Origin of the sequence: Bartonella sp. AC329YNZD, assembly GCF_042196685.1 — a bacterium.
GTDB lineage: Bacteria > Pseudomonadota > Alphaproteobacteria > Rhizobiales > Rhizobiaceae > Bartonella.
Window position 1 is genome coordinate 1 of record NZ_JBHIQS010000013.1, and the last position, 57,671, is coordinate 57,671.

The 57,671-nt window shown below is 37.3% G+C and carries 40 protein-coding genes, 1 tRNA gene and 1 pseudogene (1 of these 42 running past the window's edge); 32 read left to right on the forward strand and 10 right to left on the reverse strand.

The features are described 5' to 3' along the window. The first annotated feature begins 166 nt into the window (after positions 1-166). From ACFIMW_RS06690 to ACFIMW_RS06720, 7 genes are all read left to right on the forward strand, one after another. Entirely contained in the window at positions 167-460 is a 294-nt protein-coding gene (locus ACFIMW_RS06690; protein WP_375608559.1) for a hypothetical protein, read from the forward strand. 51 nt (positions 461-511) lie between these two features. Next, positions 512-1,594, forward strand: a complete 1,083-nt coding sequence (locus ACFIMW_RS06695; RefSeq protein ID WP_375606463.1) for a quinone-dependent dihydroorotate dehydrogenase — start codon at positions 512-514, stop codon at positions 1,592-1,594. A 138-nt stretch (positions 1,595-1,732) separates the two neighbouring features. Then, positions 1,733-1,809 (forward strand) — tRNA-His (locus ACFIMW_RS06700). Positions 1,810-1,834: 25 nt separating this feature from the next. Then, entirely contained in the window at positions 1,835-1,975 is a 141-nt protein-coding gene (locus tag ACFIMW_RS06705; RefSeq protein ID WP_375606462.1) for a hypothetical protein, read from the forward strand. A 122-nt stretch (positions 1,976-2,097) separates the two neighbouring features. Further along, a complete protein-coding gene (locus ACFIMW_RS06710; protein ID WP_375606461.1) occupies positions 2,098-3,441 on the forward strand; it encodes an MATE family efflux transporter in 1,344 nt (447 codons plus the stop codon). 260 nt (positions 3,442-3,701) lie between these two features. Beyond that, entirely contained in the window at positions 3,702-4,040 is a 339-nt protein-coding gene (locus ACFIMW_RS06715; RefSeq protein ID WP_375606460.1) for an NADPH-dependent FMN reductase, read from the forward strand. Positions 4,041-4,598: 558 nt separating this feature from the next. Beyond that, positions 4,599-4,988: a hypothetical protein gene (locus ACFIMW_RS06720; RefSeq protein ID WP_375608560.1), complete on the forward strand. Its 390-nt coding sequence runs from the start codon at positions 4,599-4,601 to the stop codon at positions 4,986-4,988. Positions 4,989-5,034: 46 nt separating this feature from the next. Here ACFIMW_RS06720 and ACFIMW_RS06725 read toward each other — a convergent pair whose 3' ends face one another. The 4 genes from ACFIMW_RS06725 to ACFIMW_RS06740 all read right to left on the reverse strand — a co-directional run bounded on the left by ACFIMW_RS06725 (position 5,035) and on the right by ACFIMW_RS06740 (position 8,614). Then, a complete protein-coding gene (locus ACFIMW_RS06725; protein ID WP_375608561.1) occupies positions 5,035-5,181 on the reverse strand; it encodes a hypothetical protein in 147 nt (48 codons plus the stop codon). 781 nt (positions 5,182-5,962) lie between these two features. Continuing rightward, positions 5,963-7,183: an MFS transporter gene (locus tag ACFIMW_RS06730; protein ID WP_375608562.1), complete on the reverse strand. Its 1,221-nt coding sequence runs from the start codon at positions 7,181-7,183 to the stop codon at positions 5,963-5,965. Between the two features lie 10 nt (positions 7,184-7,193). Next, complete coding sequence (locus tag ACFIMW_RS06735; RefSeq protein ID WP_375608563.1) at positions 7,194-7,937, reverse strand: hypothetical protein; 744 nt, start codon at positions 7,935-7,937, stop codon at positions 7,194-7,196. After that, complete coding sequence (locus ACFIMW_RS06740; RefSeq protein WP_375608564.1) at positions 7,934-8,614, reverse strand: radical SAM protein; 681 nt, start codon at positions 8,612-8,614, stop codon at positions 7,934-7,936. The genes ACFIMW_RS06735 and ACFIMW_RS06740 overlap by 4 nt, the downstream gene beginning before the upstream one ends. 1,610 nt (positions 8,615-10,224) lie before the next feature. Between ACFIMW_RS06740 and ACFIMW_RS06745 the strand changes: the two genes are divergently transcribed. The 5 genes from ACFIMW_RS06745 (at position 10,225) to edd (ending at position 17,181) form a co-directional block, all read left to right on the forward strand. Beyond that, entirely contained in the window at positions 10,225-11,652 is a 1,428-nt protein-coding gene (locus tag ACFIMW_RS06745; RefSeq protein WP_375606455.1) for a glutamine synthetase family protein, read from the forward strand. A 5-nt stretch (positions 11,653-11,657) separates the two neighbouring features. Next, complete coding sequence (locus tag ACFIMW_RS06750; RefSeq protein ID WP_375606454.1) at positions 11,658-12,947, forward strand: NAD(P)/FAD-dependent oxidoreductase; 1,290 nt, start codon at positions 11,658-11,660, stop codon at positions 12,945-12,947. 119 nt (positions 12,948-13,066) lie between these two features. After that, on the forward strand, positions 13,067-14,539 hold the full coding sequence (gene zwf / locus ACFIMW_RS06755) for a glucose-6-phosphate dehydrogenase (protein WP_375608565.1): 1,473 nt from the start codon (positions 13,067-13,069) through the stop codon (positions 14,537-14,539). Positions 14,540-14,549: 10 nt separating this feature from the next. Then, the gene (gene pgl, locus ACFIMW_RS06760) at positions 14,550-15,302 is read left to right on the forward strand and encodes a 6-phosphogluconolactonase (RefSeq protein WP_375606452.1); all 753 of its coding nucleotides are present in this window, start codon (positions 14,550-14,552) and stop codon (positions 15,300-15,302) included. A 55-nt stretch (positions 15,303-15,357) separates the two neighbouring features. Next, the gene (edd, locus tag ACFIMW_RS06765) at positions 15,358-17,181 is read left to right on the forward strand and encodes a phosphogluconate dehydratase (RefSeq protein ID WP_375608566.1); all 1,824 of its coding nucleotides are present in this window, start codon (positions 15,358-15,360) and stop codon (positions 17,179-17,181) included. 60 nt (positions 17,182-17,241) lie between these two features. On the opposite strand, the gene folD is transcribed toward edd, so the two are convergent. Further along, on the reverse strand, positions 17,242-18,141 hold the full coding sequence (gene folD, locus ACFIMW_RS06770; RefSeq protein ID WP_375606450.1) for a bifunctional methylenetetrahydrofolate dehydrogenase/methenyltetrahydrofolate cyclohydrolase FolD: 900 nt from the start codon (positions 18,139-18,141) through the stop codon (positions 17,242-17,244). Between the two features lie 297 nt (positions 18,142-18,438). Between folD and ACFIMW_RS06775 the strand changes: the two genes are divergently transcribed. Beyond that, positions 18,439-20,319: an AsmA family protein gene (locus ACFIMW_RS06775; RefSeq protein WP_375608567.1), complete on the forward strand. Its 1,881-nt coding sequence runs from the start codon at positions 18,439-18,441 to the stop codon at positions 20,317-20,319. 319 nt (positions 20,320-20,638) lie between these two features. Here ACFIMW_RS06775 and ACFIMW_RS06780 read toward each other — a convergent pair whose 3' ends face one another. Further along, positions 20,639-20,782 (reverse strand): hypothetical protein, encoded by a 144-nt coding sequence (locus ACFIMW_RS06780; protein ID WP_375606448.1) that lies wholly within the window; start codon positions 20,780-20,782, stop codon positions 20,639-20,641. 237 nt (positions 20,783-21,019) lie between these two features. Here ACFIMW_RS06780 and ACFIMW_RS06785 point away from each other — a divergent pair, with 237 nt between their 5' ends. From ACFIMW_RS06785 to ACFIMW_RS06795, 3 genes are all read left to right on the forward strand, one after another. Then, entirely contained in the window at positions 21,020-21,763 is a 744-nt protein-coding gene (locus tag ACFIMW_RS06785) for a 16S rRNA (uracil(1498)-N(3))-methyltransferase (protein WP_375606447.1), read from the forward strand. 59 nt (positions 21,764-21,822) lie between these two features. Then, complete coding sequence (locus ACFIMW_RS06790) at positions 21,823-23,196, forward strand: glutamate--cysteine ligase (protein WP_375606446.1); 1,374 nt, start codon at positions 21,823-21,825, stop codon at positions 23,194-23,196. A 1,968-nt stretch (positions 23,197-25,164) separates the two neighbouring features. Beyond that, on the forward strand, positions 25,165-26,520 hold the full coding sequence (locus tag ACFIMW_RS06795; RefSeq protein ID WP_375606445.1) for an L-cystine transporter: 1,356 nt from the start codon (positions 25,165-25,167) through the stop codon (positions 26,518-26,520). 7 nt (positions 26,521-26,527) lie between these two features. Here ACFIMW_RS06795 and ACFIMW_RS06800 read toward each other — a convergent pair whose 3' ends face one another. Further along, positions 26,528-27,406 (reverse strand): methyltransferase, encoded by an 879-nt coding sequence (locus tag ACFIMW_RS06800; RefSeq protein WP_375608569.1) that lies wholly within the window; start codon positions 27,404-27,406, stop codon positions 26,528-26,530. A gap of 196 nt (positions 27,407-27,602) precedes the next feature. Here ACFIMW_RS06800 and ACFIMW_RS06805 point away from each other — a divergent pair, with 196 nt between their 5' ends. Both ACFIMW_RS06805 and grxC read left to right on the forward strand, forming a co-directional pair. Continuing rightward, positions 27,603-28,388, forward strand: coding sequence for a ComF family protein (locus ACFIMW_RS06805; RefSeq protein ID WP_375606443.1), 786 nt, complete (start codon positions 27,603-27,605; stop codon positions 28,386-28,388). A 46-nt stretch (positions 28,389-28,434) separates the two neighbouring features. Then, positions 28,435-28,692, forward strand: a complete 258-nt coding sequence (grxC, locus tag ACFIMW_RS06810; protein ID WP_375606442.1) for a glutaredoxin 3 — start codon at positions 28,435-28,437, stop codon at positions 28,690-28,692. Positions 28,693-28,709: 17 nt separating this feature from the next. On the opposite strand, the gene ubiG is transcribed toward grxC, so the two are convergent. Then, on the reverse strand, positions 28,710-29,453 hold the full coding sequence (gene ubiG / locus ACFIMW_RS06815; RefSeq protein WP_375606441.1) for a bifunctional 2-polyprenyl-6-hydroxyphenol methylase/3-demethylubiquinol 3-O-methyltransferase UbiG: 744 nt from the start codon (positions 29,451-29,453) through the stop codon (positions 28,710-28,712). Positions 29,454-29,641: 188 nt separating this feature from the next. Here ubiG and ACFIMW_RS06820 point away from each other — a divergent pair, with 188 nt between their 5' ends. After that, complete coding sequence (locus tag ACFIMW_RS06820) at positions 29,642-30,898, forward strand: aspartate kinase (protein ID WP_375606440.1); 1,257 nt, start codon at positions 29,642-29,644, stop codon at positions 30,896-30,898. A gap of 1,217 nt (positions 30,899-32,115) precedes the next feature. Here the strand turns inward: ACFIMW_RS06820 and nhaA are convergent. Continuing rightward, the gene (nhaA, locus tag ACFIMW_RS06825) at positions 32,116-33,477 is read right to left on the reverse strand and encodes a Na+/H+ antiporter NhaA (RefSeq protein WP_375606439.1); all 1,362 of its coding nucleotides are present in this window, start codon (positions 33,475-33,477) and stop codon (positions 32,116-32,118) included. Between the two features lie 148 nt (positions 33,478-33,625). After that, positions 33,626-35,332, reverse strand: a complete 1,707-nt coding sequence (locus ACFIMW_RS06830) for a hypothetical protein (RefSeq protein WP_375608570.1) — start codon at positions 35,330-35,332, stop codon at positions 33,626-33,628. Positions 35,333-35,685: 353 nt separating this feature from the next. Between ACFIMW_RS06830 and ACFIMW_RS06835 the strand changes: the two genes are divergently transcribed. The 13 genes and pseudogenes from ACFIMW_RS06835 to ACFIMW_RS06895 all read left to right on the forward strand — a co-directional run. Further along, a complete protein-coding gene (locus ACFIMW_RS06835) occupies positions 35,686-37,458 on the forward strand; it encodes an SLC13 family permease (protein WP_375608571.1) in 1,773 nt (590 codons plus the stop codon). A 98-nt stretch (positions 37,459-37,556) separates the two neighbouring features. Further along, positions 37,557-37,827, forward strand: a pseudogene (locus ACFIMW_RS06840) (XRE family transcriptional regulator). 494 nt (positions 37,828-38,321) lie between these two features. Next, entirely contained in the window at positions 38,322-38,993 is a 672-nt protein-coding gene (locus tag ACFIMW_RS06845) for a tetratricopeptide repeat protein (protein ID WP_375608572.1), read from the forward strand. Between the two features lie 4 nt (positions 38,994-38,997). Continuing rightward, the gene (der, locus tag ACFIMW_RS06850) at positions 38,998-40,422 is read left to right on the forward strand and encodes a ribosome biogenesis GTPase Der (RefSeq protein ID WP_375608573.1); all 1,425 of its coding nucleotides are present in this window, start codon (positions 38,998-39,000) and stop codon (positions 40,420-40,422) included. Between the two features lie 2,122 nt (positions 40,423-42,544). Continuing rightward, a complete protein-coding gene (locus ACFIMW_RS06855) occupies positions 42,545-42,979 on the forward strand; it encodes an AtpZ/AtpI family protein (RefSeq protein ID WP_375608580.1) in 435 nt (144 codons plus the stop codon). 7 nt (positions 42,980-42,986) lie between these two features. Further along, entirely contained in the window at positions 42,987-43,745 is a 759-nt protein-coding gene (locus tag ACFIMW_RS06860; RefSeq protein WP_375608581.1) for a F0F1 ATP synthase subunit A, read from the forward strand. Positions 43,746-43,799: 54 nt separating this feature from the next. Next, entirely contained in the window at positions 43,800-44,030 is a 231-nt protein-coding gene (locus ACFIMW_RS06865) for a F0F1 ATP synthase subunit C (RefSeq protein WP_004860748.1), read from the forward strand. Between the two features lie 131 nt (positions 44,031-44,161). Next, entirely contained in the window at positions 44,162-44,728 is a 567-nt protein-coding gene (locus ACFIMW_RS06870; RefSeq protein WP_375608574.1) for a F0F1 ATP synthase subunit B, read from the forward strand. An 11-nt stretch (positions 44,729-44,739) separates the two neighbouring features. Further along, positions 44,740-45,234 (forward strand): F0F1 ATP synthase subunit B, encoded by a 495-nt coding sequence (locus ACFIMW_RS06875; RefSeq protein WP_375608575.1) that lies wholly within the window; start codon positions 44,740-44,742, stop codon positions 45,232-45,234. 1,407 nt (positions 45,235-46,641) lie between these two features. After that, the gene (locus tag ACFIMW_RS06880) at positions 46,642-49,326 is read left to right on the forward strand and encodes an autotransporter outer membrane beta-barrel domain-containing protein (RefSeq protein ID WP_375608576.1); all 2,685 of its coding nucleotides are present in this window, start codon (positions 46,642-46,644) and stop codon (positions 49,324-49,326) included. A gap of 444 nt (positions 49,327-49,770) precedes the next feature. Then, positions 49,771-53,196 (forward strand): autotransporter outer membrane beta-barrel domain-containing protein, encoded by a 3,426-nt coding sequence (locus ACFIMW_RS06885; protein WP_375608577.1) that lies wholly within the window; start codon positions 49,771-49,773, stop codon positions 53,194-53,196. A gap of 204 nt (positions 53,197-53,400) precedes the next feature. Continuing rightward, the gene (locus tag ACFIMW_RS06890) at positions 53,401-56,064 is read left to right on the forward strand and encodes an autotransporter outer membrane beta-barrel domain-containing protein (protein ID WP_375608578.1); all 2,664 of its coding nucleotides are present in this window, start codon (positions 53,401-53,403) and stop codon (positions 56,062-56,064) included. Between the two features lie 167 nt (positions 56,065-56,231). Further along, on the forward strand, positions 56,232-57,671 hold part of the coding region annotated (locus ACFIMW_RS06895) for an autotransporter outer membrane beta-barrel domain-containing protein (protein WP_375608579.1) (this coding region is incomplete at its 3' end). Its footprint extends 1,900 nt past the window's final position; 1,440 of 3,340 annotated nt are visible.

Below are 57,671 nucleotides of genomic sequence, written 5' to 3' on the forward strand. Positions count from 1 at the left end.
ACGTGCAAGCGAATGGTTTTGATTGATTCAAGATAAACAGATTTGAAATGAGACAATCTTACGATATTCGGGATTCTTATTCAATATGAATAACGATTAACTATCATTAAAATCAATATATTATATGATATTACACAAAGTAACTTTGAGAATAGAGATAATTTTTTTGCCTTTTAAAGGGGGGTATAAGCTTACCTATAAGAAAGAAGAGAAAGGCTTTGGTGAAGAGCCATTGATGTCTCAATTTGTGCTGCATTTTATAAGGTTTAGGTTTGAAAGTTTATCTCTGAACAGTAGCAAAAAAGAGAAACATTTTTTAAAGAATAAAAAGTTTTTACACGGTATGCATCAATATAAATGTGTATGGTTATTAATGGATTTTTATGCTGAAGTTTCTTATAGAAGAGAGCAGTATTATTTGGATAATATGCTCTCTTTGATTGGTAATCTTTTGTGTTAAAAGATATAGGTGAGGTGCGATGGATCATTTTTATGTTGTGGAGAAGGATTGATGAGTTTTTTTCGTTGTATTGGCCGTTCTGCCTTATTTATGTTGGATCCAGAGCAAGCACACGGTTTAGCGATTCTCGGGCTGAAAAGTGGATTAAATGGCTGTCAAAAGGTTATCGATAAACGTTTGTGTATAACTGTTGCTGGGCTTGAGTTTGAAAATTTTATTGGTCTTGCTGCGGGGTTTGATAAAAATGCAGAGGTTGTGGATGGTGTTTTTCGTTTAGGATTTGGTTTTACAGAAATTGGGACAGTGACACCAAAGCCTCAGATTGGAAATTCTAAACCACGACTCTTTCGTTTAAAAGAAGATGAAGCAATTATTAATAGAATGGGTTTTAATAATGATGGACATCAAGTTGTTTACAACAGATTGCGCGCGTGTAAAAAAACTGGTGTTGTAGGCGTTAACATTGGAGCCAATAAGGATACGGTTAATAAGATTGGTGATTATACTGTTGGTATTGCTCATTTTTATGATGTTGCTGATTATTTTACGGTTAATATTTCTTCTCCTAATACACCAGGCTTACGTGATTTACAGGCCCGTGACAGTTTGCATCTTTTGTTGAGTGCAATTTCGCAAGTGCGAAATGAGCAAGAGAAAAAGCATGGATTCTCCATTCCCATTTTTTTAAAAATTGCTCCTGATTTATCAGAGAAAGAATTAGATGATGTTGCTGAAGAAATAAAGCTTTCTAATTTTAATGGGCTGATTGTTTCTAACACAACTCTTTCACGCCAGGGGCTTAGCAATAGTCACCTCAGCAATGAAGAGGGAGGGCTTTCTGGACGTCCACTTTTTGAACGTTCTACTATTGTGCTTGCAAAAATGCGTCAAAAGTTAGGGAAGGAGATTGCAATTATCGGTGTTGGCGGTGTAAAGGACGCACAAACTGCTTTGGAAAAAGTAAAAGCTGGTGCAGATTTGATTCAATTATACAGTGGGATGGTTTATGAAGGTCCAGATCTTGTCATAACTATTCTGCAAGAGATTTTGCAGATGATGCAACAAGATGGAGTTGATAACATAAAAAGCTATCGTGATCATAGTCTTGAGCATTGGGCAAAATTTCCTTTGTAAAAAACGCTTTTTTCTTCACAAAAAATTGCGAGATTTTTTTAAAGGGGCTTGCAAACTTTGTTGATTTTCCTTATGTCACATAAGCAAAGGATAAATGCTTACAAAATCGTGAACAGTTATGGTACATTTTCTTTTTATGCGGTTGTAGCTCAGTTGGTTAGAGCGCTGGTTTGTGGCACCAGAGGTCGTAGGTTCAAATCCCACCAACCGTACCAAAAAATTTTATTGGAAATACTGAAAATGGATGTGCAAGACGAACAAACGCTTGCTAAGAGTATTGTATCACCGACTGTAACTGCTTGGGGGTATAATGTTGTACAAAAAACGCATGGCATTCCAAAAAAAACAATAAGGCGCATTGCGCTTCTCCTCTTACCTTAATGCGTTTTCATTATGCATCTTTTACACAAGATTTGCGATGGAAAGATTTTACGGAACAAATCAATTGTTTTGTTTAAAAGATCCGAGCTTCATACACTTTTCAATATGGAAGGGTATTCACAATGTTTGTTGTGATGAAGCAATTGCTATCTCTTGGCATGCCACTGGCTGTTGGGTTTATCTCTCAGATGATGATTTCCTTCACAGAAGCAGCGCTTGTAGCGCATTTAGGCGTGCAAGCCTTGAGTGGTACAATGTTAGCTCTGAGTATATTTAGTTTTGTTATGTTGTTTGGGCTAGGTATTATTACCGCGGTTGCACCAAAACTTGCGGAAAGTTTTCGTAGACAAGATAGATATGCATTAAAGGCATGGTTTGATCAAGGAATAGGGCTTTCCCTTTTGATTGGAACGGTGAGTGCGATCATTTTACTCAACACGAGGAATATTTTGTGTTTTCTCGGCCAAGATGGGACAATTGCCAATATAGCGCAGGAATATAATAGTGGTGCTGCTATAGGAGTGGTGTTTTTTTATCTTTATGTGAATAGCCGGGGATTGCTGTCAGCAATTGGTAATCCACAGCCTTTAACCTGGGTTATGCTTGCAGCTATCATCGTGAATTTTTTTATCTCTTGGCCGCTTATTTTTGGTATAGGTTCTGCGAGCGGATTAGGTGTCTTTGGTGCTGGAGTTGCGAGCAGTTTGATCCGTATTTTAATTGTTATCGCTGCGGCAATAATTTTGTCCCGCAATTCTGCTTTTCATTCTTTTCGCTTTAATTATTTGAGACCAAAGTTAGAGATTTCACGAATAATAAAATTGCTGCGAGTAGGGCTACCCATTGGTATACGTATTCTTATTGCGGAAGGCTTTCCTTCGGTCATTGCATTTATGATTACGGCTTATGGGGTCGAATCTTTGGCTGCACATACGATAGGGATGCGTATCGATATGCTTATTTCTGTGGTGGCTTTGGGAATTTCCAGCGCAGCTGCGACAATAGCAGCGTGGTATAGAGCAGATAGGAATAATATGGCTCTAAAACAGTTGCGTATAAGTGTCACAGTTTTTGCTGTAGCTTATGTCTTATTTTTATCAGTGGTTGTTTATCTCTCTTATGAATTTATCCTTACAACTATCTTTAATATTTCTTCAGAACGCGTTATTGTTTTCTCTTGGGAGTTGCTTCCATTCATCTTATTGTCTTTTGCTTTTGGCACTTTAGGAGCTATGCTCAATGGCATACTTGTGGGTTTGCTTGATACGTTTTGGTCAATAATTGTTGTAGCAATAAGTTATTGGGGGTTAGGCCTATTGGGGGGAGCGCTAATGGCGCATTTTTTTGAATATGACTTTATTGGCTATTGGCTTGGCATGATTGGTGCAAGCTTAATCGTTTCTATCTTTAATTATATGCGCGTGGGTTATTTAATAAAATGCAATCCTATGTTTGGGGTAGAGTGAGTGTTATAAAAGCGCTTGTAAAGCACTAGCTGTGAAGGCATAGCTATTCACCGTCCATAGAGGCTGTTTTACTTCTATGGAGATAACAATATAGGTTACAAAACTTGCTTAATATTGAAAAGAAGTGCCTTTGATTGTAGCCTCAATATTCTTTATTGAATTTTAAAATAATATGGATTTATTAAAATCATTCGGCTTCAATTTAAGAGTAAGTTCGGTAGATTGGAAGAGTTTAATACCTTAAAAAATGACGAGAAAAAATGTGCTTATATTCATACGCCGTTGAGGAGGCATTTAAAAAAGTTGTTGTTTTTATAAGTTATTACAATACAATCAGCGGTGCTGAAGTGCATGCATTTGTTAAAACAATTGCAGTCGCTAACGGTGTTATTTTTGCAAATCCTGTTTATTACAGGTCTTATTCAGAGACTTTGAAGAATGCTCTTGATAATTTAGATTATGGTGCTTTTTGGATAAAGCTTTTGGTCTTCTCTCTCATGACAATACAACCAAAAATGCGCACTGCCCTGTGTATATTTGGTACTAGTTGTGCATATGCTTTATGGACAGGCACTGCAATATCAAGTTGCTTCAGCTAAAGATGGTTTTGCGTTTGAGAATGAAAACCGTACATGGAGACTTAGCAGCGTAAATGTACGGGCTCGCTGCGCACATCTTGTTGATGAAATATATATTTTTAAACAATAAGGGTGGAGGATATGATCAAAAATGATAGGAAATACCGTTATTTAGTCGTTGGTGGTGCAGGACTGTTGGCTTCCGTGTGCCGGTCATTAGGGCTAAATAACGTGATTATTGCAGCGCGTTTTCGTTCTCATCAATCCAAAATCGAGTTATTTCAGATAAGGGCTAAATGTGTATCTTGGAGATTATTATAAGCCATAGGCACAATTTTTAAAAGGGGTACCACTATGGACGTGCTTGAAATATTGCATATTATGGGGGCATTCGCCTGCACATGCATTTTCGTGTAGGTTGAGATTGAGCTTTTGGCCTTCTTACCGAAGCCGCTTGCGTATTGTTTATGTTTTTGGTTCTAATGCAGAGGATAAAATAATCTCTGGATGTGCGCATCACAATAAGATTGATTCCACATCTGTAAAATTAGGTCAGAAAAGGCGATCATATGGCCGGCGGTGATCAATGAGAAAAGTCTTTATGATCATGTGATTTGTGAGAGCCGTATTGAGAAAGAGTTTGCGCAAAATCTCGATAACGACTCTGATGTAAGATTGTTTTTTAAACTGCAAAGAAGTTTTAAAATAGCTACTCCCATTGGCTCTTACACGCCTGATTGGACGTTTTTTTTAGAGCGGGATGGCGAACAAAAGCTTTACTTTGTGCTGGAAACAAAAGGAACGAATAGCGAGTTTGATTTGCGTCTTAAAGAAATGCTGAAGATTAAATGCGGCAAGGCGCATTTTACCGCCCTTGAGACTGGTGTGGCGTTTAACGAGGCACCGGTGATGAGTTGGCGCGATTCTAAGCGGGGGATGGTAGTAGAGAGAGTAGGGGGGCTGTGGTAGGAGTGGGCGGTACGAATGAGGCTGTCTTTAGTTGCGTACCGACAAGCTAATTTTGTGCTTTGCGAAATTCGCCAAGGCTTTTGGACGTACCGCGTTTATCGCGTAATAAAATCTTATGAATATCATGCAGAAGGCGCGCAGAAACGGGTGATTGCGTGTCTAGCTTCCCAATGCCGTAATTAAGTACAGCCACATAATGAGATAGCTCTTCAATATCATCAGTCGTACTGATACTTTTTTTTTATTTTCAAACAATAATAGGTCAGATGGTAACGATTATGTCCTTTTTATCTGAGAAAAGAGTAGCACCGCTTGCGTATATGTACGAGTAAAAGTCAATCAACATTGGTCTGAGGTAAAAACCGCCAATTATTTCTAATACACCTAAGGATTTCATAGCTTGCTCTAACGGTTTATATAAAACCGCCCTTTTAAAAGATGGATTGGGCGGCAAATTTATTGGGATATAGGCTTTATGAATCTCTCGAACTAAGCTTTCTACTATGCAGGTCCTAAGGCGTGATTGCATATATGGTCGTATCTGTTGCTGCGTTGTGTAGGCAGAGATCATAAATTAGGAAAGGAGGGCTGCTCTTTTAATTACAAAGGAAGAATACGGCGCGTAAGTGAAGCAAAATGTATTTTGAGGAGCAGTAAAGGGGTGAGGCATTTGATGTCCAGCGGGTGACGGATTAACTGGAGTATAAGTAGGCATTGCTAGGGCGGAGTTTTTAGTTAAGAATTGCACTTCGTACGCTATAAGCTCTCTGCATCCTTCATATAGGCGTTGGATCATCGCCCAATGCAACGTAAAGGGGCTGTTTTGTCTTTAGCGTTTGTTTGGCTGCTTCTATAGTGCCGCTGGCTCTATCAGCCATTATGGTGATAATTTTCTCGTCCAAAGAATAAATCAATCGATTGCGTAATAGGGTATGTGTGCCTTTTTTGACCGTGTCTTTTTTTAAAAGCAGCTGTTACCTCGTGGCAGGGTTGGGGGTGTTTATATGATCAGCTTGCCAAAGAAATGGAAGCGTTATCGCGATAGCCACCAATAGTAGTCCAGCGATAAAGGTGGCAGCAAACTGCAATGATATAAAAGAACCAAGGACGCCGACCAAAAAGCTTCCGACCGGCGTTCCAGCATAGCCTATCACCCGAAAAGCAGAATTAGCTCGCCCGAGAAGTTGCTTTGGTGTGAGGCGCTGCCTGAAGGCGGTAACACCAATAAACCATAAGCTTGCTCCAATGCCAGCGATAAAGGTGACGCCCCATACGACGACAGCACTTTTTGAAAAGGCTGGAATCAGCAGCAAGACAACCGTTCCTAAACCGTCAGTGAGAACAGCTAGGCGCACCGGTGCATAGCGTATACGCGGCGCAAATAGGGCACCTGCCATTGTTCCAAGTGCGTAGGCTGCAAACATCACGCCATATTGGCTGCTATGTAGGCCCAGATACCGACTGTCGGTAACGAAGAAGATGAATGAGGTTAGGAATGCTCCAAATACCACCGATAGAAAGAATGTGAGTAATGTAAGGGAGGTAAGATGCCGATTTGAAAAAATGAAACGAAAGCCGGCAATGATATAACGGAAAGTGATGTTTTCTTTATCAGGTGTTGGCGATGTCGGAACAGCATGGCGAGCGGTAAAAATCAATGCGATAAAAAGCACGATTAACAGGCCGAGAAATAGCAGTGTGCTATGCGCTAAAATGCTGCTTGTTATGACAGGGGCAAGAAAATAGGAGACCCCGAAATCTAAAAACAAGACAATAGAGTAGAAGGTCATCAATCGCTCTCCCTCCATGATAAGTGGTGGAATCGTCATTATATAAGCTTCGGCAGAAACGACGATGAATCCAGCAATGGTTGCATAGAAGAAAATTTGTTCGGCTGGAGTAATCTGTATCATGAGCAGTATGAACAGGACAATATGCAGTAGCATGAAGATGAAGAGAGCTGAGGTGGCAAGTTTTATTTTGTCGCAGCGATCAAGTAAAACGCCTGCAAGGATGCCGAAAATTGGCCACGCTAATGAGAAGAGACCTTGCGCCCAACTTACTCCGACTACGCCATATCCAGATTGTCTTGCTAATAGCGGGATGGCAGTGCGCAAAGCACCGCTGAGTAAGGCGAGCAGACTAACGGTTAGGCAAAAATAGCGTATGTTCTTGTTGGAAAAAAGCGTGAACATTCTGTTCTCCTTAAGATGCCACACAGGTTTCCACTGTTCCATCAAGTACGGCGGTTGTATTCAGCATGTTTGAGACATAGCCGTCCAAGATATTCCTGTCTTCCTGAGATAGAAGAAAATACATAAGGTTGGAATACCATTGCCAACCACGCTGAGTCAGCTGGAGATTGTTATCACTTTCTGCGATGAGACCTGCATCTATGAGCTGTTGTAGGTTATTGTATACGAAAGAGGGAAGTGCGGTCCAGTCAATTCTTTCTTTTTCGGCATGGCCGTTATAAGGTAGCCGCATACACAAAGCCTTGGAGGCTTGTTGCTCCGCTGATACCCAATTGTAGTATACTTTGGATTTGCCTTTAAGTTGTATGTCGGTAATGTATCCGCTTCGACTGGGATTGGCTCGTGTGACGAGTGAGCTGGGAATCGACAGTGCTGACGCCCCAAAGCCAACGACATAATCGTCATGATAACCATGCAAATATTTGTGATAGCGGAAATAATTAGCTGAACTCGTTTTAGCGAGCGTTAGACGAGTTTTGTTGGCAATTTTGATATAGGAATGCCCATTACACGGCGTATAGCCGCAGCTGCGCATAACGATGTCGCTAAATAAGCGAAGCATCTGTCGATGCTGTAGGCTGGATGGCTTTAGCCCTTTTTGTGCGTAAGACTTATGCAGTTGCGACGTGATAGCCAGATTGTTGATTGCATAGAGGTTGATGGTTTCAGGGTGAAGCTCGCTGGCTTGCTTCAATCGTATAATAGTTCTTCGGCTTGCTGGCTGTGCATGCCATATAGTAGGTCTAAACCGACATGTCCAATTATCTCTTGTGACCAAGCTACGGTATTGTTGATTTGTTCACGTGTTGAGGTGAGGTTAAACAATGATCGGAAACGCTCAATGAAACTCTGTATACCGAAGCTGATCCGGTTAACGCCGATCTCACGGGCAGCATAAAGTTTATCACGTGTGACGCTTTTCGGTTCGCTTTCCAGTGTAAGCTCAGTTAAGGAAGAGAGCTCAAATTCGGCATGCAATACTTTTCCGATGTGGCGGATATTATCTGCAGACAAAAGCGACGGTGTGCCGCCCCCTATATAGATGCTGCGGATGGACCCTTTAAGCGAGCGAATGAAATTTCCTTTGTTTCTGATCTCTGTGGTAAGCGCTGACATATAAGATTCGATTTGCTTAACGTGCTTGTAGGCCCCTTTCTGAAAGGGACAGAAGGAACAGATGGTTTCACAAAAGGGAATATGCAAATAAAGAGAAATGGTACGCGCTTGTGGAATCTGCTGACTCTGCGCTAGCTTATTAAAGTCTAGGTAATTGTAAAATTCATTTGAAATAGTGCGAAATAGCGGATATGTGAAGTTGTAAATCGGCTTGGGTTGATTGAATTTCACAAAAGGATGATCCACGAGTTGCATAGCTTATCTCCCCCAATTTCTTAACTCGCACTATATTATTGACGGGCGACTGGTTATCCAATCGCTCGAGTGTATTACCAAAGATTTTCACGGAACATAATGAATCCTCCTTTTGTAGAAGTTATATGTATTATACATATAACTTGTTATATGAACAGGATAGCTTGTTTAAGAGGCAATGGAAAGATAAAAAATGTCTATTTATAAAAGAACTTTCTCTTGCAGTCTTATGGTCTGATATTGTAATTGGTACCCTGTTTTACGTGGTCGGGCTATGAATGCCTAGAGCGAGAAAAAGCAGGGTATTTTAATGGACGTGCGGGACATCATTGTTATGTTGCTGGGTCTTGGAATTTGCGTCTGGTTATGAAATATCATTAGCGCAAAAAGATGGTTTTAAAGGTAGAGATTTTAATATCTCTGTAAAACTTCGAGAAGAGATAGAATTATCTATTAGAAAACATATAAATGTCCAGTGTGATAATATTATCGAATGACATGACATCATCGCTCTTGCTCGCCATTTTGACATATTACCTAAAATCTCATTGAGATTGTGTCATGTACTGGCAAACGGGGATAGATCGCGTTTTGGTATGACTGCGACGAAGTTACGTGCTGCATTGTCTTTGCTAGAATCCAATAGGATTAGGCTTAATAGGGTGCATTTGCATGGGGGCGTGTGCTCGGTCTGCACAGTATCACGAGATCATAAGTCAAAGTATGTGAAAGCAACTGATACAAAAAAGATTTTACGATGGTGGAAGATCGACGATGAAGGACGTTAGTTCAAAGAAAATTGATATTATTGTGTTTTCATATCCTGATTTTTGGGCTTTTGAGATATAAATAACACACCTCTTAGTGGGCTGGAGATTATCAAATGTTGAATCACGCATGGCGCAATTAGCAAAAAATCCTATCTATTGGATTTGGTATGCTCTACTGGATTCTTAGCTCTAAATATTGTGTGCGAAGTGCAATGTCAAGCGGTAGGAATTGATATAAGTGCAGAGTCGTACCATCCGCTCAGAACAAGGTTGATAGCTCTGTTATGCAGGCGATGGTTAAGTTTTATGTCGGAAATGTTGAGCGTATGACTTATCCTGAAAATACATTTACGCATATTATGGCGGGGTGAGTGTTTGTAAGCACTAGCTGTAAAGGCTACTCACCATCCTAGGGTGTTTACTTCTATGTGGATAACAATAGAGTTACAAAACTTGCTTCATATTAAAAAAGTTTCTTTTCTTTTAATTAAGCATTGCTACAACCAAAAGGAAATTAAATATCTCGTCTTTATTATTCTCGCCAATGTTTGCTTGTATATGATTATTTGAATCGGAATTAGGTTATGTTCCCTATGGTATTTCGCACTGTTTTATATAAGGAGAAGGTTCGACCGATGTATCGCGTGCAGTACCAATTTTCACTATGGTGATAGGATAGCTTGATGGTGATAGGATAGCTTGTTGAGCGTAAAATTCTTTTACCTTGATGAATCTTATAGTATTCTTCAAAAATATCAGTTGATAAATTTTTTTTGTGTCGTTTATGCATGGGCTGATACAATAAAAATAGGACTTAATTGTTTTTAAAGTTGGTATGTTATGGCTGTAAAAAATGTTAAACAAACGAAAAGTAAGAATTTTAAACCTGTCTCTCGTTTTCTCAAAAGTTTACGTGGTGTGAATAATTGGGAACAGGTTTCACAATGGCTTTCTTTTCGTAAGGTAGAGGATATTGAATGTATTACGCCTGATCAAGCAGGAGTTCCACGGGGTAAGATGATGCTTTCTAAAAAATTTACATCGGAAACATCATTGGCATTGCCTTCAGCAGTTTTTATGGCAACAATTTCAGGGGATTATCCTGAAGATGGTCATGGTTTTGAATATCCTAAAGCAGATGGTGATTTACGCCTTGAGCCTGATCTTTCTACGTTAAGCATTGTGCCATGGGAAGATGCTCCTACGGCACAGGTGATTTGTGATCTTGTGTATCAAAATGGTCAGGTTGTGGATTATACACCACGCAATGTTTTACGAACGGTGGTTCATTTTTACACAAAAATGGGTTTAAAACCAGTTGTTTCACCAGAAATTGAGTTTTATTTGGTACAAAAAAATCCCGATCCTGATTACCCTTTAGTTTCACCGGTTGGTCGTTCTGGGCGTTCAATTGGTGGAGGGCAAGGCTATTCAATTGCTGGTGTGAATGAATTTGATGATTTGATTGATGATATTTATCATTTTTCAGAGGCACAAGGATTGGAAATTGATACACTCATTCATGAAGAAGGAGCAGGTCAGTTTGAAATCAATTTACGTCATGGTGATCCTATTGAATTAGCGGATCAAGTTTTTATGTTTAAACGAACAATTCGTGAAGCAGCACTGAAACATAATATGTATGCGACATTTATGGCAAAACCCATTCAGGGGCAGCCAGGTTCTGCGATGCATATTCACCAATCGGTCGTTGATAAGAAAACGGGTATGAACATTTTTACACAGGAGAATGGTGAAGAAAGTGTCTGTTTTCGGCATTTTATTGGTGGATTGCAAAAACATATGCCAGGGGTTCTTGTGATGCTTGCGCCTTACGTGAATTCTTATCGACGTCTTGTACCTGATAATTCGGCTCCTGTTAATTTGCGGTGGGGATATGATAATCGGACGACAGCTTTTCGTGTTCCTCGTTCTGCTCCTCAAGCGCGGCGTGTCGAGAATAGGCTTCCTTCATCAGATGCGAATCCTTATTTAGCTCTTGCAGCTTCTTTAGCGTGTGGTCTCATTGGTTTACAGCAAAAAATTGAGCCAGATGAGCCAACGACAAATAATGTGAATGCTGATAATATTGAGTTACCGCGTGGACTCATTGAGGCAGTTAATTTGTTTGAACAAGATACAGCAATACATGCTATTTTAGGGGATGTGTTTGTCAGTACTTATGCTGCAATCAAACGACAAGAGTTTGAAACTTTTATGGAAGTAATTAGTCCGTGGGAGCGTGAATATCTCCTGCTGAATGTTTAAATTTTATGACAACGATTGATGATAATCCAATTTCTCCAGGAATTTCTTGGTATGAAGATACTTTAAAAGAGCGCCCCTCTTATCCATGTTTTGATGAATACAGACAGTGTGATGTGGTCATTATCGGAGGTGGATTTACGGGACTTTCAGCTGCTTATCATTTAGCCAAAGCTGGAGTGGATGTTGTTTTGTTTGAAGCATCACGTTTTGGTGATGGCGCTTCAGGGCGCAATGGTGGTCAATTAGGAACGGGGCAACGGCAGTGGGTAGAAACATTAGAGAAAAAATATGGTTTTGAGCGCAGTAAGGTTCTGTTTGATTTAGCAGAAGAAGCTAAAAAAGATATTTTATCGTTATGCGCGATGCCTGATTGTCAGTGTGATTTGATAGTAGGACAACTTTCTGTGACCCATAAAAGGCGTGATCTTCTCTCTTATCAACGGCATATTGAGGTGATGCAACGTTACGGTTATCAGGCTCTTACTTTTATGGATAGGGCTGAAACATCTAGGCGACTTGGATCACTTTTTTATTGTGGTGGTATTTATGATGCGGATACCGGCCATATAAATCCCTTAAAATTGGTTGTTGGATTGGCAAAAAAAGCCCAAGATGCTGGTGCTAAGCTTTATGAGAAATCACAAGTAACGACCATAAGGCGCAAGCAAGCCCATTGGAAAGTGATAACAGAAAAAGGCAGTGTAACAGCAGAACATGTTTTACTTGCAACAAATGGGTATAAACTTGGTCTGGAGCGTTTTATTGAAAAAAATATTGTTTCTATTCGCTCTTATATTGGAGCAACGGATCCATTACCAAAGCATAGTTCAATTCTTATAGGGGGGGAATCGGTTGATGATTCCCGTTTTATGGTTCGCTATTTTCGCAAAAGCATTGATAATCGTCTCTTATTTGGTGGTGTAGAAAGTTATGATAATAAGCATCCTCTAAATTTAGATGAACGTATAAAACGGCAAATTGTTGAAATTTATCCTCAATTACATTCTATCAATTTAAGCCATCGGTGGGGAGCAACGGTAGCGATTACAGTTGAGCGCATGCCCTATGTTCGCCAACTTTTCTCAAGGATAACTTATTGTGGTGGTTATTCAGGGCATGGCGTTATGTTGGCTCCTTTCGTGGGAAAATTATACGCAGAATGGTTAACTGGAAAATATGAACGTTTTTCCTATTTCCAAGACTTAAAGATTTCATCTTTTCCGGGGGGACGCGTTTTGCGTTATCCGCTTATATTTTTAGCAATGCGTTGGTTTTCTTTAATGGATCGCCTTTAATGGAAACATTGCTTGAAATGAAGAAAATTAATGGCTTATTTAGTATCTGTCTGCTTTAATGATGAAAGCTTTTATAAGTGATATGGGATTTCATAATCGAATGGAAAATAAACAAGTTCATGGTGCGTAAAATTATTCCAGTTTCTTCCTTTGATTGTATTGTTTTTGGTGGCAATGGTGATCTGGCGTCGCGCAAACTTTTGCCGGCTTTGTATCATTGTCAGTGTGCTGGGCAATTCAATGAGCCAACACGTATTATTGGGGTTTCGCGCACTTCCCTAAGTCGTGAAGAATATCAAAATTTTGTCCGCATTTCTTTAGAAAAACATATCCATCCAAAAGATCTAAATTCAACAGAACTCAATCGTTTTCTTGCACGTTTAAGCTATGTTTCTGTTGATGTTTCCTCGAACCGAGGATGGGAGGATTTAGCCCTCCTTCTGTCACAAGATTCAGCGGATATTCGAGCTTTTTATTTGGCTGTTGGTTCGTCACTTTTTACTGATATTGCGATGAAGTTGGGAAAAAATAATTTGGTGACAGCACAAACACGGATTATCATTGAAAAACCAATTGGTTGCGATGTAAAAACAGCTATTTCACTTAATGATGTATTTGCAAGCGCCTTTAATGAAGAGCAGATCTTTCGCATTGATCATTATCTTGGGAAGGAAACTGTTCAAAATTTAATGGCATTGCGGTTTGTTAATACACTTTATGAACCGCTATGGAACTCCAATTATATTGATCATGTTCAAATAACCGTTGCTGAATCTTTAGGGTTAGAGGGGCGTACAGAATACTATGAAAGCACTGGTGCTCTACGCGATATGGTTCAAAACCATATGCTACAGTTACTTTGTTTGGTTGCGATGGAAATACCATTTACCAACAGTGCTAATGCTGTGCGCGATGAAAAACTTAAAGTTTTACATTCTTTGACACCGCTTGATGTCCATAATGTAGGGCAGCATACTGTACGTGGGCAGTATCTTTCTGGTCTATCAAATGGTATATCTGTAGAGTCTTATTTTGATGATCTGGGAAGAGCGAGTGAGAGCGAAACATTTGTTGCGCTTAAGGTTAAGATTGATAACTGGCGCTGGGCCAATACGCCTTTTTATTTACGAACAGGTAAGCGTATGTTCACGCGAATGTCTGAAATTGTTGTCGTTTTTAAACCTATTCCTCATAATATTTTTAATGTGGATTTAGATGAAATTTTTTCTAATCGGCTTGTAATTCGTCTCCAACCTGATGAAGGTGTAAAACAATGGTTGATGATTAAGGATCCAAGTTATGGCGGTATGCGGTTTCGTCACATTCCATTAGACATGAGTTTTGCTTCCACATTTTCTGAACGTAATCCTGATGCTTATGAACGTTTATTAATGGATGTTATTCGTGGAGATCAAACACTGTTTATGCGTCGTGATGAAGTTGAGGCTGCTTGGCGTTGGATTGATCCAATCATTGAGGGATGGGAAACAATAAAACAGCCTGTTCACAGTTATAACGCTGGTTCGTGGGGGCCGTCTGCTTCGATGAGCCTCATAGAACGTGATGGACGTATATGGAACAATTTAGTTTAGAGCAATAAGTATGTATAGAATGAATATTGATCGTTTAGACTTTGAAACCCCTCAGACTTTAGCTTTGGCATTAGCAGATCGAGTAGCCGCAGAGCTTAGTATATCTGTTCTTGAGCGTAATAGAGCAGTTTTAGCGGTGTCTGGTGGTAAAACACCAGAATTGTTTTTTCATTATTTGTCAAAAGCGGATATTGATTGGCAAAAGATCATTATCACTTTGGTCGATGAACGTTTTGTCCCTACACACGATGAACGTTCAAATGAACATATGGTACGGTGTCATTTGTTACAAAATTTTGCAGAAAAAGCACGTTTTGTAGGGCTTTATCATAAAGCAATTACTGCTGAACTTGCTGCTTTTTCAGCGGCGAGTCGTGTTAATACTTTGCCTAAACCCTTTGATGTTGTTGTTTTAGGAATGGGGGAGGATGGACATACGGCTTCTTTTTTTCCTGATGCTGATCGTTTAAAGCAAGCGCTTGATTTACGAACACAAGCACTTGTTTTACCCCTTCATGCTAAGAGTGCTGTTGAACCAAGACTCTCACTAACTTTGCCAGTTATTATGCAATCTCGTTGCATTATTCTCCATTTCGAGGGTCTTCAGAAACGCGATTGTTTTGAGGAAGCTTGTCAAGATGGGGCTGAAACAGAAATGCCTATTCGGGCAATTTTGCGTAATTCCCCTCATCTCGTTCAGGTTTATTGGTCGCCTGCAGAAAATGAAATAAGTGAATCAAAATATGCGACACAAGGTGAATAAAACGTAATCTCTCTCAATGAATGAGGGGAAGAAACAATGAAAGGGGGAGAGAAATATGGCACTTTCCAAGACAATTGCCACAGTTACACGAAGGATTTATGAACGTTCTCGATCAACACGAGAAATTTACTTAGATCGTATTGCAAAAGCACAAGTTCATCGCCCCAAACGGAGTTTTTTAGGATGTGCCAATCAGGCTCATGGCTTTGCTGCTTGTGGTGCAATAGATAAAGAGCGTTTGAAGGGAAATATCGTTGGGAATATTGGCATTATCACGGCATATAATGATATACTTTCAGCACATCAACCTTTTGAAAAATTTCCTCACTTAATTAAAGAGTCGGCCCGTACGGTTGGTGGTGTTGCACAAGTTGCAGGGGGTGTTCCCGCGATGTGCGATGGTGTTACGCAGGGAAATGCGGGGATGGAGCTTTCCCTTTTTTCGCGTGAAGTAATTGCAATGGCAACAGCTATAAGCTTATCACACGATGTCTTTGATGCAGCATTGTATCTTGGGGTGTGTGATAAAATTGTGCCAGGTTTATTGATTGGTGCCCTAACATTTGGTCATTTACCAGGAATTTTTATAGCTGCTGGTCCTATGACAAGTGGTCAAGGTAATGATGAAAAAGCGAAGATACGTCAACTTTACGCCGAAAATAAAATAGATCGTCAAACACTTCTAGCATCAGAAGCACGTTCTTATCATGGACCAGGAACATGTACATTTTATGGAACAGCTAACTCTAATCAGGTGATACTGGAGATGATGGGGCTTCATATGCCGGGAGCTTCTTTTATTAATGCGAATACACCGTTGCGTGATGCTTTAACAAAAGAAGCCACGGAACGTGTACTTGAAATGACAGATCTTGGTGATCATTATAGTCCACTTGGTATGATCATTGATGAGCGTTCTTTTGTGAATGCCATTGTAGGGTTAAATGCAACAGGGGGATCTACCAATCATACGATTCATTTGATTGCTATAGCTGCGGCTTGCGGTATTCAGTTGACATGGCATGATATTGCAGAAATTTCATCCGTTGTGCCTCTTTTAGCGCGAATTTATCCGAATGGTTTGGCTGATATCAATCATTTTTATGCAGCAGGGGGGATAGGATTTATTATCCGCGAGCTTATCGAGGCAGGTTTAGTGCATGAAGATGTTTCTACGGTTTGTGGTCAAGATCTCAATGCTTATGCAATTGAAGTGAAGCTTTCTGCTGATGGACGTGTGGTGCGTGAAGCTGCTCTCAAGGAAAGTGGTGATCATAAGGTGTTAGCAGGATGGAGAAAACCATTCCAGCCTGAAGGGGGTATTCGTGTTTTATCGGGAGATTTGGGAACAGCTATTATAAAAGTTTCCTCTGTTAAACCAGAGTATTGGCAGATTAAAGCACCAGTCTTTGTTTTTAATGATCAAGAAGAACTACAAAAATCTTTTAAATCTGGAGCGTTGCATGATAAAGATTTTATCGCTGTTATTCGCTATCAAGGACCAAAAGCCAATGGTATGCCAGAGCTTCATAAGTTAACGACCATTTTAGGCGTTTTACAAGATCGCGGTCAAAAGGTAGCATTGATAACCGATGGTCGTATGTCAGGGGCATCAGGAAAAATTCCTGCTGCTCTCCATGTGACACCAGAAGCAGTGGATAATGGCCCCATTGCACGTTTGCAGGATGGTGACATTGTTTTCCTTGATGTTCATGGGGGTAAATTAACTCTTTTGGAAGATTTAGCAAAATTTAACGCGCGAACAACCACGCCTCCTGATCTTTCAAAAAATGAACATGGTGTTGGACGCGAACTTTTTCATGTGTTTCGTCAATCCGTTAATCGTGCAGATCAAGGGGCATCTGTTTTTATGACATGACGAATGTAAAAATGGTAAATCATGTGCAATGAAACCATGCAAAATGAATTGTTACAATTCTTAGAATTTTGGTATAGGAAGATTGTGTGATCGCGCAGCGGCTTTGAGTGTATTAACCATAAGCATGGCAATTGTCATTGGTCCAACGCCTCCTGGAACAGGGGTGATCGCAGCAGCTTTTTCTTTTACATTTTCAAAATCGACATCACCAACAAGACGTGTTTTCCCTATACCTTTTTCTGGTGCAGCAACGCGATTAATACCGACATCAATAACAATTGCACCATTTTTCACCCAGTCTTTTTTAATCATTTGTGGGCGGCCTACAGCAGCTACGAGAATATCAGCGCTTCGACACACATCATCAAGGTCACGGGTACGACTATGGGCAATTGTCACAGTGGCATTGGCTGCTGTTAAAAGGGCAGCCATAGGTTTTCCAACAATATTAGAGCGTCCAACAACGACAGCATCAAGTCCAGATAAATCTTGCCCACATTGTTGTTCAATCATCATCATGGCACCAGCTGGTGTGCAGGGAATAATAGCATCTTCAAGTGCATTTGCCGCGAGTTTTCCTACATTAATATAATGAAAACCATCAACATCTTTTTGAAAAGCAATGGCTTGTGTTACGCGGTTTGTATTCATATGAGCAGGGAGAGGCAGCTGTACCAGAATACCATGAATTTTTGGATCAGAGTTTAATGTTGCAATAAGTTGAAGTAGTTCTTTTTCTTGGGTTTCTTTGGAAACGACATGTTTGATTGAAAGAAACCCACATTCTTCGGCTTTTTTATTTTTTGAGGCGACATATACTTGACTTGCGGGATCATCTCCAACAATAATAACGGCGATACTAGGTTGTATATTATAGTGACGGCGGAGCTTTGTTGTTTCGGCCTTAACTTTTACGATAATCTCTTCAGCAAGTTTTTTCCCGTCGATAATATTATTCATTCAGAGATCCTTTCGGTAAGGCTGTTTGTTTTTTTGTAAAGCATTTTCTAATGATACGATAGAGTTTTATAGCAATAACGGTAAGAATGGTTTGATAAGGTTGTGGATTTATAGTTTTAGAAGACTTTTAAATAATTGCTTTATAAAGAAGCAGCAACATTGCTGTTTGAATAAACTTTGGATAAAGAATAAAAATAATGAAGATATAAGGCGAATTATAAGGATATAAAAAATCTTTTAACGATCATTTAATTTTGTATTTAATCTGTTATAGGGGGATAACTGCAGAGGGATGTTGTGCACATCAGAATAATAAAATTTTTGAGCGGAATTTTTATTACAATTATCTTTTTATTTGGAGTGGGGATTCTCGTTTTACCTTATCTTGTCTCTACAGATGCGATTCGTATTCATTTAGCACAGGATTTGAGTGCATGGACGGGTTATAATGTACAACTGCGTGATCCACCGCGGTTACATCTTTTCCCTTATCCTAAAGCATTTCTTTCCGGCGTTACTTTAACATCAAAAATGGATGATGTTACGCCATTATTGGAAGCTGAATCAATAGAAGTTGATCTTTCTTTAATAGATCTTCTTTGGGGGCATGTTTCTTTTTCCGAGACGCGGATTGTGCGTCCTCAATTTGTTATGGAAAAGCCCGTTGAAACAATGGCAGATTTTTTTGATAGATTTTCTCGCTCACAAGGTGCATTAGGATTGGCAATACGCAATGCGCGTGAAATATTAAAAAATAATCCTGAACATCCAGAGCTAGAGCATCTTTTGAAACAACCTTTTGGGAGGATTGTTATTGAAAATGGTGTTCTTGTGTATCACGATAGTTTTTCGGGAGTAGCAGAAAAAATAACAGGATTAAATGCGACTTTAGATTGGGCTGAATCGACTGAGGAAGTACGCTTGCGTGCAGATGCTCGTTGGCGCGGAGAATTTACAAAGTTATCAATTGATGCTTCTCAAGCATTGCTGCTTCTTGCAGGAGGAAAAAGCCAGATTAAGGCAAGTCTCAATTCTGTGCGTGGGGGAATAACGTTTACAGGACAGGCTCGGTTATCTGAATATTATATTTTTGATGGAAAGGTATCGATGCGTTCTCCGGGATGGAATCAGACATTGTCTTGGATTGGTGGGAATCAGTTTTGGGGACATAAATTAAAAATACCCATTGTATGGGAATCTCATTTTTTAGCGCAACCAATGCATATCCAAATGAATAATGTTACCTTTACGATGGGGCAAACTAGTGCGCGTGGGGCTTTAGAACTTGATTTCCAAGATTCTGTACCAAATATTATGGGCTCTTTAGCATTTGATAACTTAGATTCTAGCACTTTGGGCTCAATGTTTTTTTCAAGCAAAAAGAAAAATTCATTTTTTGATATGACAAATTTTGATTGTATTGGGGTGGATGTACGACTTTCTGCACCACAAACTAAAATAGGGAATATTTCACTCACAAATTTAGCTGCTGCAATACAAATAAAAAATGGGCATGGTATTTTTGATCTTGGGCATGCGAATATTTGGGGTGGATCCATTCAAAGTAATATTGAAGTTACGCCAGTTGGACAGAAAGTGCGTATTGGAGGAAATATTTCAGGTGCTTCTATTGATATGCAGGAAGCTCTAGAAGCTTTAGGATTTATTCCATTTATACAAAGCAAAACGAATTTTACTGCAACGATACAGACACTGGCTGATTCTTGGATGGAAGTTTTTACAAAAATGCAGAGTGAATTAACATTAAAGATGTCTTCTGGTCGGCTATTAGGGTATGATTTGAATGAATTACAAACAAGACTTTCAAACAAACAACAATTTCTTTTAACAAATGATGATTCTCTTTCCACAACTTTTGATCACTGGGATATCCAGACAAGCTTTTCAGAAGGTGTGATGAAAGTGACAGAGTCATTGATGCATACAGCAGACTTGAGTTTATCCATTCAGGGAGCTATTGCAACTGCTATTTCTCAAGGGAAGCAGAATGAATTGATACTACAGGCACAATTACGAAAAAATTATAGATCAGACACTTTATGTAAAGATGTTCAATGCCTTGCTAACAGCCTTGCATGGCCTTTTACATTTTCTCTGAGCTCTAAAGGACAAGATCATGGTAATTTTTTAATTACAAAAGCCACTGATACAGATTGAGTATTGTTTTTCGTCTATACAACATTTTATTTTATAATTATAACTCATCCGTTTACAATTTAAAGTTGTTTTTAAACTTAAATAAGAAATTCCACTATCGTAAGATTCTCTCATTTTAAATCTATTCGTGATAAAGTCATAAAAATCGTCCTCTACGTTATAAGCGTGGTTGGTATGTCGATAAATGAGTGAAGAGAGGAAGAACAACGCTTCTTATAAAATCTTTTAAATACAAGAGATTCATAATATTGATGCAAGTCTTAGAAGGTTGCTAGCAATATTTTGTTACACTAAATTTTTAAGGGATGTCGGTCAGTGCTTATTGAATCTCAGAAGAAATACCATAGCCATCTTTGGTAACTGTATGCTTCCCGTCGGCTCCAACAGAACCAATTCCCACTGTAATCAAAATAAAGGCTAAGAGGGTTGTAATCGTAATAATTGTAGCTTTTTTAGCAGACATATCTTTTTCCTCCACGGATGCATCAATGACCCAATTCAAAGATGAACGGTGTATTATCTAAACTTTTATGAAAGCAGAATCACTTAAAGACCGATAGGTTCCTATTATCATCTCATAAAGCTAAAAAAACTCTATAAATTTTTCATATATTATAGTTCTATAGATATATTTTTTTCTTTTTGTTATATATTTTTCTTCATTTTCTCGATGATGATAGTGAGCTTTGGCAAAATTTTTATGCGCATAAATTATAAACTTAAAAGATTATTTATTAGACAGACATTGGCTTTGAATGAAGAAATAAAGATAGAAGGGGCGCAAGCTTTTTATCTTGTGCATGTTTTGCGGATGAAAGAAGGAGCAGAAATTTTACTTTTTAATGGACAGGATGGTGAATGGCTTGCTAAACTTATCATTGTAAAAAAAAAATTTGTTGTGGTTCAGCTTATCCATCAAGAAAGATTACAAACGAGGCATTCTAATCTTATTTATTGCTTTGCTCCACTTAAAAACGCGCGGTTGGATTATATGGTGCAGAAAGCTGTTGAAATGGGGGTATCGATTTTGCAGCCTGTTATAACGCATCATACGCAGGTTACGCGTATCAATATGGCGCGTATGGAAGCCAATGTTATCGAAGCTTCTGAACAGTGTGGCATTTTATCTCTGCCTGAATGCGTATCTGCTCTATCATTAGCAGAACTTTTAGCACAGTGGGATGAGACACAGCCTTTATTCTTTTGTGATGAAGAGCATAAATCGCATAATCCATTACCTTCTTTTAAAAAGCGTGACGTTACAACACCTGGTGTTCTCATTGGACCAGAAGGTGGGTTTAGTGAAGAAGAGCGGAGCTTTTTAAAAAAACATCCTTTTGTGGTTCCAATATCATTAGGTCCGCGTATTTTACGCGCTGACACTGCCGCTGTCGCTGCTTTGGCTCTTCTTAATGCTACCGTGGGGGATTGGGCAATGGATTGAGAAGTCTGTAAAATCATTCTAAACAATTCATTTAAGACGATGATAGGATATGATAAGTTATGGCGCTTGATATAACCGATGAAAGTGAAATTTATAACTTAGATTCCTTGGTTAGCTATTTCCAAGGGGGGTATAAACCAGAAGATGATTGGCGTATTGGTACAGAACATGAAAAATTTCCGTTTTATAGAGATGGTTTTCTTCCTGTTCCTTATGAAGGTGAGAGAGGAATCCGAGCGCTTTTAAAGGGGATGCAAAGCGTTTTAGGATGGGAACCTATTTTAGATGAAGGGAATATTATTGGGCTCGTAGGATCAGGTGATCAGGGGGCTATTTCTTTGGAACCTGGGGGACAATTTGAATTATCGGGTGCACCATTAAAAACAATAGGTCATACTTATAACGAGTTGATGCAGCATTTAGCTCTTCTCAAGAAAATTTCAGAACCATTAGGGATTGGTTTTTTAGGTCTTGGTGCTAGTCCAAAGTGGACTTTGGCTGAAACGCCGAAAATGCCTAAGTCACGTTATCAGATTATGACTGATTATATGCCGAAAGTGGGGCATAATGGTCTTAATATGATGTATCGCACATCAACGGTTCAGGTTAATCTTGATTTTTCATCTGAAAGTGATATGCGGCAAAAAATGCAAGTATCTATGAAGTTACAGTCTATTGCGACCGCATTATTTGCAAGTTCACCTTTTACAGAAGGACGTCCGAATGGCTTTTTATCTTGGCGTTCTGAAATTTGGCGTAATACGGATAATCAGAGGACAGGGGTTCTCCCTTTTATATTTTCTGAGCGCTTTGGTTTTGCTGATTATGTTGAATGGGCCCTTGATGTTCCAATGTATTTTGTTGTTCGTGATGGTCGTTATTATGATTGTACACACATAACGTTTCGTCAGTTTATGAATGGAGCATTAAAAGGACAAGTTGCAAATTCAATTCCAAATATGGGAGATTGGATTAATCACCTATCAACGTTATTTCCTGAAGTCCGCTTAAAAAGATTTTTAGAAATGAGAGGAGCGGATTGTGGTTCTTGGAAGCGTATTTGTGCGTTGTCAGCTTTTTGGGTTGGGCTTCTTTATGATAGAGAAGCACTTAATGAGGCGGAGGCTTTGACAAAAGATTGGTGTTTTGAAGAAGTTTTAGAGTTGCGCCAACGCGTTCCAAAAGAGGGGTTAAAAACTCCTTTTCGTCAAACCATTCTGTTAGAATTAGCTCGTCAAGCCCTTGCTATTGCACGCAAGGGCCTAAAAAATCGCAAACAGTATGATGCGAATGGTTTTGATGAAACAAATTTTCTTAATCCTTTAGAAGAGGTTGTTGCAATGGGGCAAACAGATGCTGAAAAATTGTTGTCCTATTACTATTCTATTTGGAATGAGTCTGTAGAACCTGTATTTTTAGAATGTGCTTATTAAATTTGAGGCAAAGACATTTTGTACTTTTTTAAAAATGCATATCACTGTGGTGGCTCATTCACTCACTTATCTTAGAAAGAATATTTCCCCTTGCTTTCAACATTGTCTCGTAAATGATACAATACAAAGATCTCTTAGTCCCTATTATTTTTATATCCAGATTAATACTGTCACGATATTTCCGTAACCTCAATCTTGTATCTTTATCTTAGAGATGGATCATAAGAGATATATTTAGCTTGTTATCAAATATTTTTATCCACTTGGCTCATCACGCTTATGAATAAGTCTGAAAACAATATTTTTCACTTTTTAATAAAGGAATAAAAATATTATTTGTGTTTAATAATCTTATCCAATATTAAATTATTATCATTCAATATACGATGTTTATATGAATATGAAGTATTTTTTATGTGGAACAAAATACAAAAATTTAGTTGTTGTACAGGCAAGCTGCAAATACTTATTTTGTTTGCTAAACATAGAGTGGGCTGCTTAACTTTTTGTTGCTTCCATTTTTTATTAGCCAGATCTTATAAGGATTCTTATCCCTTTTTTTATCATTATACGATATAATTACGCTGTCATTATGCAGACAATAGCTGTATTTTTAAAACGGGTAAGGAAATTACATGTTATTATTTTCTCTGGACGCATAATTTGTTCTTTTCGGTTAATGGGAGTTGGAGAATCTAGAAATTTTTTTCCATATTCAGCCATCAGATCATGAAAGTCTTCTGCAAGTTTTGCGAGAAAAACATCTTTTTTCAATGAATCAAATGAGTATTGTATTTGATTAGTGAGCAGATCTTCATCTTTGGATTATTTGCCAAACAACAGCAAAACGTCCACAAAAGGCAAGTATTGTGTGATAATGCTTTAAAATATCCAATTGTGGAGGTTCAATTTGTAATTCTATTAAATATTTTTAAAATCATACCTTATCATATTCTACAGATGTAACAGGTTTTGTCTTACTTTGAAAGACTTTTATAACTTCTTTTGCTATTTCCTTTTTTTCACGATATTCTAAGTCTTTATGGTTTTGACTGATAAAGTTCATTGTACGGATTCAAATCGTTCACTTTAGTATATCCAAATGATATTAATACAGCAAACAAAAGTATCAATAGAGAAGATACAACAATAAATGTTATGGTACGCTTCATGAGTAATTTAACTCCTTATCTTCAATAAATAGACCGATATTAAATACGTCTATGATGACGATTGATATCATTTAGTTTTGTTATATCAACAGGATATATGGTATTTTTGTTGGTATTGTGTTTTAGGGTGTGTTGAGTAATGTTTTATATTATTAGTTGTATTGCATTTTATAGGTATTGTGGTTTTCGAAGTCTTCACATTTGAGATTTTTTTGTTATTGAGAGGGCATATTTTCATGTCTATAAAGAGAATTTCGAAAAACAAAAAAGCTTCCATTGAGAGCAGAGAAAGAATGTGTAAAAGGTGTTATCCATAAAATAATTATATTTGAAGTGCTGATCAAAATTGTTGAGAGTGCCGTCCATAAAATTGGCAAGAGTGGCTTGATCTTGTATTTTTCAGAAAAGTTATGAATGTTCGATTATTAATTAACCATTGTTTGGAAAGCTCTTTTCAATTCAAAGAGCAAAAGAGAGTGATAAGGGCATTTAGAGTGATAAGATATGTTGGAGTTATTCAGTATTAAGATGCTATGAGTGCTGTTTATATTTCTCTTTTTAAATTATTTAATGAGAGTATAAATTTAAATAATAGGAAAATAATTTTATTTATTTTCTTTAAACATTTATTAGTAGATAAAAAATTCTCTTTTAATCTATAAATTGAAAAATAATGGTTTTGTAAAAACCTTGTAAGTTTTATACTTTAACTTTCAAATATCATGCATTGATTTTGAGGTATGTATGTTATTTACATCAATCATAAACAATAGTGGATATAGACTGGGCATAGACAATGACATTTAATTTTTTTATCAATTTATTTCTATTTGTTATTTTTTTATTGTGGATTGCTCAGAGTAAGAGAATGCAATGGAGTCTTTCACTCCGTGTTATGCTAGGGCTTATCCTTGGCTTGATTTTTGGTAGTATTTTACAGTTTGTTTATGGAGAGGGTGAAGGCACTTTATTGAAATCCGTTGAATGGTTTAACATTGTTGGTGAAGGCTATATTTTATTGTTACAAATGATTGTTATGCCACTGGTTTTTGTCTCTATCGTTTCAGCGGTTGCTCATTTACATTCTGTTTATGCTGTTGGAAAGATGAGTATAATAACAATTTCAATATTGCTTTTTACAACGGCTCTTTCAGCATTGGTTGGCGTGCTTGTGGTTAATTTCTTTGGATTAACAGCAAATGGTTTGGTGCATGAAGGGCAAAATGTTTCTGCTATTCTTGAAGGTCATATTTCTCAACTTGGAGATATGAATATACCAAAGATGATTTTGTCTATGATTCCTAAAAATCCATTTGCTGAATTGAGTGGAGCTAAACGTACGTCAATTATCAGTGTTGTGATTTTTGCGTCATTTTTAGGTGCAGCGGTTCTTCTTTTAAAGAAAGATGAGCCAGAAAAAGGAGAAAACGCGCTTTTATTTATTCAAGTGGCACAAGCTTGGATTATGCGGTTGGTCCGTATAGTGATTGCTTTGACGCCTTATGGTATTTTTGCTCTTATGACGAAAGTAGGAGCGATATCACGTATTTCAGATATTTTAAATTTACTGGTTTTTATTATTGCCTCTTATGTCGGTATTATCTTAATTTTTGGTATTCATGGTGTACTGCTTGGCATTTCTGGGATTAATCCCTTTCGTTTTTTCAAAAAGGTTTTACCGGTTTTAACATTTGCTTTTAGCAGTCGTTCAAGTGCTGCAAGTATTCCTTTGAATATTGAAGCGCAAACGCAGTGGATAGGAGTTCCGCAATCCATTGCGAGTTTTGCAGCTTCTTTTGGGGCAACAATTGGACAAAATGGTTGTGCCGGTCTTTATCCAGCGATGCTTGCGACCATGATTGCACCCTCTATGGGTATTAATCCTCTTGATCCTACTTGGATTGCTACGCTTGTTGGGATTGTAACGTTGAGTTCTATTGGTGTTGCTGGTGTGGGGGGAGGGGCTATCTTTGCTGCATTGATTGTTTTACCAATTATGGGATTTCCTGTTACTTTGGTTGCTGTACTCATCTCTATTGAACCGCTAATTGATATGGGACGTACTGCTCTAAACGTGAGCGATTCAATGGTAGCTGGAACAATTACCAGTCAAATGTTACGAACAACGGATAAAAGTATTTTAAAAAAATGATTTTAGGTTATGTTTTTTTAGATTGTAAAACATCTGTAAGAGATATTTGCGCTGAACCAGGTTGTAGGGGTTTTTGTTGATTGGGATGAGGGGCCCAACCAGAGAGCCAGATGAAAGAAAAATGTGCACGAATACGTCCATCAGGATCACTAAATCGTTGTGCATAGATTTCAGCTGCGCGGAGAAAAAAACGTTTGGATACAGGGCGTCGTGAACGATTTATGTGTGCATTTTGCATTCCCATAGCTTTAAGATCGTGCATAAGATCAAACATTGTATTATAACGTATTGTGATATCTTCAACGTCTGCTACAGGAAGGGCAAAGCCAACACGCTGTAAAAGAGCGCCTGCATCACGAATGTCGGCAAAAGGGTAGACCCTAGGGCTTGCTCCATCATAAATTTCACTTTCAGCTTGCAGCAGGCTTTCGCGCAATTCTCTTAATGTACCAGCTCCTGCCATAACAGCAAGAAATAAGCCATCTGGTTTAAGAGTATTTTTTATCTGGCTTAGAACACCAGGGGTATCATTGGTCAATTGTAATGAAAGAAGTGAAACAATAAGGTCACAGTAACTTTGAGGTAAATCAAGAAATTCTCGATGACGTAAATGAAATTTTTTATCATGGCTTTGATAAAGCGTATCGGTTTCAATACGTTCTATGGAACAAACTTTTCCAGACTTCATTAAAGCTTGCGCAGCAAGGTCTGTATGGCTGTGTAAATCGAGAGCTAATGTAAAGAGGCGATCAACAGTACTAAGACGTTTATAGAGATCTTCTGCTGTGTGAGAGAGTAAAAAGTCATATCCTTTTTTTGCTTTTTGGAAAGCGCGTTTGCGGAATTGTTCAATGCGGTTATGATCAAAAATTAAAGGATGCGACATATTGTAGAACACTTTCTCTCTATGAAAGAATATATTTTGAAAAGGTTCATTATTTGTGCAAGCTCTGTCAAGTTTATAATATGAAAGAAAATAAATTTATAGAAGGTAAGAGTTTTTAAAGGAATTAAAATTATAAATTGAGGAAATACAAAGGAACTTTTGTTCTACGGGGAACTTGTAAAAGCCTAGATTTATAATGTTGTACTTTCGAGAAGCGGCGTTAAATAGCAACGATATACTAAGTAAATGCATTGAACGCTTGAAAACAATGCTTTATCCTCCAATTTGTCCTGGATGTAAGCAAAATGTTTCTACTTATGGTACGATTTGCTCCGAATGTTGGAAAGAACTTCAATTTATCACAAAACCTTATTGTCCTGTTATGGGGACTCCTTTTGTTTGTGATATGGGGGAGGGGTTTCTCAGTGGTGAAGCACTTCGTAATTCTTATCCTTTTTCACGTGTTCGCTCGGTCATTGTTCATAAGGGGCTTGCACGAACTTTAGTAACGCGTTTAAAATATGGTGATCATATAGAATTGGCATCATTTATGGCCAAGTGGATGATGTTTGCTGGACGCGAGGTTATTGATGATTGTGATGTTATTATCCCCATTCCATTGCATTTTCGTCGTTTTTGGGAGAGGCGTTATAATCAATCTGCTGAGCTTGCACGTTATATTGCAGAATCACAAAAAAAGCTTTTAAAACCGGGGTGGCTTGTTCGTTGTCGGCATACCCGTCCGCAGGTTAGTCTTTCTTCAAGAGAGAGAAAACTTAACGTAAAAAATGCTTTTAAGGTTTCGCATAAGGTTAAAAAATACCTTAAAGGATGTTCTGTTTTACTGATTGATGATGTTTTTACAACGGGTGCAACAGTTACGGCAGCAGCCTCTGCATTAAAAGATGCAGGTGCACGACAGGTTGATGTGCTAACATTTTCGCGTGTCCTCAAAGAAGATTCTATTTATCCCTCTTCTTAAGAGAAACTTGAAGTGAATATTATAAAAAATATTGGAGGAAACTATTATGAAAGAGATAATAATTTATACACGTCCCGGTTGTCCTTATTGCATAAAAGCTCGTGATTTACTTGATAAAAAAGGCGTAAAATATACAGATATTGATGCTTCTACATCCCGTCGCCAAGAAATGGTACAGCGCGCAAATGGACGTAATACATTTCCGCAAATTTTTATAGGTGATTATCACGTGGGCGGTTGTGATGATCTTTATGCTTTAGAGGCTGAGGGAAAGCTCAATTCTTTATTACAAGGCATACAATAGTTGTAAATGAGATATTCTTAAGACCGTTTTGCGAGAAGGAGGTAGTTAACGTCCATGTCTTTTGAGCGATTCCAGCTGTCGTTTAATGGGTTATAAGTAATACCTATCTCATCAATGACAGCTAGAGCATTTTGTGATAAGAAATTTTTAAGTTCTAGAGGTTTTAGGAATTTTTTATAATCATGTGTTCCTTTAGGAAGCCAACGTAGGATATATTCAGCGCCTACAATAGCAAGCCCCCATGCTTTCCATGTACGGTTGAGTGTCGAGACAAACATCAACCCTTGTGGTTTCAGCATTTTTGCTGTAGCTTCTATGAAGAGATTAACGTCAGCGACATGTTCAACAACTTCCATATTAAGGATGATATCAAATTTCTCTCCTTCGTTGGCGAGTGCTTCTGCCGTAGTGGTACGGTAATCAATTAAAAGATCATTTTGGGTTGCATGAATTTTTGCGACTTCAATATTCGTTTGTGAAGCATCAACGCCTACGACCATAGCGCCAAGACGTGCCATTGGTTCACATAACAAGCCTCCTCCACAGCCAATATCAAGAATTTTCAAATTCTCAAAGGGTGTAAGTGAAACAGGGTCACGATTAAACTCTAAACAGATTTTTTCTCTGATGTAAGCAAGGCGTGTTGGGTTAAATTGGTGAAGAGGTCGAAATTTTCCTTGTGGATTCCACCATTCTGTAGCAATACGTGAAAAGTGATCAATTTCACTTTGATCAATAGTTGTCCGCATTTTATCTATCATTTTGCTTTCCTTTTATTTTTTAATGATCACGTCAAGTTTTTTTATAAAAAGTCAAGAGAAATTAATATAATCATAATGAAACTTGCACAAATGATAGATATTCGCTATGTCGAGTAAATGATTAGTTGATAGAACATCTTATTCTCGTTACCGTTTGAGATAAGAGATGTAAAGATAGAGTATTATTAATGGCGCGCATTGTCATGAAATTTGGTGGAACATCTGTAGCAAACATTGAATGTATTCATAATGTTGCAAGGCATGTCAAAAGAGAGGTTGATGCAGGTAATGAGGTTGCCGTTGTCGTATCTGCGATGGCTGGTAAAACCAATGAACTTGTTCAGTGGACGTGTGATGCTTCGCCTATACATAGAGATGTTCGTGAATATGATGTTGTGGTTGCTGCTGGTGAACAGGTTACTTCTGGTTTGTTGGCTTTAACACTTCAAACAATGGGCGTGAATGCACGTTCATGGCTTGGTTGGCAAATTCCTATTCATACAGACAATGCGCATGGCCGTGCACGTATTACTGATATTGACGGATCTTTTTTAATAGAGCGTTTTCAGGAAGGTCAGGTTGCTGTTATTGCTGGTTTTCAGGGGGTAACTCCGGATAATCGAATTTCTACCTTAGGACGTGGGGGATCAGATACAAGTGCTGTTGCTATAGCAGCGGCTGTACAAGCTGATCGCTGTGATATTTATACGGATGTGGATGGTGTTTATACAACGGATCCACGTATAGAACCGAAAGCGCGTCGTTTACCAAAGGTAGCTTTTGAAGAGATGCTGGAAATGGCTTCTCTTGGTGCAAAAGTTTTACAGGTTCGTTCTGTTGAATTGGCAATGGTTCATAAGGTTCGTACCTTTGTGCGTTCAAGTTTTGAGGATCCTGATGCTTTAGGCATGGAGGATCCAATGAGTTCTTCTGGAACACTTATTTGCGATGAGGATGAAATTGTGGAACAACAAAATGTTACTGGTATTGCTTTTGCTAAGGATGAAGCACAAATTTCCCTTCGTCGGCTTGCCGATCGTCCAGGGATTTCGGCAGCAATTTTTGGCCCCTTGGCTGAAGAGCGCATTAATGTTGATATGATTGTGCAAAATATTTCTGAAGATGGCTCAAAAACTGATATGACTTTTACGGTACCATCAGCAGATGTAGAAAAAGCTGTTGCACTTCTTGAGAAAAATCGTAAAGAAATTGGATTTGATGTTCTCCAATTTGAAAGCGATCTTGCCAAGGTATCTGTGATTGGTATTGGAATGCGCAGCCATGCAGGTGTTGCTGCTACAGCTTTTAAGGCTTTGGCTGAAAAGGGTATTAATATTCAAGCAATCACCACCTCAGAAATTAAAATTTCTATTTTGATTGATAGTGCTTACACTGAACTTGCGGTTAGAACATTACATGCTGTTTATGCTCTTGATAAGGGGTGAGCATTTTTTAGCTCCAATAAAGTTTCAATAACGTAAAGCTTTAATATATATTAATAATTTTTATTAAGGATAACTTATATTTTGAACTTAAATGAGAACTATTCAATACAGCAAAATGCTCTCATTTTAAACTTATTCGTGATCTTGAAAACGGGAAGACAGTTTAACACTGGGAGACTATGAAGTTGTAAAGGTAAAAATCAATACTCATCTTTACGCTTATAAAGGAGAAAGTGAGCCGCACTAAGGCTATTTTCAGTTTCCAATATTGTGCAACTTTTGCTTTGAAATAAGGAAACCTTCCGGTATTTTGCTTTCTTACCCGAGTGATAAGACGACAAATGATCCTTAAAAATATATTTGCTCAAAAAATAATATGTTTTTTAAAGAAGGCTAGGATTAAAGCTGTTGATAATACTGACAATAAAGTCAGTAACGAAAAGATGGATTTGTTGGAAAAATGAGCTACGGGATTACTTAACTAATTATTGGGTCTGCTTGCTATGTTGACGTTATAAGTGATAGGTGAGGTTGGAAGAACTGTTGTGGCTATAAAGGGCAGTAAAAAACTTATATTATTTCAATAAATTAACGTCTATATACTTTATTATAAAAACAGAAGCTTGTAAGAATTGTGATGATGGAGTTAAGGTGTTTGAAACAACTCTCTATGATTTTTATACACACAGTTATGGTGAGAAAGTTATTTTGTGTTGATTAACTCAATATACCTTATTCATGTGCATTGAGTAGCCAAGATCTTAATGATAGCTTCAAATGAAGATATATTATTTACATTACTATTAATTATTGTTTCTTATTTTTTCGTTATAATTAAATATAACATATTGATTTATAATAGGAATTCATTGTTTCTTCATAGTGGATAATAGCTTTGACGAAAGATCGCTTCTCCTATCACAAATCCCTTTATATTAAATCAATTAAAATTATTTCTGTATACGCTACAAGTGGGACTGGTATGTGAGTAAACTTTATTGAAGAAAGGAGTAAAAACGTCTCTTACGAATTCTCTCAAGTGTCAAAAGTTGTTGCAACATGAGAGGTTGGCAAATAATATGATGATGTCAGTTTACATCTTCATAGATGTAAAGATGAGGTAAAACAACGGCTTTTACGTTCAATATTGTCCAAATCCAACAAATGAATAGAATCACTTTTTAAAAAGCTCGTATAAAAGTCTATTTTTAATTAGTTTATTGGGAACTATGAGCAACGTCTTTATTGCGCTTAATATAAATAAATCCATATCCTAGACCGATAAGAGCAGATAAACCAGAGCCACAAAGTACTCCAATTTTTGCAGCATCAAGAAGGATAATATTTTTAAAAGCAAGCATTGAAACAAAGATAGACATTGTAAAGCCAATTCCTGCTAAAAAACCAATGAGTAAAATACCTGTCCATGTCATATGAGGAGGGAGGCGGCATAGACCTGATTTTACAGCTAGATAACTGGCAGTGATAATGCCAAGCGGCTTACCGATGAAAAGCCCAATAACAACACCAAGAACAATCAAGAATGATTTATCGGAAGAAAGGTCAAAGTTTGCAAAACTTACTCCTGCATTTGCAAAGGCAAAAATCGGCATTACACCGTATGCAACCCATGGATGCAATGCTTTCTGAACACGGGTTACTGGAGCAATTATGGCACGCTGTCCTTTGCGCATTTTTTTCAATGCGGTTGAAATATGATGGAGATCTGTTTTAATATTTTTTTCTTGAAGAATTTGCATAGCATTGCTGAGCGTGGTGAGTGGCGCTACAAGAGTCCGAGTAGGAAAAACGGGAGTCATCATCCCTAAAATTACACCAGCAAGTGATGGATGAACGCCTGTTACCATTAAACCCCACCAGATGATTGCACCAGGTAAAATGTAAAGCCATGCTGATGCAAGCCCAATCCATTGAAAGAATAGCACTAGAGCAATACCTGCTCCTGCAATCATTAAACCACTAAGATCAATGTTTGTTGAGTAGAAAAAAGCAATAATAAGAACAGCTATAATATCATCAATAATCGCGAGTGATAGAAGAATGATATGAAGATTAGAAGGAATTTTTTTTCCAAGAAGAGCAAGAATACCGAGAGCAAAGGCAATATCTGTTGCTGTTGGTACGGCCCAACCATGTATATGCCCATCATTAAAGTTGAAGATAAAATAAATAATTGCAGGGAAACAAACACCCCCTATTGCAGCAACAATTGGTAAGATTGCTTGTTTAAAATCGGCAAGAGCACCTTCATGAATCTCGCGTCGGATTTCCATTCCAGCAACGAGAAAAAAAATAGTCATAAGAGCATCATTAACCCAAAAATGCAAATCCCATGAAAGAGTGAAATGCCCCAAATTAAAACCAAGAGGTGTATGCCAAAAAGATTCATAGAGATCAGCATATTTAGAATTGGCAAAAATGAGTGCAGAAGCAGCAGCTAATAAAAGAACAATACCACTAAGAGCTTCAATATGGAGAAAACGCTCGATAGCAGAAAGCGCTTGATTGGTGACACGAGAAGCGCGATTAGGCAAGCGATTTGAAGATAAATCAGACATGAACAACTCCAAGTATCGACAATTTTATAATTCTATATTCTCTTATGTAAATGACTCTATGTGAAGCCTTCTGTATCATATAAAAGCAAAAAGAGGAATAAAGTTCTTAATTTATAGACAAGATCATCATGTTTAAAGCACAAAATGTTCAAGGCGATGCTTCATTTTTAATAGTGAGATCTACTTTGCTTAAAGCCTTGGATAGATCATTTTGTAAAGCAGATTCGAGATCAATTATTGTGAGCCCTTTATTATCTTTTGCTTTAATTTTAACGCTCAATGTTTGCGGATTTTTAGCAAATTCACCTAAGGATTTTGAAATTTTTTCTGCTTCGTCATGATTTTTTAACAGAATGTTAGGGGTCTGCGTCATCATTAGATAGAAATCGTCATAGAGTTCCTTTTTAAGATCATGTTTGCTGTCATTAAGAGTTTGCGCAAGATAAGAAAAAAGCTTATCAATGAAACCTGCATCCTTATATTGTAGATCAATTTCATTGATGCCAAGGTCTTGAGAAGCAGCAATCATTACATTTTTCTGACCAGAAAAAAGCTTTTCATCAACATCAATAACCTTGGCTGATATGTACCCAGATCCAACGTCTTTCATATCGAAAGACATTGCATCAAGAAAGAGCATACGTTTTTTTTCATCATAAGAAATATCAATTTTTCCTGAAATGTTAAAGTGCTCAAAGTTCAAATTTTTGAAGAGTTCTAAGTCTTTTTCATTCATGTTTTTAGGTAAAACGGAAAGGTTATTGAGGGAAAGAAAAAGTTTTTTAGGGATAGGTTGTTTCCACAAGCTTGGTTTGAATTGGAATGATTCGAGTGTTGCTTTCAACTGTGGTATATCAACGGTGACGTTATCAACTTTGGCATCGGCTGAGGTAATGGCGAGCAATATGTTTAGAAGTAGACCATTTTGTGCTATTTTTTCAGCGGTTTTATTATTCTCTTTTTTTGCATTAAGATAAGCTTTGATCAATTTTTCAGGAGTTTGTTCAAATGGCTTCATCTTTAAACCAGATGTTTTAAACTGTTGGAGAAAGAAAGAGCTGTTTTTTTCTGCTTCTTCAAAAATATCAACGCTTATATTATTCAGAGCAATGGGACCAGTAACGGTTTTACCTTGATTGAGAGTATTGTTTTTTCCAAAGATGATAGAATAGGCGTAGTTGATGTCGATATCATGGGCTTTTATTGTATCACTTTTAGCCATAATCTGCATCTGTTTGGCACCATTGACTGCAACTGTTTTAAGATCCATACTTTTGATACTAACTGAACGGATATGGCCATTTCTAAAATCAGAAAGCTGGAAATTATTGACTTCAACCGTTTCTATTTGCTTATTTTTATTTTCTATAGAAAGTTGTATATTGGGAGCAATAATTGAGGAAAGCTCAATACGCATCATTGTTTGTAAAAGACGTGATGTTATCGTTCTATCTTTTTCTTTTAAAGATACACTTCGAAGAGAAATTTGGGGAATTTGCACATGAATATTATTATGCTTTAAATCAACATTATAGAGTGTGAAAGTTCCAGGAATAAAGGAAAGAGGAGGACGGGCAGAAATGGCACCAATTTTAAGTGATGTACCGGCTGGAACGGGTAATGTAACATTTTTCAAATTGACTTTACCTAAGATGCTCACTTCAGATGTTTCTGCTTTTATGGCGTGACGGGTTATCTCTTTCCTTACAAAATTGTCAAGATAGGGTTTTGCGATATAAAATCCACCAACCATTATAATTGCCAAGATAGCAACAAATCCAATAATGCAAGTAAGCCAATATCTTAGGTGACTTTGATACCCACTATTAAGATTGACCATTTTTTCTTCTTTCATTTTTATCACTCATTAAATTGAGAGTGAAGATAAACTCTTTTTAAGCAACGACAAAGGTTAAAATATAGCGTGTACCAGTTTCAACAGTCATTTATGCCCTATATTAGAGGTATTCTTATCTTTTTAGCAATATAGCTTTATCAAATTTTATCAAATTTCTTTGGATTCAGCACTTTATAGAAAACCACACATAATAAAGAGAGGTAAGTTTATGCACATCATAATTTTTATCACTTTAAATTATCTTAAAATATTCCTATGTCTGCTTTTATCTTGCTGCTGTTTATAGGAATATTTAAAACATCAAAGATATGTTTTTATTCATTATAATTTAATGGGGAGAGGTGAGTGTTATGACAGAAAATCAAATAATGACCTTTTTGATCATTGGTCTCATGATGGTTGTTTTTATTTGGGATCGATTTCGTTATGATCTCGTCGCTATTTGTACATTGTTAATAGCTTGTGCTCTTGGTCTTGTTAGTCCGAAGGAGGCTTTTAGCGGTTTTAGTAATGATATCGTTATTATCGTGGGGAGTGTGTTTGTTGTCAGTACTGCTGTATCTCGCTCTGGTATAATGGAATTTATTATTCAACGAATATGGCCAGAGGTGAAATCGGTGCGTCTTCAATTAGCTTTTTTGGTTATTTCTGTTGTCGTGTTATCAATGTTCGTTAAAAACATTGGTGCTTTGGCTATTATGCTTCCGATAGCTTTTCAGTTTGCTCGTCGTTCTCAGGTTTCTCCTTCTGTCTTTTTGATGCCCATGGCCTTTGGTTCTTTATTGGGGGGGCTTATGACACAGATAGGAACATCTCCCAATGTTGTTATTTCAGCGATGCAAGAACGCTTAGCAGGAACACCTTTTACAATGTTTGATTTTACACCAGTTGGTGCGGTTATTGCGACGGCTGGTGTTTTATATTTGGTCTTGTTTTATTGGCTTTTGCCTGTGCGTGTACGTTCAGGTGTATCATTTGATGATGCCATTGATATTCGTAATTATGTTGCAGAGGTGCATGTCCCAATAAATTCACCGATTGTGGGGAAAAATATTGTTGATTTGGTTAAGCCATCAAGTGGTGATGTTATGGTGATTCAAATCATCAGAAACAAAGTATCTATTTCACCATTACCAGATTTTGTTTTGTCTGAAAATGATATTATTTTGCTGGAAGGATCACATACAGGGTTAGATAGCGTGATGAACTCTGCTCGTTTAGAGTTTTCTAAAGGGCGAACTATTGCTGCAGGTGATAAGGACAGTGACATTGATATTATTGAAGCAGTTATCACCCATAATTCACCTCTTATTGGTATTAGTGCGAAAGAGTTTTCCCTATTTGATCGCTATAACGTAAATTTTCTTGCGTTAAGTCGTCAACATGAAAGGGTGCGGGGAAGACTTGATGATATTATCTTTCATCTTGGAGATGTGATTGTTTTGCAAGGACAGGATGCAGTTATTCCAAATTTGTTAAGGGAATTGAAATGCTTGCCCCTAGCAAAACGAAATATTGTATTTGGAAATTTACGACATGGTTTTATATCTTTGGCTATTTTATTTATAGCAATTATTTTTACAGCTTTTCATATTGTTCCAGTTGCTTTTTCTTTCTTTTCTGCTGCTGCTGCAATGGTTATCTTTCGCGTTTTGCCAGCGCGTGATCTGTATCAGGCATTAGATGGTCCAATATTAGTATTATTAGCGGCTCTTATTCCAGTGAGTGAAGCGTTAGAGAAAACAGGATGTACGGATCTTATTGGTCAATGGTTGAGCCAATTGGCAATATTTTTCCCGCCATCTGGTGCCTTAGCACTTATGTTGGTGACAGCCATGTTGGTCACGCCATTTTTGAATAATGCAGCAACGGTGATGATGGTAGCACCAATCGCGTCAAGTTTTGCTCATTCTCTTCATTATAAGCCTGAAGCTTTTTTAATGGCTGTTGCAATTGGTGCAGGTTGTGAGTTCCTTACACCTATCGGACATCAAAGCAATATGCTCGTGATGGCGCCAGGAGGATACCGTTTCAGTGATTATCCACGTTTGGGGGCTCCTTTGGCGGTGTTGATCGTTATTATTGCTGTTCCAATGCTTATGTGGGTTTGGCCATTACAATAAGATATTTTCAGAAGCTTTGAGTATCCATTACAAAAGGTTATTAATTGTATAAAGATAAATTGAAGGGATACACTTTCTTTGGCAAAATTTTATGAAAACTGCGCATTGATCATTCAGAACGTCTTTCAAATATAGTTGATAAATTAGGTTTATCTGTGTCATTTTTATCTTCTGTAGAAATTGGTAGAAAATCTGTTCTAGTAGGCATGGAAGAGAAAATCATAGAACTCTATGCTTTAGATCAAGAAAAAGCTTCTCTGTTAAAAAGAAGCCTATCTTTGTCGAAAGAATTTTACAATAAAACCTTCTAATCCGTTGCAACATGAAACTGTTGTTGCATTTATGCTACTTTTAGATGTCTTATTTTAAGGGGCGTTAGCAGATTTCAAAGAAATGTTAAAAACACTCCATGAAGTATGCTTTTTGTAGAGGCTATTGCAAAATTCTATTCCCCAACTTTTATTTACGCATCCTTCATATTAAAAAAGATATATAAATACAGTAAGCTAGATGAATAAAGAATGGTATTAAAATCCTATAGTCGAATACAATACAATGATTGTGTTAAAGACTTTAAAAGATATCTTTCATATAATAGAGAGGGAAGGGTTCTGAAGATGGTAGGCAATCATGGATAATATTAAAGCAGTGATTTTTTTATAAGATTCAAAAGTTGTGATGTAAGCTTAAAGAACATTTACATCGTTTTTGACTAAGACAGTTGCAAAAATCCAATTGATTTGGTTACATGTCAATTTGAAATAAATAAATCAGTAATTTAAAGATTTTAGTTGATTTAGGCTACCATCTTTGTCCATTTATGCGTAAAAGCGCAGAGAGTAAATTTTTACAAGGTATGATATATGTCGTATGATAGTTTTATTGCTGAAGTTAATGCTGAATTTCGTCAGGAAAAGGTGCTTGCTTTTTGGAGACGTTATGGTTTTTCAATTATTGGAGCAGTCCTTCTTTTCATCATCATGATAATTATTTATCAAATTTATCATCATGCACAAATAAAGAAAGCCAGCCATATTGGTGACGCATTTATAAAAAGCCTTAATTTTGCGGATACACGTCATTTTGATAAAGCGATAAAGCAATTGGAGAATGTTAAAGACTCTAACTTTGGAGGATATCCTTTTCTTGCTCGTTTGCGGGAGGCTTCTTTACTCATGGAGCAAGGTGATATGATTAAATCAGTGGAGATCTTTGATTCTGTTGCATCGGATGGGAAAGCACCGCAGATTTTGCGGAAAGTTGCAAAAATTCGAGCAGCCTATATTTTAGTTGATACAGGAACTTTGGATGATGTCAAAAAGCGCGTCAAAGAGATGGCAAGTGATGTCGATCCTATGCGTATGTCGGCAAGAGAAGCTTTGGGTTTAGCTGCTTACAAAGCGGATAAAATGGATGAAGCGGTTTATTATTTTAAGAAAATTTCTAAAGAAGGTACTTTGGGGTCAAAAATAACAGATCGGGCTCGAATGATGCTTGAGCTTATGCAGGCCGAGGGCAAGACAAATAAGGAATAAATTGATGAGCCTTACCATTGCTATTGTTGGTCGTCCCAATGTTGGGAAATCAACACTTTTTAATCGTTTGGTTGGGCAAAGGTTGGCTTTGGTTGATGATAAGCCAGGTGTAACACGTGATCGGCGTATGCATGCGGCAAAACTTCAAGATCTACGTTTTGATGTGATTGATACGGCTGGGCTGGAAGAAGCAGGTGATCATACACTTGAGGGGCGTATGCGTTCTCATACAAAAGTTGCAATTGATGAAGCTGATCTTATTTTATTCGTATTTGATGCAAAGAGTGGAATAACACCAAGTGATTTAAACTTTGCTTCATTGGTTCGCAAATCAGGAAAACCAATTGTCCTTGTTGCCAATAAGTCTGAGTCAAGAGCGGCAACGGGAGGAGAGTATGAGGCGTGGTCATTAGGTTTGGGGGAGCCGTGCCCAATATCGGCTGAACATGGTTTGGGACTTAGTGATCTTCGTGATGCAATTATAGAGGCTGTTGGGGCAGAACGCGCTTTTGACAACAACAAAGAGGAAGATATTACGATACAGCCTGCATCTGTTGGTGATGATATAAACAATTTGGAAGAAGAGGGGCTTATGTACGATGAAAATAAGCCTATTCGGATTGCAATTGCGGGGCGCCCCAATACAGGAAAATCTACTCTTATCAATAGTATGCTGAAACAAGAGCGGTTATTAACAGGACCAGAAGCAGGACTTACGCGTGATTCTATTTCTGTAGATTGGGAATGGCGTGGTCGTCATGTTAAACTGTTTGATACTGCAGGTTTGCGTCGAAAATCGAAAATTCAAGAAAAGTTAGAAAAATTATCCGTTGCTGACACTTTGCGTGCTATTTGTTTTGCAGAAGTGGTGGTCATTGTTTTTGATGCAACGATGCCTTTTGAAAAGCAGGATTTACAAATTGCTGATCTTGTGATTCGTGAAGGGCGTGTTCCAGTTATTGCTTTTAATAAGTGGGACCTTATTGAAAATAGTCAGGCTACATTGATTGATTTGCATGAAAAATGTGCACGATTTCTTCCTCAAGTTCGTGGTTTGAGAGCTGTTCCTTTATCGGGACAATATGGTCAAGGAATTGATAAACTTATGGAAAATGTGATGATGATGCACCGTGTATGGAATCGTCGCATTTCGACGGCTAAATTGAACCAATGGCTTGAAACTGTTGTGGCACATCATCCACCTCCTGCGGTTTCTGGACGTCGACTTAAGGTTAAATACATCACACAGGTTAAGACACGTCCTCCTGGATTTATGATTTCTTGCTCGCGCCCCAAAAGTATGCCCCAGTCGTATTTGCGTTACCTTGTCAATGGGTTACGTGAAACATTTGATATGTTTGGTATACCAGTTCGCATATCATTACGAGCCTCTGATAATCCTTTTGCGGCACGTTCCAAGAAGAAATGATAGCGCTTTAATTTTTTAAATGAAAGAAATCTCTACTGCAGAAGCTTAGAAATAAGCTTTTTGATGATCTATTGCGTTCTAAATATAAAAATGAATTAATAACCTCAACAGACAATAATCTTCCTGTTCATAAAAGAAAAAAATTCTTTATTTGCTAAAGTCTTGATTTATCAATAATCATTTATCATGAACGCTATTAATCTGCCCTATCTTTACGCTTATAGAGTAACAAGTTGGTACCATCACATACTTTGCAAGCTCCCAATATTGTTACAGCTCTTGAATTAAGACGATTCATAAAAGGCATTTTTTCTCCTTTCTTCTATGTTTTTATCCACACGCTAATCCTGCTTGTAACATACAAACGAATGGTTTTGATTGATTCAAGGTAAACAGATTTGGAATGAGAGAATCTTAAGATATTCGGAATTCTTATTTAAAATGAATTATCTTGATAAATCAGTATATTGCTATTAAATAAAGTTCTCTCATTTTAATTATCTCTTGATAAAATTATTTATTCGCATGTTATAAGAATAGTTTAATAGGGGGAGTATTTAAGAAAGAGCACACGATTCTCTTAATGGGTTATTTAAATGAAAGAATAGATGCAATATGAGGGTGGGGAAATATAACTATGTGCTCGTTTGAAAAGAAACATTAAATTATCTTTTCATAAAAATAAAGGGTGTGAATAAGCGCTTTTGCTTGCGATAGTTTGTCTAAATAAAAAGCAAAAATACCTGCTGAATCTATCAATATTCAATTATAAAGGGTAAGATTCAACAAGTGGATTAAATTGTATAAAGCGATATGGTGATCGTATTCAAATATTATGTGTTCTATTGGTCTGAGCTATTTAGAATCATAGATTTATTAAGGTCTCGTATTTAAAGAAAGCTCTCTTAATGCCTTCAGGTTCATTTCATGATGATGTCCGTAATGGTATATGTAAAATACCTTGCGAGTAGGTTCATATAAAATCCGCAGAGTATTCTCATTTTCATTAAAATAATAAAGTGTGAGTTTATTTAAATAAAAGACGTAAGCCAACGCCACCATACTGTTTTCCAGCTTTCAATGTTGTACCCATCCTCGTTTTTAAAGAGAGCATAAAAGGCATATTTTCAATCATTTTTAATCACATCCCCCCTGCTTGTGATGTAAAAACAAATAGTTTTGATTGATGTAATATGAACAAGCTTGAAATGTAAAGAATCTTACGACATTCGGCATTCTTAATTTAATATAAAAAATGATAATTTATCCCTATAAATCAAAGCATTATTAAATTTAGAATACTAAACATGAACACACTTGCACATAATCATTCTAGCTTGCAAACAAATGTGATGCTGTTTTGCTTTCCCTCAAAATCATAATTATTGATATCACTTATAATATTTTGAATGTATATGAATTCATCTCCACAAAACAGATAAAATATACCGTATAATACTTTAATAAGATAATTATAAACATCATTGAAACAGTATTCTTGGTAACATAATATACTAAACATATATTCACTGAATGTGCATCAATTGCGTAGGCTTTACTCATCATGGGTTAATGAAAATGGCTATTAATGAAATTCTTACACTTTTTGGGCTCAAGGTATTGATTTATAATGATAGTTTATAATTTTTCGATTTGAATAAGAACTCTGAGTATTAAGATATTTTTACGCATTCATATTGAATTAATCAAAACTATTTGTTTTTACTTCACAAGAAGGGGGGATGTGAGTAAAAATGATTGAAAATATGCTTTTTATGCTTTCTTTAAAAACGAGGATGGGTACAACATTGAAAGATGGGAAACATAGTATGATGGTATCGGGTTACACATTTTGTTAAGCATAAAGATGATGGCTTTATGAGTTTTATATTATTCATGGGAACTTTTTATTATACATTTACGGGTGCTATTATGGAATCGATTTAGGTCCCTAAAAATATCTTTATCAAAAATTGAAAAATACGTTAATTTATGCGATAAAATTTATACGGTAAATTGTGATAGATTGCTTTTAGGATCTTGACGAATAAATTCAGGAACAATATGATACGCACGGTTTTATGAGATGCATTTTTCTTTGCTTTTGATTAAGGAGCCGATGATGGCGATGGGCGAAAAACCCGTTATAAGCTTCAAGGAGGCTGAAGAGAAAAAGCAAGAAGAGTGTTTTCATTCAGAGGATTTGGAATGTCGTAGTAAGAATTTAAGCGTGGCTTTAATGCACAGGCTTGCACTAAAGAAGCGGCAAGGTAAGGATAAGCGGGAGAAATCACAAGGAAAGATGGCAGATGCTATTAGACTTTCCAGTGAGTTTTTAGCAAGTATTATAGTTGGTGTTGTTTTAGGGGTGGGGTTTGATAAGTTAGTAGATTCATGGCCATGGGGATTGATATTTTTTCTCTTCCTTGGATTTGCTGCTGGTGTATTGAGTATTCTTCGGTCTGTGGGGTATGTTTCCTCCAGCCAATTAGGGAAAAAAGGCGTATTGCGCCAAGATGAACAAAATAAAGGGACCAATGAAAGGTCCGATAAATGAGGTTGAAGTGACAGCGCACGCTCCAGATCCTATTCATCAGTTTGAGGTTTCTCGGCTGATTAAGATTTCCATAGGAAATATGGATTTATCGTTTACGAATGTGTCATTGTTTACAGTTATAACGGTTGTTGTGACGTCTATTTTTCTCTTCATTTCATCCTCAAGTCGTGGATTGGTTCCAACGCGGATGCAGTCTCTTTCAGAAATGGCCTATGAGTTTGTAGCATCAACTCTGCGGGAATCATCTGGCGTGCAGGGAATGCAGTTTTTTCCTTTAGTTTTTTCTTTGTTTACTTTTATTTTGGTTGCTAACTTTATTGGTCTTTTCCCCTATTTTTATACGGTTACATCTCAGATCATGATTACGTTTTCGTTAGCAATGGTGGTGATTTTGACGGTGATTGGGTATGGCTTTTATAAGCATGGGATCAGTTTTTTGAAACTGTTTGTTCCCAGTGGGGTTCCTGTTGTGGTTTTGCCTCTGGTGACAATGATTGAGATTATTTCTTTTCTCTCCCGTCCAATTAGTCTTTCTCTGCGTCTTTTTGCGAATATGCTTGCTGGTCATATTACGCTCAAAGTGTTTTCTGGGTTTGTTGTATCAATGGTTGGGGTAGGGCTTGTAGGTGTTGGTGGTTCGATTTTACCGCTTATTATGACTGTAGCGATTACCGCTCTTGAATTTTTGGTCGCATTTCTTCAAGCTTACGTCTTTACGGTTTTAACTTGTATGTATCTTAATGATGCAATTCATCCAGGACATTAATGGAACTGGCGGTTTTCCGTCGAATAATACAATTTCGCTTTAAAGGAGAATAATATGGAATTAGTGCTTGCAGCAAAATATATTGGCGCTGGTCTTGCTTGTTTTGGTATGGCTGGAACAGCTTTAGGGCTTGGTAATATTTTTGGTAGCTATCTTTCTGGTGCATTACGAAATCCATCAGCAGCAGATAGTCAGTTTGGGCGTCTCGTCTTTGGTTTTGCTGTAACAGAGGCTTTGGGAATTTTTTCATTGCTCATTGCTTTATTACTTCTTTTTGGGGTTTGATCATCATCAAAAGGGTCTATCTGTTCTCTACGTGAGGAAAGATTTACCCTTTTTACTCTTAACCAGAGAGATATTAGTCGGTTATCATCGGTTATAGAGGGCTTTATAAGTTATTTAAAGGATGAAAGAAGATGTTTTTTGCCAGCGCTTATGCACAGAATACTGAAACGTCGATAGAGCATATTAAAAAAGTGGCAGAGAAAGCAGATCGTGTGTTTCCGCCTTTTGATTTTGTACATTTTGGTTCGCATTTTTTCTGGTTGGCAATTTCTTTCGGATTTTTTTATCTTTTTATTTCTCGTGTTATTGCGCCGCGTATTGGTGGTGTTATTGAAACACGTCGAGATCGAATTGCATCTGATTTAGATCAGGCAATGCGTATGAAGCAGGAAGCAGACACTGTTGTTGAAACTTATGAGCGGAAATTAGCAGAAGCGCGTTTAAAAGCTCATGCTATAGCGCAGGCAGCTGGTGAAGAGTTAAAAGGAAAGGTGGAGCTTGAACGGAAGGAAATTGAAGAGAGTTTAGAGAAAAAGCTTGCGGATGCTGAAAAACAGATAGCAAAAATTCGGGATAAAGCGATGCAAAATGTTGGTTCTATCGCTGAAGAAGTATCCATTGAAATTGTGAAAAAATTGATTGATGTCGATATCAGCAAAGAAACTGTTCGTTCAGTTGTTAAAACTGCGGATTATTGAGGAAGGCAAAGATGACGGATACTTTTTGGGCTTTTGTTGGATTAGTTCTTTTTTTGGCTCTTTTAGTCTATTTCAAAATTCCACAGAGGGTTATACATCATCTTGATGCGCGCGCGAAGCGTATTAAAGATGAGCTCGATGAGGCTCTGCGTCTTCGTGAAGAAGCACAGGGAATATTGGCTGAATATCAACGCAAACATGCAGAAGCAGAAAAAGATGCACAAGAAATTATTGCTGCAGCAAAGCATGAAGTTGAATCTGTTATTTCTGAGGCTCGTACAAAAGCAGAAGAATATGTAAAAAACCGCAATAAATTGGCAGAGCAAAAAATCGCTCAGGCAGAAGCAGATGCAATACGCATGGTCTCTTCATCTGCTATCGATTTGGCAATTTCTACGGCGCGTACCCTTATTGCAAGAGAATTAGATTCTAACAAGGCAGATAAACTCATTACAGAGTCTGTTGCGAAAGAATCACTGATCAAAATGAAAACATATCTTAATTAATGGTTTCTTGAAGATAAAGAATTGCTTCTTTAGATGGGTAATTTTTTCAAGATTGAATGCTTTATCTCTTAAATTGTGGTGCGAGGTTCATTTTGTATTGGTTCTGCATTGAGTTTAGAGAGGTGTACTATCGCGCTTAGATTCGTTTTTGATTCTATTCGTGATGATTTATAATACCTATAGAAAGTATCATCATCTTTGTGATTATTAAGTGATAAGTCTGCAGCATTATTGTCTTATTCTCTAAAATTTTGTGGCTACTTTTGTATTTAGCAACTGCTTTTACATTTAGCGTGGTTTATGAGAAACACATTGATTCATTTCTCAAGAGTTTTTATCTGCATATTGATCTCTCTTATGAATACGGTTATTTCTTGTAAGCGGAGAGTTTAAAGGGAGAGATTCTTATTTTATTCTATATTCTTATTGAATGTGAAAAATGATAAATTGATCATTATAAATCAATATCTTGTTGTGCTGTAAAACACCGTTGTGTAGAAGGGTGATATAAGGCATGAAAATTTTTACATATTAAATGTTTTTAGATATTGTGATCCATATTCAGGGCAGGGCTTGTCTGTTTCCCCTATGAAGTGGACCGTATGAGTAGTCAGCAGGTGGAACCCGACGAGGGAAGCTGGATTGTTAACAGTCCGGTGACCGGTAGGAATCTCCATCCTTTGAGGTATGAGGAAGAGGTCAAATTATATCTGCTGTCGTTATGAAATGGGGATGGAAATAATGAGATATATCTGAGAAAATTGGTGGATTAGAAACATAAATAACGTATTATTTTTTGAAAGTGTTTTTTCTTTAAAGAATGTGATAAATAAAAAGATAAAATTATATGTCATTTTTACCTTTTAGATACGGCTCTGAATATTTTTAAATGTTGAAAAGAGATGGTAAAAATCGGAACAGATTTTAATTTTTACACTTTCCTCCTCTTTCTAAATTAGTTCGTATTTCCATAAATACTGCCTAAAACAGCTGTATGTGATAGCTTTGCTTCCCAATTTTGGCATATACTCAGTTTTGTCTGCTTACGAGTGCCTATTGTTTCAATATAATATTTATCTCGAATATTAATTATACACGTTTTGGGTATTGATTAAACAACAGTTAAAATAGGCATTCTTAATGTACAAAAATCTCTTAAAGCTGCTTTTAAATAACAACTTTAAAGATGATTTTTCTCTCATTTTTCAGTTATATTTTTGCAAATTCCTTATAAAAAAATAGATTTAGTCTGTATTTTTAGTAACTTTTAAATTCCATATTTACATAAAATACAAAAAGAATTAATAATGTCTTCACAGTTAATCCAAAACGTACTAATTTTTCTCTTTGTTAAGTTTTCTTTGATACAGTACGTGTTACTTTTATGGGCAAAATTATGGTGTAATTATGGTCAATCTATTTAAAAATCGTTTTTCCTTATGTACTTTTACAACAGCATTTCTTTTTTTTGCACACAATGTTGATGCTACGGTTCAAGATGGTGCTGTTGTTAATACTGGGGTACAAGGTCGTTCTGGCGTTAATGGTAAGACACAAAATAATCAGGATCAATTTTCATGTATTATGAATAGTGAATTTTATCGGTGTAATGATGGTAAAAAACACTACTTTTACAATAAAAATTATCAAAAAACTGATGAAAATACGAATGAAACTGTTGCTATACAAGCATCTGGAAGAAAAACGCTTCTCTTCGGGAAAAATATAACTGTTAAGGATGCTTCAAGTGCTGTTATTTCAAAAGAAAGTTTTTGGAAGTATGGGGTCGTGGCGAGTGAACATGGACAAGTGATTATAGAAAGAGGAGAGATTAACTTTACAAAGGGTATCGGAGTTGAAGTAAGAAATTGGGGACAGGTCGATTTAAGGAGTAGTTCTATTACCGAACAAGGTAGTCAGGGGATGAGTATAGATGACCATAATGAAAATTCAGCTTTTCATGCGTTTGATGCTGGGAGTATCCATTTTGAGAAAGGTAAAGTTAATCTAGCCAATGCTCATGGTTTTTCAATGCATGGGAATAATATCGATGGGAAGGGTATCTTTATAACTATCGTGGATTCTACGGTTTTGGTAGAAAGTAATACGTCTTATGGGTTGCGTTTTTGGGAGGGACTAGGAGACAGAAATGAGGAAATGAAGGATCACGAGTATCCTCATTATTTTTATATTTTTGTGGGTGAGGAAGAGATGTTTGGAAGTCTTCCAAAAACGAACTTACCCGTACGAGGGATTGTTGGCTTGACAAGAACCTCTTTTACAGTTCCAAAGAGTGCAGCTATTTATAGCAGAGGATCTGGTGGTGTTGTTAGGCTGTTGGATAATTCCAAACTTTCTGGAGATTTATTACTGAAGGTTGAGGATGGCTCTTTTGTGAAGGTTTCAGTGGATGCTTCTACACTTGTAGGGGGGACACATGTTGATGAAAGTTCTTCTGCTGAATTTCGGTTGAGAGGTGATTCAAAATGGATTTTATCACGGCCGAAAAATAAAAATTTACAAGTTTCTAGTTCTATAGGTGTTTCATCAATTTCATTAATACATCTTATTGATAGTTCTATTATTTTTGAACAACCAGAAGCTAACATAGTTGATGGCTATCAAACACTTCGTGTTGGGAGAGGAACAGGTGAAGTTTATAAAGCACAAGGTAATGCACATCTTTATCTCAACACTTATTTGAATAAGGGGGGGGCTCTTCAGAATCAAAAAACGGATCGTCTTTTATTCCATGGTGATATTGAAGGAAAAACAATAATACATGTGCATGGTGTTTCAGGAAGTCCAGGAGGTGGTACGGGGCATTATGGAAATGATAAAGGTATCTCGATTATTCAGGTTTCTGGAACAGCAGAGAAAGATTCTTTCTTGTTGGATGGTGATTATATTGCATTGGACGGTCTACCTTACCAATATAGGCTTCATGCTTATGGCCCAAACTCTGAATTAGGAAGAGCGAGTGCGTCTCAAAGATTAGTCGAAGGTGAAGGAGATTTTTGGGATTTCCGCCTCGAAAATGGATTTGTTGATTCTGATACTACATTTAGATTAACTCAGAGTTCTAAACTTGGTTTAGGTGGTGAGCATCATTCTAGGCAAGGCGTTAAGGTTGTTGTTCCTCAGGTGCCAACTTATCTGCTTTTGCCAAATAGTTTATTCCACGCTGGTTTGATAGATATCAGTAATCAAAACAAGCAGTTAGAGATAGTACGGACTAATTTTAGTGGAATGTTGGAAATTCATGAAAATCCTGCTTCATTTTTGCGTGGCTATGGTGGGAGTTATCGTTATGCCTCAGATTTATCTGCGCTTGAATATGGTTATGGGGGAGATCTAGGGTACTATGCACTAGAGACAGGTGTTTTGCTACAAACTGTTGAAAATGTTAACAGTGTTATATCCTTTGGGGTGATGGGGTCTTATGGAAAGCTTTCTCTACAACCTCGAGATGTTGCACAAAGCCAAAAAAGTACATTTGATAAATGGACTGCTACAGTTTATGGCAGTATGCAGCATGATGTAGGATTCTATGTTGATGGTTTGTTATCGTATGGTCTGTTTAAGGGAGATGTTCTGACAACTGCACGGGGTAAAACGGCAACATTGAAAGGTAACCCTTTAAGTGTTTCCTTGATGAGTGGTCAGAAAATTGCCACAGGATATGAAGGTGTTGTTTTTGATCCACAGGTTCAGGTTGTTTATCAGCATCTTCAATTTAATGAGGCCCGCGATATTGATAATTTTAATATTGAGATGGATAAACTTGATCAATTGATGGTGCGTATGGGTGGTCGTTTGATAAAGACTCTTACTGCGTCTGAAAAAGATCGTGATGTTTCTTTTTATGGAAAGATTCATTTTGCTCATGATTTTGGCAAAGAAAGAGCTGTGCGTTTTAAAGATTCTTTCCAGTTAGCGGCTTTTGGTTCTTCTCTAGAGGCTGGATTAGGTCTTAATGCTCGCTTGTCTCAAAAATTTGCGCTTCATGGTGATTTGGTTTATCAGCATAAGTTGAGTAAAGGTGGTTTTTCTGGAATCAGTTTTTCTGGTGGATTGCGCTATCGTTTTTAGGTGATCGTCTTGGGGTAAGTTGTTTAAAAAGCCATAAGCATAGCTTGTGGTTTTTTATTATTTGTTTGCAACTTTTTAAACAAGTTTTTTAAAAAAATGTTTTTTTGCATGAGCAAGTTTGTTTCTTTTTAGAAACGAGATAGGGCTTTCTGGTTTGCAGTTTTTGCTTCTTATGCTGTTTTTCTTCCTTTAGTGTATTTTTATTAAATTCTCTTGAAATCACCGCTTTGGGGTAGAGTTTTTATTTCTATCTATATTTTTACGCGTTTTTATAAATAATACAATTTTAAATTGTGATATTTTGGGATTCTGGCTTTACATAAAACATAGGGTGGATATATAAAATACAAAACGTATTTTAAATTATCACGCGTAACCAAATTTATTAAACAGAACGCGTGTTTTTTTGTTTTTAGAGAAGGGGAAGAAAGTTTGTAGAAAATTATGTTTAAAAATCATCTCTCTTTATGTCGTTTTACAACGGTTATTTTTTTCTTTGTACACAATGCTGATGCCGGTGGAATTCCTTCTGAAAAGAAGCAATATTCATGTAATGAAAGTGCTTCATTTTATCGCTGTAATGATGGTCAAACGCATGAAATTTCCCAGAAAACTTATCAACTTAGGGGTGAAAGTTCTGATGCAGCCCTAGAGGCATCAGGGGAAAATACGGTTATTGAGGGAAAGGCTATAATTATTAACGGTGTCTCAAATACAAATAGCCATTCAGAAACAAACGCTTGGACAACAGCTGTAAAGTCCTCAAATGGGGGAGGCGTTGCTCTATTTTATTCCATGTTAAATGATGTGTCGATAGGGGCCGATGTCAATGAGGAGGGAGCTTTTGAGATGCAGGATGGGGTGATTAAAGCAACCAGAATGGGGATCAGTGTTGCGGGTAAAGGGTCGTTTGTTTCTTTGACTAAGACAGAGATTAAAATACCTTCTGATGTGATAGGTCTTTTGAGTCATAATGGTGCAAAAATTTATATGAAAGGAGGAAAAATTGATTTTGCTGATGGTATTGGTGTTCAAACAGGAGGAGATGGAGAAATTAATTTAGAGGGTGTTTCTATTACTGGGAAGGGGAAACAGGGAACAAATACAGATAATCATCGTGAAGGTTCTGCTTTTAGTATGCTTCAGGGGAAAGGCATGATTAATTTTCAGAAGGGCAATGTTAATGTTAACAATGCTCATGGCATTGTATTGCAGGGGAATAATCATAATGCTACTCATATTAAACATTCCAGTGTTTTTGTGAGAGGGAATGCATTTAATGGCATGCGCTTTTTTTGGGAAGCTGTATTAAATGATAAAAAAACAATTATACCAGGAAAAGGGGCGGTTCAGTTGACTCAGACAACTTTTATGGCTCCAGAAAGTACAGCTATTTATAGCCGCCAATTCGAAAGTTCTGTTAAACTCTTACAAAATTCAACAGTTTCTGGTGATTCACTCCTGAAAGCTGTTGAACGTTCCAATGTAAAAATTGAGGCTGATGCTTCTACCCTTGTAGGAGGCGCATATGTTGATGAAAGTTCTACAGCCACGGTAGAGTTAAAAAATGGTTCAAAGTGGATTTTATCGCGACCAAAATATGGACGATTGCAAAATTCTAATGCCTCTGATTCTAAGTTAGAGGATTATTCCGCCATTTCATCGGTCGAACTTACAGATAGTTCTCTTATTTTTGAAGAATTAAAATCTAAAATAACAGATGGTTATCAGACACTTCTCATCGGAAAAGGATCAGGGACTGTCTATAAAGCGCACGGTGATGTGAATCTTTATCTTAATGCATATTTGGATCAAGGAGGAGAGCTTGAAAAGCAAAAAACTGACCGGCTTTTAATCAATGGTGATCTTGAAGGACAAACGACAGTTCATGTGTATAAGGTTCCTGGAAGCCCAGGGGCATCGACGGGAGATGGCGGTAATGATCAGGGTATTTCCATTATTCAGGTTTATGGGCAAGCTGCTGAAGATTCTTTTCAGTTAAAGGGGGGGTATGTGGCACTTAAAGATTCCCCCTATCAATATCATCTTAAGAGTTATGGTCCAAGCTCTGCTGTAGGAACGGCAGATTTCAATCAAAGAGTGCTTAAAAATACTGGAACATTTTGGGATTTCCGCCTCGAAAGTAAATTTGTTGATTCTCCCTCTCTTGATTCTACTGAAATTGTTCCTCCTGCTTCTGATGAGACTCCTTTTTTTCCTAAAATTCATCCTAGTCTTACTGGAAGTGAGGTTGATGCTATCGATTCTCATTCTCAGCAAAAACCTCAGGAGCCAAGTCTTTATTCTTCTGTAGATTCTCTGGAGAAGGATTCCCATCTTATGACCACACCTGATACATCTGATGCTTTTGTGCTTAATGCTCCAAATCATCCTCCTCCTTCTCTTGCACCTGTTATTCCCGTTATTGCTGAAGCTCATCCAGTTGTGCCTACATCAGATTCATCTGTACTGTTCCCTGTTTCACCGACTAGTTCTGTTGTTTTTGTCCCCCCCGCATCAGGTTTACCTGTACCGCCCCCTGTTTCACCGACTAGTTCTGTTGTTGTCCCTCCCACATCAGGTTCACCTGTACCGTCCCCTGTTTTACCAACTAGTTCTGTTGTTTTTGTCCCCCCCGCATCAGGTTTACCTGTACCGCCCCCTGTTTCACCGACTAGTTCTATTGTTGTCCCTCCCACATCAGGTTCACCTGTACCGTCCTCTGTTTCACCGACTAGTTCTGTTGTTGTGTCCCCTGCATCAGGTTCATCTGCTTCACCCTCTGTTCTTTCTACTTCTTCTGTTGTTGTGCCGCCTGCATCAGGTTCATCTATCTCGCCTTCTGTTCCATCCTCTGTTATACCACCTGTTTTTGAGCTTTCTTCTCATTTTGAACAAAATATGAGAGCTGTTGTTCCGCAGGTTTTGACTTATATTCTTGTGCCAAATACCTTATTTCATGCTGGATTGGTGGATATCAGTAATCAAAATAAGCAGTTGCAAACACTGCGAACTTTTTCTAGGCGGTTGTTGAAAGTGAGCGAAAATCCCGCTTTGTTTTTGCGCGGTTACGGTGGACATCACCGTTATACTTCAAATTTGTCTGCACTTGAATATAGATATGGAGGCAACCTTGATTATAATGCACTAGAGGCAGGTATTCTACTCAAGAAAATTGAAAATGCGTACAGTGTAACATCCTTTGGAATTATAGGCAATTATGGCAAGCTTTCTTTGCTGCCTCGGGAGGTTAAACAAAGTCAAGAAAGTACATTTGATAAATGGACAATCACAGCATATGGGAGCATGCAACATGATACGGGGCTTTATATGGATGGTCTCGTCTCTTATGGTTTGTTTAATGGAAATGTTCTCACACTTGAGCGAGGTAAGACGGCTACATTGAGAGGTAAACCCCTGAGTGTTTCCTTAACTGCTGGTAAAACATTTACGATAGGTCGTCGATATTTTATTTTTGAACCTCAGTTTCAATTTGTTTATCAAAATCTCCAGTTTCATAAGACTCGTGATATTGATAATTTTAATATTGATATGCAAAGACCAGATCATTGGGAGGTGCGTATTGGGGGACATTTAACCAAAACACTGACATTGACTAAAGAGACACATGTTCTTTCATTTTATGGCAAACTTCATTTCATTCGTAATTTTGATGATAAACAATTTGTGTATTTTAAAGATGCTTTCCAGCTTGGTTCTTTGGGTTCTTCTTTAGAAGCAGGGGTTGGGTTTAATGCCCGTCTCTCATCCAAACTTTCTCTTTATAATGATCTCATTTATCAGCACAAATTTACGAAGGCTGGTTTTTCCGGAACACATTTTTCTGGTGGTTTAAGCTATCATTTTTAATTGTACTTTTCCTTTAATTTATCTTTTGTAAAAAACAATAAGCACAAAACATGATTTTATTGTGTTATTTTTACGATTTTTAACTTTACATATAATACAAAACGAATTATCTGGACGACACATAGTGATAATAACCTGTAAATGATCCAGATGTATTTTTTCGGTTTTTGATGAAGATAAAATGAAGAAAGTTTAAAGTAAATTATGATTAAAGTATTAAAGCGCCATGTGTGTGTATGTTCTTTTACAACCTCTATTTTTTTCTTTGCGCACAATATAGATGTGAGTGCAGAAGATTATAAACCCTCATGTAATTCCCTTTTTAAATCGTATTCGTGTGATGTTGTTGATGCCGCTAAGACTATTGAAAGAAGCGACCAAGAACAAGAATATGTGAAAGGATTGGATACAAGTGTTAAAAGTGATGTTTCTATGTCCCAATCCAATAATGCAGTTATTGAGCTGAAAAAAGGTAAAGAGGAAAAAGGCATTTCAGGAATTGGTGGGACTTTGGAATTTAATAAATCTGAGAAGATTACATCAGCTGTGGTTGTGTCAAAAGATGATACAAGTTCTTTTAAGAAAGTTTCTGTTAAGGGAAATGGTGAAAAGGAAAAAAGTAGTAAGATATCTCAATCAGTATTTGGCGTGAAGCAGGGCGGTTTTCTCTTCGTTGATGATGGTGAAGTTCATGTTACAGATATTCATGGTATAGCGATTGAGAGTGCAGAACCGATTTTTAAGGAAAGATCACTTGAGGTGCGGGATAATTTTATGTCTTTGGTTTCTGTGGAAAACTCAAAGATCACTCTTAAGGGAGATGGAGCTCATGGTTTGCATTTTAGGGGAAACCCTTCGCAAAATGAATATCAAGAGGGAGAGCTTCTTACGAGTTTAGGTGAAGTTCGATTTAAAAAAACAGCTCTTCATGTTCCCGATGGTACAGCTATTTATAGTGATGATGCGAGGAGATATCCTTACATTACAGCATCAGAAGGTTCTCGTATCTTTGCCGATCGGTTATTAGATGTTAAGAATAATTCATTTGTTGCGCTTGATGCCTATGCGTCTTTTCTTGCAGGGGGAGCACAGGTTGAGAAAGGTTCTTACGGTAGTGTTGAGTTGTTCAATCAATCAAAATGGACTGTAAAAGCAAGTAAAAGTGCACTTAAGAAGAATGGGAAAGGTCCGTATTTTGCAGATTCGTCTGTTTCATTTGTAAGGCTTATTAATAGTTCTATTTTATTTAATAAACCCCAAAACGGTTATTATCAGAGACTTCATGTAGGAAGCGTAGAGGATAAATCCAGTGACTATGCTTATATTGCGGGAGGGGATGCACGCTTATATGTTAATGCACATCTTGCTACCAATGGTACAAGCAAAAATGTAAAAGCTGATACACTTGTGATCTATGGTGATGTTTACGGAAAAACCAAGGTGTATATTGTAAATCCTTCGGTGATTCTAGGGAAAGGAAAGACGCTAAAAGTTAAGAAAGGAGATCGCCATGATACTTCAATTATTCAGGTTTATGGAAAAGCAGCGGAAGATTCTTTTAAACTGGCAACTGGTTATGTTGCTTTAAGAGGAGCTCCTTATCGATATAGTCTGCGTGCGTATGGTCCAAACTTTTCCCATGGACACGCAAAAGTGGAAAATAAATTAGCTAAAGGAACAGCAGTAAAGCATAATGGCGATTTTTGGGATTATCGGCTTGAGGCTGAACATATTCAGCGTTCTTCTTATCAGTTGAAAAAGCGTGCTCAGTTGAAAAAGCGTGCTCAGTTGAAAAAGCATGTTTCTCATTTCCGTGTGTCTCGTTCTTTAAACGCTCATCCGCATCATAATAATGTTGTTGCCGGTCATGATGCTTCTGCTCATTATCTTGAAGAGGGCGTTAAAGCTGTTGTACCACAAGTTCCAACCTATCTATCAATGCCTAATGCTTTGTTTCAAGTTGGTTTGATGGATATGAATAATCACAACAAACTTTTGGAGACATTGCGTACCACTGCTGGGGCTTTGGGAGAAAATGGTAAAAAACCTGCATTTTTTGCGCAAGGCTACGGTGGAAGTTATCATTATGTTTCTGATCTGTCTGCGCTTGAATATGGTTATGGCGGAAATTTGAATTATAACGCTATAGAGGCAAGTATATTGCTCAATGCGATTGAGGATACATATCACACTTTGAGCTTTGGAATAATGGGGAACTATGGGAAAATTTCTCTACAGCCTCAAGATGTTGAAGAAAGCAAAAAAAGTACATTTGATAAATGGTCTGTTACAGCATATGGCAATATGCAGCATGATGCAGGATTTTATATCGATGGACTTTTTTCCTACGGGTTATTTAAAGGGGATGTTCTGACACAAGCAAGAGGCAAAACAACAACATTGAAGGGGACACCTTTGAGTGCTTCATTGGCTGCCGGTAAGTCATTTATGACAGGACATAAGGGACTTATTTTTGATACGCAAGTTCAGGTCGTTTATCAAAATATACGATTTGATAAGACCTCTGATATCGATGGATTTGATATCGAAATGGGAAAGCTTGATCAGTGGGTGATGCGTGTTGGCGGGAATTTAAGCAAGACGCTTGCTGCTTCTGAAGAAGGGCATGTTGTTTCTTTCAATGGGAAACTTCATCTTACCAATAGTTTTGGCGGAAAACAACGTGTGCAGTTTGGAGATGAATTCCAATTAGGAGCTTTTGGTTCTTCTTTAGAAACTGGAGTGGGGCTGAAGGCTCAGTTGTCTTCAAACTTTGCATTGCATGGAGATGTGACTTATCAGCATCGTCTTAGCAAAGCTGGTTTTTCAGGGACGATTTTTTCAGGTGGTTTACGCTATCGTTTTTAGATGCCTATGAAATATAGAGTAATTTTTACATAAGTTATACAGTGTTGTGAGAAGTATAAATGAGTATTAAGTTTTATACTTCTCATTGTTTGTGTGTTTAATTTAGCTTTATGGAGAATATTTTTTATTTTTAAGTAATGGGGTAAAGGACAAATTATAATAGAATTATGGTTAATTTATTAAGCGGATATAGATTTTTATTTATTACGGCGGCTATTGTTTCTTTTTTGCCAATTGTGAGTGCTAATGCTAAGCCTAATAATTTAGGAACTCCCTGTAATGTAGCAAAGAGTTTATTTACATATAACGATAGTAAAAAATACACGATAAGTAATAAAAATCATACTTTTTCTGTTTTTCCACAAGATGATTTGACTGCGGTTGTATCTATAGAAAAAGCAGGGACTGTTTTAAATTTGTTACAGATGAATATTATGGCGGGTAAAGCAAAGCAGTCATTTTTATATAGTGCATCTGTAAAAGATGATGGCAAGCTTGTTCTAACCAATTCAAATATTAAGGATATGTCCGGTTTTCGTGTTCAGAACGGGCAAGTTGTGATGAATAGAGGGAAGATTGAAGGTAGTTCGCAAGCTGTATGTGCGGAAGGAAAAAAAACCGATATTGCTTTAGTGAACGTAAATATTGATATCGTATCAGATGATTTGAATGTAAAAGGAAGTGGATTTTTTAGTAGTTCTGATGCATTTGTTAGGATGTCGGGCAGTAACGTTACTTTTAATGGAGTTGGTGCGTTTTCAACGCAATTTGGGGGGAGATATCTTATTGATACCACACATATTCAGGGCAAAGGTAAGAAATACACGATTGTAGTTGATGATGAGAGTATTGATGAATTTCCAGGAGCTTTTGACATATCACAAGGTGGTAATGTTCATTTGCGTGGTGATTCTATTCAGCTGACTGATATGCATGGCTTCTTGATTACGAATTTTGCAGGTTATGCAGATGCTGAAGGTAAGTTGATTCAAGAATACGCTTCATCAAATGCGTTTAAAAAGACAAATATTAAGATTGAAAGGGCAGAAATTTCTGTTCAGGGTGAGGGAGTATATGGTCTGTATTTTTATGGATTAGATCCAGATGTATGGGATGATGTGTTTAAGGTAGGGAGTGAAAAACTTTCAAAAGTAGAACAAATTGTTTTGGGTGAAGCATCTTTGCATTTGTCAGAGACAACTTTTTCAGTTCCCGATGGTATTGCCATTTATAGTACGGGAGATGATATTTATGGAGCTGAAGCTACCATTGAATTAACAGAAAGGACAAAGATCTCTGGTGATTTATTGCTAAAGGCTCAAAATAGTTCTTCTCTATTGGTGAAAGCAAAGGATTCTATACTTACAGGGGGTATCCATGTTGAGGATGCATCGACTGTTCATTTAGAATTAACACATAGCTCTTCATGGTATCTCACCAAAAAGAAGCATAAAGATTTGCAGGAATCATTTCCTGTAGATTCATCACTTTCGTCTATAAGCATTTCTGATAGCACAATTTTTTTTGATAAAGTTATATCTCAAGGTTATCAAACGCTGTATATTGGAAAAGTATATATTGAAAAAGGAAGTGATCTAAATGACCTA

Bases quoted from the DNA above. Each gene is read 5' to 3' on its own strand.
- ACFIMW_RS06830 (WP_375608570.1), bottom strand. From the start codon at position 35,332: ATGAAAGAAGAAAAAATGGTCAATCTTAATAGTGGGTATCAAAGTCAC.
- ACFIMW_RS06715 (WP_375606460.1), top strand. From the start codon at position 3,702: ATGTGCTTATATTCATACGCCGTTGAGGAGGCATTTAAAAAAGTTGTT.
- ACFIMW_RS06820 (WP_375606440.1), top strand. From the start codon at position 29,642: ATGGCGCGCATTGTCATGAAATTTGGTGGAACATCTGTAGCAAACATT.
- pgl (WP_375606452.1), top strand. From the start codon at position 14,550: ATGTATAGAATGAATATTGATCGTTTAGACTTTGAAACCCCTCAGACT.
- ACFIMW_RS06750 (WP_375606454.1), top strand. From the start codon at position 11,658: ATGACAACGATTGATGATAATCCAATTTCTCCAGGAATTTCTTGGTAT.
- folD (WP_375606450.1), bottom strand. From the start codon at position 18,141: ATGAATAATATTATCGACGGGAAAAAACTTGCTGAAGAGATTATCGTA.
- ACFIMW_RS06875 (WP_375608575.1), top strand. From the start codon at position 44,740: ATGACGGATACTTTTTGGGCTTTTGTTGGATTAGTTCTTTTTTTGGCT.
- ubiG (WP_375606441.1), bottom strand. From the start codon at position 29,453: ATGATAGATAAAATGCGGACAACTATTGATCAAAGTGAAATTGATCAC.
- ACFIMW_RS06855 (WP_375608580.1), top strand. From the start codon at position 42,545: ATGGCGATGGGCGAAAAACCCGTTATAAGCTTCAAGGAGGCTGAAGAG.
- nhaA (WP_375606439.1), bottom strand. From the start codon at position 33,477: ATGTCTGATTTATCTTCAAATCGCTTGCCTAATCGCGCTTCTCGTGTC.
- ACFIMW_RS06780 (WP_375606448.1), bottom strand. From the start codon at position 20,782: ATGTCTGCTAAAAAAGCTACAATTATTACGATTACAACCCTCTTAGCC.
- ACFIMW_RS06790 (WP_375606446.1), top strand. From the start codon at position 21,823: ATGGCGCTTGATATAACCGATGAAAGTGAAATTTATAACTTAGATTCC.
- grxC (WP_375606442.1), top strand. From the start codon at position 28,435: ATGAAAGAGATAATAATTTATACACGTCCCGGTTGTCCTTATTGCATA.
- zwf (WP_375608565.1), top strand. From the start codon at position 13,067: ATGGTGCGTAAAATTATTCCAGTTTCTTCCTTTGATTGTATTGTTTTT.
- ACFIMW_RS06885 (WP_375608577.1), top strand. From the start codon at position 49,771: ATGTTTAAAAATCATCTCTCTTTATGTCGTTTTACAACGGTTATTTTT.
- ACFIMW_RS06785 (WP_375606447.1), top strand. From the start codon at position 21,020: ATGCGCATAAATTATAAACTTAAAAGATTATTTATTAGACAGACATTG.
- ACFIMW_RS06890 (WP_375608578.1), top strand. From the start codon at position 53,401: ATGATTAAAGTATTAAAGCGCCATGTGTGTGTATGTTCTTTTACAACC.
- ACFIMW_RS06745 (WP_375606455.1), top strand. From the start codon at position 10,225: ATGGCTGTAAAAAATGTTAAACAAACGAAAAGTAAGAATTTTAAACCT.
- ACFIMW_RS06800 (WP_375608569.1), bottom strand. From the start codon at position 27,406: ATGTCGCATCCTTTAATTTTTGATCATAACCGCATTGAACAATTCCGC.
- der (WP_375608573.1), top strand. From the start codon at position 38,998: ATGAGCCTTACCATTGCTATTGTTGGTCGTCCCAATGTTGGGAAATCA.
- ACFIMW_RS06795 (WP_375606445.1), top strand. From the start codon at position 25,165: ATGACATTTAATTTTTTTATCAATTTATTTCTATTTGTTATTTTTTTA.
- ACFIMW_RS06695 (WP_375606463.1), top strand. From the start codon at position 512: ATGAGTTTTTTTCGTTGTATTGGCCGTTCTGCCTTATTTATGTTGGAT.
- ACFIMW_RS06805 (WP_375606443.1), top strand. From the start codon at position 27,603: ATGTTGTACTTTCGAGAAGCGGCGTTAAATAGCAACGATATACTAAGT.
- ACFIMW_RS06740 (WP_375608564.1), bottom strand. From the start codon at position 8,614: ATGCAACTCGTGGATCATCCTTTTGTGAAATTCAATCAACCCAAGCCG.
- ACFIMW_RS06705 (WP_375606462.1), top strand. From the start codon at position 1,835: ATGGATGTGCAAGACGAACAAACGCTTGCTAAGAGTATTGTATCACCG.
- ACFIMW_RS06880 (WP_375608576.1), top strand. From the start codon at position 46,642: ATGGTCAATCTATTTAAAAATCGTTTTTCCTTATGTACTTTTACAACA.
- ACFIMW_RS06865 (WP_004860748.1), top strand. From the start codon at position 43,800: ATGGAATTAGTGCTTGCAGCAAAATATATTGGCGCTGGTCTTGCTTGT.
- ACFIMW_RS06710 (WP_375606461.1), top strand. From the start codon at position 2,098: ATGTTTGTTGTGATGAAGCAATTGCTATCTCTTGGCATGCCACTGGCT.
- ACFIMW_RS06870 (WP_375608574.1), top strand. From the start codon at position 44,162: ATGTTTTTTGCCAGCGCTTATGCACAGAATACTGAAACGTCGATAGAG.
- ACFIMW_RS06845 (WP_375608572.1), top strand. From the start codon at position 38,322: ATGTCGTATGATAGTTTTATTGCTGAAGTTAATGCTGAATTTCGTCAG.
- edd (WP_375608566.1), top strand. From the start codon at position 15,358: ATGGCACTTTCCAAGACAATTGCCACAGTTACACGAAGGATTTATGAA.
- ACFIMW_RS06835 (WP_375608571.1), top strand. From the start codon at position 35,686: ATGACAGAAAATCAAATAATGACCTTTTTGATCATTGGTCTCATGATG.
- ACFIMW_RS06730 (WP_375608562.1), bottom strand. From the start codon at position 7,183: ATGTTCACGCTTTTTTCCAACAAGAACATACGCTATTTTTGCCTAACC.